The following is a 57,671-nucleotide window of genomic DNA, read 5'->3' on the forward strand; positions in this document are numbered from 1 at the left end:
CAGAAGGATGAATTTCAACCAGCGAAGGCACCATATCCTCTTCGCGGACGGCCACACGCAGGCGGATCCGCTGGTTCTGGTACATGCTCAGGAAATGATAAACCACGTCAAAACGCTTGGCCCGTCCCGTGTAATCCACCGCAGTGATATCCACTAGCGACGAGAAACGGCATGTCATGTCATTCTTCAAAAACTCGACCAAACCGGCAATGTTCGCCAGGGTCACGTCGAGGTTCAGCTCACCGTGAGCGATATCCCAGTTCAGCACGCAATCAGGGCGCTTTGCTTCGATGTAACCGCCCAATTCTGTCAGTGCATCGCTCATCGTACAATCGTCCCCGTCCGTCGCATTTTGCGCTGCAACTGCATGATACCATACAACAGCGCTTCGGCGGTTGGCGGGCAGCCCGGCACATAGATATCTACCGGAACGATCCGGTCGCAGCCACGCACGACGCTGTAGCTATAGTGATAGTATCCGCCGCCGTTGGCACACGACCCCATTGAGATGACATAGCGCGGCTCTGGCATCTGGTCGTAGACCTTGCGCAGCGCGGGCGCCATTTTGTTGGTCAGCGTTCCGGCAACAATCATCAGGTCAGACTGGCGCGGAGAAGCGCGCGGTGCCGTACCAAACCGCTCAAGGTCGTAGCGCGGCATGGAGGTATGCATCATCTCGACCGCACAACAGGCCAACCCGAAAGTCATCCAGTGCAGCGAACCCGTGCGCGCCCAGTTAATCAAATCCTCGGTCGAGGTCAGCAGGAAACCTTTGTCCGCCAGACTGGCATTGAGGTTCTGCGTGGCCACATCACGGTCCATTCCCGCAACAGCCGGACTGTTGGTCGATGTTACTGCCATTCGAGTGCCCCCTTCTTCCATTCATATGCAAAGCCTGCGGTCAGTACCGCGAGGAACACCATCATAGACCAGAAACCGGCCATGGAAATGTCACCAAACGCCACAGCCCAAGGGAACAGGAACGCGATTTCCAGATCGAAAATAATGAACAAGATAGAGACAAGGTAGAATCGCACGTCGAACTTCATCCTTGCATCATCAAATGCATTGAACCCGCACTCGTAGGCAGACACTTTTTCAGGATCCGGTCTGCGTACCGCAATCACCGCAGCCGCAAGCAACAGCGCAAGGCCCAAGCCAATAGCAACAAAAAGAAAAATGAGGATCGGCAGGTATTCCCTAAGCATATCGTCCAAGGGGGGCTCCTTTCTCGGATGGCGCGGTATATACACGCTGCGCAGTACTTTGTAGAGGGTGTAGCGCTGCGGACGGGTGGGGTCAACGGGATGCACCGAACAAACCTGCGGCATACCGGATCACCACGACGCGGCGCAAAGGGCATAGCGTCCCTCATTGGTCCCCCCCTTTGGCCGCCCCCACAATGACCATAAAATTTGACTAAATTTGCCTCAATTTGCCCGCATCCTGCTCTTCTAGGACAGTTGGTTGCTGCGTGGTCATAGCCCGAGCACGCCAGCGCCAGTTTAGTAATCTGTAGATGGGTTTTATCATGCCAACGACCTTCAATGTCATAAGTCTCGGGGTTCAGGCCCTTATTGATCCGACCGAAGGTAATACCATCGCGGAGAATGCCTCGGCGCTGGTTGGCCTCAGCTTCGGGACCGAGTTCGATCCCTTGTGGGAACAAACCCAAAGTTTTTCGCCCGGAACAACCGGCTTTGGCACCGGCAACAACACCGCCTATGATCAGGACAACAATACCGCGAGCGAGCAGTTTCGCATCAACGGCGGCCCGAACCAGCGGTTCGACGGCACCGCAATCTATAACGCGACAATTACCTATACCAATGGCACCACTGCCAACATTACTGCAGTCATTTTTCAGGACACCGCAGGGCGGACCTATCTGGCGCCCGAGTTCTCTGCAAACTCCGACCAGACCGCTCTGGAGGCAGGTGCCATCCGCTCGCTCACGTTGAATTCGCTGTCCGGCAATAACTATAGCGGCCTAACCGCTACGCGCCAAACCTCCAATTTCGCTGTGTGTTTTACCGAAGGCACGCGGATCCAGACACCCGCAGGTGCGTGCCCTGTGCAACATCTGAAGGTCGGTGATCTTGTCGACACCCTCGACAACGGACCGCAACCGGTTCGCTGGATCAACGGACGGACTGTTCCTGCGACAGGGGCAATGATGCCGGTTGTGTTCACCGCAGGAAGCCTTGGGTCAGGCCTGCCACTCAGGACAATGGCCCTGTCGCGTCAGCACCGCCTGATGCTTGATAATGTGATTGTCGAGCGGATGACCGGCAATCGCCAAGCGCTGGTTCCGGCCTGCAAGCTGCTGGCCCTGCCCGGTGTTTGCGCTGCGGAGAACATTGACCTGGTTACCTATTGGCACTTCTTGTGCGATGCCCATCAAATTGTCTTTGCTGAAGGCACACCGGTCGAGACGCTCTATCTCGGGCACGAGGCCCGCAAAAGCCTCTCACCTCTGGCACGGTCGGAGATTTCACAGCTGTTTCCAGAACTTATGGACGGTACACGTTCCGGCATTCCGGCGCGCCCCCTTATGAACGGTACAAATACGGATAAGGTAGTTGCCCGCCTCAATCGCAATGCAAAAGCTGCAATCACTGATCTTGTGAGAGCGTAGAAGACCGCCGGAAGATCCGGCAGACCTAAATGACCCAGACAGCCTTGCGCTTTTCGAAGAACGCTCCGATCCCTTCCGCTGCCTCTTGCGTCTCCCAGCGGGCCGCAAGAGCCGCAATTGACATGGCAACCGCTTCTTCCGTCGCCGCACCGCCCAGATCCTGCGCAAGCTTTTTGGCCGCTGCAACCGCACCGGGCGCACAAGATAGATAGGGCAGTACTTCACTCTCCACCGCCGCATCCAGCGCGGCCTCTGGCACTGCACGGGCGAGTAACCCCAAATCGACCGCTTCATGTGCATCAAACACACGGCCGGACATAAACACCCGCCGCGCACGCCCCTCGCCCATGCGGGCAATGACATAAGGGCCGATGGTAGCAGGGATAATGCCAAGCTTTGTCTCGGTTAGCGCCATCTTGAGGCTGTCAACACCCACGGCCACATCGCATACTGCTGCCATACCAACACCACCACCAAAGGCGTTACCGTGCAACCTCCCGATCAGCGGTTTGGGCAGACGGTTGAGCGCGCCCAGCATCGTTGCAAGCTTGCCTGCTTCTTGCGCACGCGTGCTGGCGTCCATGCCCATCTGCTCCTGCATCCAGCCCAGATCACCGCCCGCGCAAAATGTCTTGCCTGCGGCCGCCAGCACGACAACGCGCACTGCGTCATCTGCTCCCAATTCTGCCGCTGCCTGTGTCAGCTCTGCCAACATCTGTGCCGACATGGCGTTATGCTTGTCCGCCCGCGCAAGGGTCAGTGTCGCAACCCCGCGCGCGTCTAAATGCACTGTAATGGTTTCGAACATCTACAACACTCCTTGAAATCTTTGGAAACTGCCAGTCATCCCCGACGTGCGGGTCATCCCCGCATCGCACGCGCCATCTGCGACGCTTGCGCGATTTCGCCCTCGTCAAGGCCGGTGTCATACCCGAGCCGCGCCAGATGGGCCGCCACAGCCTCCGTTGCCACATTACCCGATGCGCCGGGCGCATAAGGGCATCCGCCCAAGCCGCCGACCGCCGCATCAAACACCCGCACCCCGAGGCTTAGCGAGGCATCAATGTTATCGAGCGCGCGCCCGCCGGTGTCATGGAAATGTCCCGCCAAACGGCCCACAGGCACGACATCACGCACAGCCAAGAGCATCCGCGCAATGGTGTCTGGCGTGCCCGCCCCGATGGTATCGCCCAACGATACCTCATAGCAGCCCATCGAGAACAACTTGTCCGCGATCCGCGCCACATCTGCAGGTGCCACCGCGCCGTCGTAGGGACACTCGACAACACACGAGACATAGCCCCGCACAGGCAAATCGATGTGCCGCGCCTCCTCCAGAATTGGGGCGAAACGCTCGATGCTCTCTTCGATGCTGGCGTTAATATTATGGCGGCTAAACCCTTCAGAGGCACTGGCAAATACCGCGATCTCATCCGCGCCCGCCGCCACAGCATCGGTATATCCGCGCATGTTCGGCGTAAGCGCCGCATAGCGTACACCACTGCGCCGTTCGATCCCCGCCAACACTTCTTTACTTCCCGCCATTTGGGGCACCCATTTGGGCGAGACGAAACTGGCGCATTCTATGCGGCTGAACCCTGCCGCACTCAGCCGGTTCACCAGCGCGATCTTTTCTGCCACCGGAATATCGCGCGCTTCGTTTTGCAAACCGTCACGCGGTCCAACCTCGAATATCTCGCAGCGTCCCAGATGTTTTCCGCTTTCTCTCATGTCGCCCCCTCCCAAGGTTCAAAGAATGTGCCCGCAAACAGCGTCTCGTCGCCCGGCAATGATGCCACGAACGCCGCCCTCGCTGTAATCCTTTCATACCATGATTTCACCGCCGCAAAGCCATCGATATGCGCAAAAAATTTCGCCAGATAGACCGCCTGCCCAACCGAGACATCCGCCGCCGAAAAACCTCCATCGAGGAGATAATCCCGCCCCGCCAACCGCGCATCGAGTGCGGCATAGCATTTTAAAATCCGCGCAGCCTCCAGCTTCATCACGATCGGGCTACGCATGTGATCCTCACGCAGCGCCACATGTTGCTGGGTCAGAGCCGCCGCATGCTGGCTGATCGTCTCGGCGAAATGAACCCAGATCAGCCACTGCGCCCGCTCCGCATGCCCCGCAGGCCGACCCAGAACTTCGGGGGAAAAGAGCTCGCAGAGCACTTCTGTAATCGCGCCTGTCTCGAAAATGGCCGCGCCGTCCAATTCCAGGGCAGGTACACGCCCTGCCGGACTTTTGAGCAGATAGTCCGGAGCACGCAGTGATTTGTCAAAGCCGTGTTTGACCACCTCGAACGCGATACCTAACTCATGCAGCAACCACAGGCTGCGCATCGAGCGGGTCTGCGGACAGTGGTGAAGGACAATCACGCCTCAGGCTCCAGCCGCACCAAAGCCGCGCCCGCCTCGACCTGATCCCCTGCCTGCGCGAGCACCTCTGCCACCACGCCATCGCGCGCGGCCAGCAGGCTGTGCTCCATCTTCATCGCCTCCAACACAGCAAGACGGTCGCCCATCGTTACCACTTGACCGACGCTTGCAAAAACCTCACGCACCAGTCCGGGCATCGGCGCCTCAATCAGATTTCCGTCCCCCTGCGCGCCAGCCGCCTGTTGCAGCGGATCAATACGGGTGAAAATCAACCCGTAGCCGTCGAACACCGTGATCCTGTCGCCCGCAACGGAAACCCGCGCCGCAGGCTGCCCGCCAATCTGCCATCGACCACCCCTGCGCAGCGCCTCGACTGTTTCATCGCCGATGTGCCAGCGCTGTTGGTCTGGATCAATCACCTCAACCTTAAGCAATCCAGTCTCATCGCCCCAGCCCAGCATCACCTGCTGCACCAAGGGCTCCCAGAGGGTGAACCCAGCCACAGGGCCAGTCTCAAGCAGGCCCATCGCAGCCATCCCCGCCAGCGCCACATGGCGCGTCGCGACCTGTGGTACTGCTGTCAGCGCATCGATGTCACGCGCGATCAGCCCTGTATCGACCTCACCGCGCCGAAAGCCGTCGTGACCGGCCAAAGCTCCCAGAAACGCGAGATTAGTCACTGTTCCCGCAACTTCAGTGCGCGCCAGCGCCTGCCTCAAACGCGCCAGAGCGACATCACGGGTGGGGCCATGCACAATGACCTTGGCGATCATCGGATCGTAAAACGGGCTGATTGTATCACCACTACGCACGCCACTGTCCGCACGGCACGCCGGATCAAACACCAGATGCGTCAGTGTACCCGTCGCGGGCAAGAAACCCGCAGGCACATCCTCCGCATAAAGGCGCGCTTCGAAGGCATGGCCTGTAATGCTCAGCTCCTCTTGCCGCATGGGCAAATCCTCGCCCGCCGCCACACGCAACTGCCATTCCACAAGATCGACGCCGGTGATCGCTTCGGTTACCGGATGCTCGACCTGAAGGCGTGTGTTCATCTCCATAAAGAAAAACCCGTCCGCCTTGAGCCCGCCGGAGCCGTCCACGATGAATTCTACCGTGCCAGCACCCTTATAGCCGATCGCTTCTGCGGCACGCACGGCTGCTTGCCCCATTGCATCGCGCACATCCTGCGGCATGTCGGGCGCCGGCGCCTCCTCAATTACCTTCTGGTGGCGCCGCTGGAGTGAGCAGTCACGCTCGAACAAATGGACTGCTTGTTTGCCATCACCAAAGACCTGAACCTCAATGTGGCGCGGCTGGCTCACGAATTTTTCCACCAGCACATCCGAATTCCCGAATGCCGCCTTCGCCTCCGAGCGCGCACTGGCGAGCGCCGCCAAAAAGTCGCCTGCATCCTCGACCAGTCGCATCCCTTTGCCGCCGCCGCCTGCCACGGCTTTGATCATGACCGGATAGCCGATTTTGTCCGCCTCGCCCGCCAGCAAATCATCCCTTTGATCGGTGCCGTGATAGCCGGGCACAACGGGCACGCCCGCCTCGATCATCAGGCCCTTGGCCGCATCTTTGAGACCCATTGCGCGGATCGCCGAGCCTGACGGTCCAATAAACACCAGCCCCGCCGCTTCGACGGCATCAACAAACGAAGGGTTCTCACTCAGAAAACCATAGCCGGGATGGATCGCCTGCGCGCCTGTATCGAGCGCTGCCTGAATGATCACATCACCGCGCAGATAGCTGTCGGCAGGCGCTGATCCACCGATATGCACCGCTGTATCCGCCATCGCCACATGTTTAGCCGCCGCGTCCGCATCAGAATAGACCGCGACACAACGTACGCCCATCGCCTGCGCTGTTTCCATCACGCGACACGCAATCTCGCCCCGATTGGCGATCAGAATTGTATCAAACATCAGGCGTAATCCTCTATCAGTTTAAAGCGTTCGCACATCAGCTTCATGTCCGGCGAAAATTCACCTGCCCGCTGGAAATAGGCCTCGTAACTTGCGCGCCAGTGCTCCAGATCGCGGAACTCGCCCTGTGCAGCGACAAATTCGTGGTCCATATCCAGAAACCGGCGGGTGGTAACTTCCACCGTTTCAATCATGAGCGCCGGTGTCCCGTCCCAGTTGAGTGCCACGTCGCGCCGCCCGACCTCGGGCCACGCATCGCCGCCCTTGCCATAGGCGGATGCCGCCTCGCAGGTCGCGGTCTTCGCGCCATTGCGTACCATCGCCAAAATCTCGGCGCACAGTTTTGGTCCGTCACCAAAACGGAATGTTTCCGCTTCGGGGTTGGCGTCGATAATCTCTTGCAGAGTCTTGGTCACAGCTCTCTCCTCACATCCGGAACACGCCGAATTTCGTCGGCTCGATAGGTGAATTGAGGCTGGCAGACAGGCTTAAAAACAGCGTGTCGCGGGTCTTGCGCGGGTCGATAATTCCGTCATCCCAAAGCCGCGCTGATGCATAAAGCGGGTGCGACTGCTCTTCGAACATATCTACCGTGGGCTTTTTGAAGGCCGCTTCATCCTCTGCGGACCACTCCCCGCCTGCGCGCTCGATGGCGTCACGTTTGACTGTGGCCAGAACCCCGGCAGCTTGGGCACCGCCCATGACGGAAATCCGGCTGTTGGGCCATGTCCACAAGAAGCGGGGCGAGTAGGCACGCCCCGCCATACCATAGTTACCGGCCCCGAAGGAGCCGCCCACCAGCATGGTAATTTTCGGCACGTTGGTACAGGCCACGGCAGTAACCATCTTGGCCCCGTGGCGTGCAATGCCCTCATTCTCGTATTTGCGGCCCACCATAAATCCGGTTATGTTCTGCAAGAAAACAAGCGGAATATTGCGCGCAGAACATAACTCTACGAAATGGGCACCCTTCTGGGCCGCTTCGGAAAATAGCACGCCATTATTGGCGACGATACCCACCGGACACCCCTTTACGTGGGCAAAGCCCGTCACAAGCGTTTCGCCAAAGCGCGGCTTGAACTCGTCAAAGCGGCTGCCATCCACCGTGCGTGCGATGACTTCGCGAATGTCATAGGGCGTGCGCAGATCACCGGGGACCACGCCGAGTATTTCCGCCGGATCATAGGCAGGCTCTTCGGGGCTTTCCCACTGCACGGTGCTCGGTTTTGCACGATTGAGATAGCTCACAGCCCGCCGCGCAAGCGCCAGCGCATGGGCATCATCCTCGGCCAGATAATCCGCCACACCCGACAGGCGCGTATGCACATCACCGCCGCCAAGGTCTTCAGCCGTGACCACTTCCCCCGTTGCGGCCTTCACCAATGGTGGCCCCGCCAGGAAGATCGTCCCTTGTTCTTTCACGATAATCGTCACATCGGACATCGCAGGCACATAGGCGCCACCCGCCGTGCACGACCCCATCACAACAGCGATCTGCGGGATACCCTTGGCACTCATCCGCGCCTGATTATAGAAAATCCGGCCAAAATGGTCGCGGTCGGGAAACACCTCATCCTGATTGGGCAGGTTCGCGCCGCCACTGTCGACCAGATAGATACACGGCAGGTTGTTCTCCTCCGCAATCTCTTGCGCGCGCAGATGCTTCTTCACCGTCATCGGGTAATAGGTGCCGCCCTTCACGGTGGCATCATTACAGATAACCATCACCTCATGACCCTGCACCGTCCCCACACCCGCAATTACCCCCGCACAAGGGGCCGCCCCACCATAAAGCCCATGCGCCGCAACCGCACCAATCTCCAGAAACGGACTGCCCGCATCCAGCAGGTTCGCCACTCGCTCGCGCGGCAGCATCTTGCCACGACTGATGTGGCGCTCGCGGGATTTGTCTCCGCCCCCGAGGGACGCCGCTTGCGCCGCCTCGCGGACTTGGGCCAGCGCTTCCAGATGGGCGGCGGTGTTCGCTTTGAACGCCTCTGATGACGGGAGTGCTTGGGAGGAAAGTTTCATTCAAGAACCTCAATTTTAAGTACGCGTTGGGCAGCAGTTGTAATCGAAAAGACGAATAAGAGTATTGTCAGGATAAATCCCAGACCGTTAGCCTCATGGGTTCCTCGATGTTCTCGGTAGATGTTCGTCAACTCATACCGCGCGAACACTTCGGCACCCAAAGCCGCGCTCAGGATGAAAACCGGTACGAGGACTAACCAGAATTTTGTGTAAAGACGCCTTTTCGAAAGGCGCAATTTCGCAGAACAGGTCCCACATTCGACCCAAGAAAGCTTAGCTCCTTTGCCAAGACCCGTTTTGGCCAACAGGTTCATCGACACAGGGCCATTACAAACCAGGCATGGTCTTTTGAATATGCGAGACGTTAGCGAGGCAAATTTTGTCACAAGCCTGTCACTACCGCTGTGACGATGCCGAGTATTCACACGCAACCCTCCGCCACTGCCCGCGCTTTCAATTCCCGGCGGATCACTTTGCCCGTTACCGTCATCGGCAGCGCGTCTAAAAACTCTATTTCTCTTGGATATGAATAGTTTGCCAGACGTTCCTTAACCCATGCCTGAAGCTCGAAGGCGCCCACTTGCGCCCCCTCTTTTACGACGACATATGCCTTCACAATTTCAGTGCGCAGTGCATCGGGCTTACCCACAACCCCTACAGTCGCCACCGCTGGATGGGTCAGCAAACAATCCTCGATCTCCGCAGGTCCGATGCGGTAGCCGCTGGAAGTAATAACATCATCCTCGCGTCCGACGAAGCGTAGGAAATCGCCTTCCCAGATCCCACGGTCTCCCGTCAGCATCCATTCACCGCGATACTTCGCTGCCGTCTCCTCCGGGCGCTGCCAATAGCCAAGCATCATGGAGGCCGCACCGCGCTTCACAGCCACATCGCCCTCGCCGTCTGCGGGCATATCTCCGTCCAAGATGGCAATCTCGAACCCGTCCACCGCTTTGCCGATGCACCCCGCACGCGCCTCAAACCGCGCCCCGCAACTGCTCGCCACCATGTTGCATTCCGTCTGGCCGTAGAACTCGTTAATTCCCGCGCCCAGCGCCTCGTGCCCCCATGCAAGCATCTGCGCGCCCAGCGGCTCGCCCCCGCTTGCCACCGAGCGCAACCCAGTGATACGTGAATCCGCTGCTTTGAGCATACGCAGCGCTGTTGGCGGGAAAAACACATTGCGCACACCACCTTGACCAATGATGCGGCGACATTCATCAACATCGAATTTTGCCATCCGCGCCGCCACCACAGGCACGCCAAGCGCCAGCGCGGGCATAGCCACATCGAACAATCCACCGATCCACGCCCAATCCGCCGGTGTCCAAATGCAATCGCCCGCCTGCCCCAGATCATCATGGCTCGTCACCACACCAGGCAAATGGCCGGTCAGGACGCGGTGACCGTGCAACGCCCCCTTCGGCGTGCCTGTGGTGCCGGAGGTATAGATCAGAACGGCCGGATCATCGGGGCCGGTATCGGCATAGCCTAAGGGAGCACCATCAATCCCGAATTGATCGGCCAGCACCGGCGTTGCGAGATCCGCGAGGAGGACAGCACCTTCTGCATCTGTCAGCACAAGCGCTGTACCACTGTCCACTATGCGAGACGCCAGCGCATCATTTTTGAACAGTTTGAACAAGGGTACTGAAATCGCACCGATTTTCCAAATCGCAAGGTGTGACGCAAGGCACCATGGCGACTGGCTTAACAGGACGCCGACACGGCCCCCTGCATCTACTTGCTGCATTAGAGCGCGCGCCAGCTTGTCGACCATCGTCTCCAACTGTGCAAACGTCACATCAACCCGCGCATCCCCGGTGAGGTCAATCACGGCAACAGCATCAGGTGCCCCGCCCAAACACTGCCGCGCCATATTAAGGCGTGCCGGAATATCCCAGCGCCCCTCTGCGTCAAGGCCCGGCAGGTGGTGTGTCACAACCTGTCCACCTGCGCCTGTGTCACGCCATGGCCGCCATCATCTCGCGCCCGACCAGCATACGGCGAATCTCGGAAGTGCCTGCGCCAATCTCCATCAGCTTGGCATCGCGGAAAATACGTGCAACGGGGCTGTCGGACATATAGCCTGCGCCGCCCATGGCCTGCACAGCCTGATGCGCCTGCACCATCGCCTGCTCGGAGGCATACAAACAGCACGCCGCCGCATCCGCACGGGTCACATCCCCACGGTCGCACGCCTTCGCAACCTCGTAGACATAGGCGCGGGCAGAGTTCATCGCGGTGTACATGTCTGCCATTTTACCCTGCATCAGCTGGAAGTTTCCAACCGGTTGGCCAAACTGCTTGCGCTCGGCCATATAGGGCATGATTTCATCCAGACAGGCGGCCATAAGGCCAAGGCCGATCCCCGCCAGAACCACGCGCTCGTAGTCAAGGCCGGACATAAGCACCGCAACCCCGCGCCCTTCCTCACCCAGCACATTCTCGAACGGCACTTCACAATCGTCAAAAATCAGCTCGGCGGTATTCGATCCGCGCATGCCCAGCTTGTCGAAATGTGGTGAGGTGGTGAAACCCTTCATGGATTTCTCGATCAGGAAGGCAGTGATCCCCTTGGATCCTGCATCCTTGTCCGTTTTGGCGTAAACCACCAGCGTTTCGGCGTCACAGCCGTTGGTGATCCAGTATTTGTTGCCGTTCAACCGGTAGTGATCATTGCGCTTCTCTGCGCCCAATTTCATGGAAACGACGTCAGACCCTGCCGAGGTCTCCGACATTGCCAGTGCGCCGACATGCTCGCCAGAGCACAGCGATGGCAGATATTTTGCCCGCTGCGCGTCTGTACCATTCAGGCTGATCTGGTTGACACACAAATTTGAATGCGCCCCGTAAGAAAGCGAAACCGACGCACTCGCCCGCGCGATTTCTTCTACCGCGACAGTATGCGCGAGGTAGCCCATACCGGTGCCACCCCATTGCTCGTCGACGGTAATGCCCAGCAGGCCAAGTTCACCCATCTCACGCCACAGCGGAGCAGGAAACAGATTTGCAGCGTCAATATCCTTGGCCATCGGGCGAACACGCTCTTGCGCCCAGCGGTGGGCCATCTCGCGCAGAGCGCCGACGTCGTCCCCCAGATCAAACTTCATTGTGGCGTTGAACATGGAATATCTCCTTGGCTGCGAATTTATTGAACGCTTGTTCATTACTGGCAGATTGCCCCCCATGCGTCAAGCGCTGGAACCAATCACTCGGCAAGCATGTTTATACTTCAACAGCGACAATTTTGGAGAAAATTATGTCCACCGATCTTAAAGAAGAATTCTGGGACCGCCTTGAAGATACACGCGCAGGGATGTTGTCGGCGGATGGTGCACCGTCCGTCCCGATGAGCCATTATTCCGACGATGATGGCGGGATGATCTGGTTCATCACCGCGAAGGGCACAGAACTCGCCAAATCCGCAGCGACGCCAGTAAAGTCACAGTATATCGTATGCAGCAAAGACGAAAGTTTGTATGCCCGCATTGATGGCACGCTTGAGGCGGTAACGGACCCTGCAACCCTTGATGAAATCTGGAACGGGATCGCGTCGTCATGGTTTGAAGGTGGCAAGGATGATCCAGATGTCCAACTTCTGCGCTTTGCCCCGAGTGAGGCGGAGGTTTGGGCGACGGGCGGCGGCCTGAACTTCATGTATGAGATCGCGAAGTCCAAGGTAACCGGAGAAAAACCTGATTTAGGGATGCACGGCACACTGAAGCTGTCAGCAGCCTAGCTCCCTAAGCTCTAGACGACATCACTTAGCCAGGCGCGGTGCAGAGCAAAAGTCGCTTTGCACCGCGCTTCACTTTTCTGCCTGAAACACCTTGCCAACTTCTTCGCGGATGATCCGCGCAATCACGGAACAATCGTTCAGGCTGAAGGTCAGCGGCACACGCATATCGATGATACCTGCCAATACCGCATCACTGTCGGGCATGGCTGGCGCATCGACATATCGCCAACTGTCATAGCGGCTGGTGAAGCCGACCGGCTCTGCATTTCCAAACCATTTCAGCTCTACTCCGCGTGTCTTGCACTGTTCCTGTAGCGACAACACCGCCGTATCCTTCCAGCCGTCTAATAGAAACTGTATGGAGGAGCCTACGATTTTCTCTTGTGGCGCGCGTTCTATCACAGTGAGGCCTGGGGTCCCTCTCAGGCCATGCTCCAAAGCGTAATACCGCTCATTCCAGCGCGCGCATTGCGTGGCAAGATCAGCCAACTGCGGCCGCAAGATCGCAGCGCGCAGATTATCCATTCGCCCCGAGATATTTGGCGTCTCGTATTTTATCTGCTCAAACGCTTCTTTTGGCGGACCGGCAAGGTGGGAGGTATAGAGCATGTAACTTCCCGAATACATAATCGCGCGAGCCGCTATCTGCGGGTCATCCGTGACAAATAATCCGCCCTCGCCAGAATTGACGTGCTTGTAGGTCTGGCAAGAATAGCAGCCAACGGTGCCCCATGTACCTGAAGCCTTATCGTTCCACGCGGCCCCCATTGTGTGAGCGCAATCCTCGATTACGGTAATGCCTGCAGCGTCACAGATCACCATCAGACGCTCCATATCGCAGATGTGCCCGCGCATATGGCTCAGCAACAGGACGTCCGCTTGATCTGCTTTGGCGGCCAGATCATCCAGATCAATTACCAGCGCGGGCGTAACCCCGACAAACACCGGAACAGCACCCACGGCGGCGATTGCCCCTGGTACGGGTGCGAGTGTGAAGGCATTGGTCAGTACGCGGTCCCCCGCCCTGACGCCAACCGCCCGCAGTGCGGTCGTCATAGCGTACCCGCCCGAAGCCACGGCAAGGCAGTATTTTGCGCCCACAGAGGCGGCAAATTCCTGCTCCAGCAGGACAGTCTGTGCAGTCTCGCCTGCCACCGTATTATAGCGATGCAACCGCCCGCTGCGCATGACCTCTACCGCAGCCTCTATCCCCGCCTCGGGGATTGGTTCTTGCTGCGTGAAGCTACCGGTAAACACATCACTCATTGCTCAGACCTTTCCCAATAGGCGCTCCACCAGATCGGGAAGATCACTGTAGCGCTCCAACAGTGCCTCGGGCACTAGCGCAGACATATCCCCCCCCGCAGGGCCGAACGTCACCAGAACCGACGGCACGCCTGCCGCTTTTGACGTATCGCGGTCCGTGACCGTATCACCAACCAGCAAGCATTGCACCGGATCTCCGCCAGCACGCCGCACCGTCTCGAACAGATGCTCCGGATCAGGCTTGCGCACAGCGAGCGTGTCGGCACCCAGCATCGCGGCGAATGTATCGAGGATGCCCAGCCGCGTCAGGAGTTGCCGTGCCAGCCCTTCGGGCTTGTTGGTGCAAACTGCTACGATATATCCGCGCGCCTTGAGCTCCGCGACAGCATCCATGGCGCCATCGTAAAGCCGTGTATGTGTGTCGATGTCGCGGGCGTAATGATAGAGTAGTGCATCATAGTATTCGTCGATCAGCGGATCATCGACGGTTTTGCCCATCCGCTCCATTCCCAGCCGCAGCATCGCGCGCCCCCCTCGCAGCGCTGTGGCCGCATCTCCGACAGGATCCAATAGATCACCCGCCCCCATATCACGGAAACAAGCATTGGCCGCCGCGATCAAATCACCGCTGGTATCGGCCAATGTGCCATCCAGATCAAATACTACTGTCTTCATCTTATTCCCCGAAACCATGTTGCAATCGGCGTAACGACGACCTTTGAGTGTTGCAAGCCGCAACCTTCCGTGATCCTGCCCCACCTTGCGCGGAGCCTGCCATAGGTTAAACAGGAAAAAACAAAAGAGCAGAACGGACAGCACATGAGTACAAGCCTGATCATCCTTGCCGCAGGCAAAGGCACGCGGATGAATTCCGAACTGCCAAAAGTGCTGCACCCGATTGCCGGTGATCCGATGCTGGTCCATGCAATGGCTGCGGGTGCGATGCTCGAGCCGGTGCACACGGTCGTTGTGGCCGGACATGGTGCAGCCGAAGTGACCGCCGCCGCCCATGCCTATGACGAAACAGCGCGCGTGGTCGTCCAGTCCGAGCAGCTGGGCACCGCCCATGCCGTTGCTCAGGCTCGCGATGCGCTTGCCGACTTTAACGGAACAGCGATTGTGCTCTATGGCGATACGCCATTTGTCTCGCCCGATACCCTTGAACAGATGATGGAGGCTGGCAAAACCGCGGATGTGGTCGTCCTCGGATTTGAAGCTGCCGATCCGGGACGCTATGGTCGTCTGGTGGTTGAGGGCGCCTCGTTGGAGCGGATCATCGAGTATAAGGACGCGACCGAAGACGAGCGGGCTATCACTTTGTGCAACAGCGGTGTGATCGCCTGCAACGCCGCGCTATTGTTCGATCTGATTGACGCGGTCGGTAACCAAAATGCTGCGGGCGAATACTACCTTACCGATATTATCGGCCTTGCCCGCGCCCGTGGACTGACCGCGGCCGCAGTAACCTGCGACGAGGCAGAGACCCTTGGCGTAAACTCGCGCGCGCAACTGGCGCAGGCCGAGGCCGCATTTCAATCCCGTGCCCGTGCAATACTGATGGAGGACGGGGTGACACTGCAAGCACCCGATACCGTCTATCTGGCGCGTGACACCGTGATAGGCCGCGATGCAGTAATTGAACCAAATGTCGTGTTTGGCCCCGGTGTCACAGTCGAGAGCGGCGCGCATATCCGCGCCTTCAGCCATCTGGAGGGCTGCCACGTCTCCCAAGGGGCAATCGTTGGTCCCTATGCCCGCTTGCGCCCCGGTACCGAGCTCGAGGAAAATGCCCGTGTGGGAAATTTTGTCGAGGTCAAGAATGCGGTGATCGCCGAAGGCGCCAAGGTTAACCATCTGAGCTACATCGGTGATGCCTTTGTGGGCGCGGGTGCAAACATCGGCGCAGGGACGATAACCTGCAATTATGACGGCGTCATGAAACACCACACTCACATCGGCGCACGCGCCTTTATTGGGTCCAACACCATGCTGGTGGCGCCTGTGCACATCGGTGACGGTGCCATGACCGGGTCGGGCTCCGTCATCACATCGGACGTTGAGCCGGACGCACTGGCCCTTGCGCGTGCACCACAGGTCGAGAAACCCGGGATGGCGCGCAAGTTGTTCGAAATGTTAAAGGCCAAAAAGGCCAAACAACAGCGAGGCAGCTAAAAATGTGTGGAATTGTCGGAGTTCTAGGGAATCACGAAGCGGCACCCATTCTGGTAGAGGCCCTCAAACGTCTCGAATATCGCGGCTATGATAGTGCCGGCATTGCAACCGTAAACGCCGGCACGCTTGACCGTCGGCGCGCCGTTGGCAAACTGGTCAACCTTGGCGATCTGCTGGTGCATGAACCGCTGGCGGGTAAATCGGGCATCGGGCATACCCGCTGGGCCACGCACGGCGAGCCAAATGTGGTAAATGCCCATCCCCATAAGGCAGGTCCTGTGGCGGTCGTACACAACGGCATTATCGAAAACTTCCGCGAGCTGCGTACAGAGCTGGCGGGCTATGGCCTTACCCCCGCCACCGATACAGACACCGAAACTGTCGCGATGCTGGCGCAGCATTTTATGGCGGAGGGCCTGTCGCCGCAGGAGGCGGCAATCAAGACATTGGGCAAGCTGCATGGGGCATTTGCCCTCGCCTTTCTGTTTGAAGGCGAAAACGATCTGATGATTGCAGCACGCAGAGGCTCCCCTTTGGCGATCGGATACGGTGACGGCGAGATGTTCGTAGGCTCGGACGCGATTGCGCTCTCACCGATAACTGACCGCATCAGCTACCTTGAAGAGGGCGATTACGCGATCCTATCCCGCGCAGGGGCCGCCGTATTCAATGCTGCTGGCACGCCTGTCAGCCGCGAAATCCGAAAAATCCAGATCAGCGCAACACGCGTCGACAAGGGCGGTCATAAACATTTTATGGCCAAGGAGATCGCGGAGCAGCCTACTGTGATTGCCGAAGCCATCGGCCACTACTTGAGCAAGTCCGGCGAGATCCGTCTACCGGACCCTCAAATCGACTTTGCAAATGTTGACCGCATCACCATGGTCGCCTGTGGTACAGCATTCCTTGCATGTCTGACTGCCAAATACTGGTTCGAACAGATTGCCCGTTTGCCGGTCGAAGTAGATGTCGCTTCCGAATTCCGTTACCGCGAGCCGCCGATCCCTGCACGCTCGGTGGCGCTCTTCGTGAGCCAGTCAGGCGAAACAGCAGATACTCTCGCCGCGCTGCGGTATTGCGAAGGTAAGGCCGACAAAATCATGTCGGTCATCAATGTGCCCGAATCCTCGATCGCACGCGAAAGCGATCTGGCCCTGCCAATCCACGCAGGCGTCGAGATCGGTGTGGCCTCGACCAAAGCATTCACCTGCCAGCTTACCGTACTCTTCCTGCTCGCGCTAAAAGCCGCCGCCGATCGCGGCGAAATCACGGAAGAGGCCCGGCAAGACCACCTCGCGCAATTGCGCCGTCTGCCCGCGCTGATGGCTGAAGCACTGGACCAAAGCGATGCGATCGCAATGACCGCCCGCAAGCTGTCGAACGCGCGCGACGTTCTCTTTCTCGGCCGTGGTCCGCTTTATCCGCTGGCCCATGAGGGAGCCCTAAAATTGAAGGAAATCAGCTATATACACGCCGAAGCTTATGCATCAGGCGAACTCAAACACGGGCCGATCGCCCTTATCGATGAGAATGTTCCTGTGGTCGTCATGGCACCGCGCGACGCCCTGTTCGACAAGACGGTGAGCAATATGCAGGAGGTTATGGCACGTAAGGGAAAGGTCATCCTGATCTCCGACCGCGAAGGACTGTCAGAGGCCGGTGAGGGTGTCTGGGATACGATCGAGATGCCGGATGTCTCCGATGCTGTCGCGCCTATTCTCTATGCCATTCCCGCCCAACTTTTAGCCTATCATACGGCAGTGGCAAAGGGCACGGATGTGGACCAACCCCGCAACCTCGCAAAATCAGTTACGGTCGAGTAAGCCACCAGCCCCTGCCGCAACGCATTGATTGCGGGCCGGATCGGACCTATGGGGGTGGTAACGCGCTGCCGCTGCGTATTTGTCGCAAGCGGCAGCTGCCCCTGATTTGAAAGAGCACAACGATGCATGACCCCTATCTCATGGCGCTCCACGCCCTTGCCGATCCCTTTCGCGCAAACAGTTTGCGCGAATATCACAAAGTCGACCGTGTTTATCTCGGTCTCACAAACCCCCAGCTCAACGATCTGACCAAACAATGGCGTGATGAGGTGGACCTCGCGAACCGCATCACCATCGCAGATGGCCTGTGGCGCACGAACATATTTGAAGCGCGGATCGCAGCGGCAAAAATGTTGACGCAGGCACGCATGCGCGACAGCGACGAGGAAGCATGGCAGCTGATTGCGACGTGGTATCGCGATTTCGACAGCTGGGCGATTGCCGACCATGCCTGTACGGCGGGCCAGAAACGTTTGCTGGCCGACCCGTCACGTATTGAGCGTGTTGAGAGCTGGACCCGCTCCGAGCACATGTGGACGCGGCGTGCCGCATTGGTCATCACCCTGCCGTGGACCAAAATGAACAACCCCAAGCCCGAAGATCTGGAAATCCGCGAGCGGGTTCTGGGTTGGGCTGGCGACTATACCAGCGACCCACAGTGGTTCATCCAGAAAGCCATTGCAGGGTGGTTGAGCGATCTGGGCAAACATGATCCAGAGCGTGTCCGCAGCTTTATTGACGCGCATGGTGACGCCATGAAACCTTTTGCACGCAAAGAAGCCGTCAGGCTGCTGAAGTAACCACCCCTCCCGCGCAGCCATGTGACCGGATGGATTTCAGGTTTGTCTCAGACGTGAATGGAAAGCCGCAGCGATGTCGACTGCGTGCTTTCCTAATCTCTTGTTATCGGCTTTGGGGGGTGTCAGCCGCCCAACGTAACCTCGACTTCCGTAAGTTCTGTGAGCGACGCCTCGATGAGGCGCATCGCCGGCAACGACATGCGGCTACCGCCACCTGCCGGGCCGTCAATGGGGATCAGCGTAACGGCAGAGGATTTTCCGTTTGCCTTATTCGTCACGCGGCCTTTCGTTTCCGTTTTTACAAGCGGAGTCTTGAGCCAAAACCCCGGCTCTGCAGGACTGCCTAGACTTACAACTGTGGTGCCAAGAGATTTTTCCACAGCGCTCGGAGATGCGGGTGCGGAGGCCTGCTGGCGCTGCGCCGTGGTGGTGGTGTCCAGCGCCTCCTGGGTTTTGGCGGCGGGCGGTGGTTTGGGTGCCGAGGTAAGCACCGGATCAGCGGCGATTGCCGCAACGTCTGCTGCCGTGGCAGCGGGCAATGCGGCAGCTGCCAGTCCTGCGGCAGATTGCCCACGCGGCGGTAGGGGCGCGCCACTATCTTCGGGCTGGCCGAGCCCCAGTTGTGCACAACCTGTCAACAGGAGCGAGGCAGTGATCGCCGCAAGGTGTTTTGAATCTATAATCATAGCACGCTTGTAATCCAGCTTTTGCGCCGCACCAACCCCCTCAAATCAGGCTTGCCCCCCTATCCCACCCCCTATACCACAGGGGTATGACAGCACCTTTGATTGACCCCTTCGCCCGCGCCATAACTTATTTGCGTGTCTCCGTGACTGACCGTTGCGATTTTCGCTGTGTCTACTGCATGTCGGAGAATATGACCTTCCTTCCAAAGCGCGAATTGCTAACGCTAGAGGAGCTGGACCGCATGTGCTCGACCTTCATCGGACTGGGCGTGGAAAAGCTGCGGATCACCGGCGGAGAGCCGCTGGTCCGGCGCGGAATTATGACATTCTTTGACGGCATGAAACGGCATTTGGACAGTGGCGCCCTCAAGGAGCTGACACTGACCACCAATGGTAGCCAATTGGAGAAATATGCGGCCGATCTTTTTGCGGCCGGTGTGCGCCGCGTTAACATCTCGCTTGATACGCTCGATGAAGCGAAATTTGCCGAAGTCACGCGCTGGGGCCGCCTTCCGCAGGTTTTGCGCGGAATTGATGCCGCACAGGCGGCTGGCCTACGGGTCAAAATCAATGCAGTAGCCCTCAAAGGGTTCAACGAACCAGAATTGGCGCAGATTACGGAATGGTGCGCCAGCCGCGACATGGATCTTACCTGGATCGAGGTCATGCCGATGGGCGACATTGGCAACGAGGACCGCATCGGACAATACTGGTCGCTCAAGGATGTGCGAAGCCAATATGCCGAGCATTACACAATCACCGATCTGGCGGAAAAAACCGGAGGTCCGGCGCGCTACATTCGCCTCGAAGAGACCGGCCAGAAGATCGGGTTTATCACACCGCTGAGCCATAATTTCTGCGAAAGCTGCAACCGCGTCCGCCTGACATGTACGGGCGAAATTTATCTGTGCCTGGGACAAGAAGACAGCGCCGATTTGCGGGCCCCGCTGCGCGCCCATCCAAGTGATAATGGCCCCCTCGAAGATGCGATCCGCGCAGCGATAAACCTCAAGCCCAAAGGCCATGATTTTGACTATTCTCGCCAAAAGCTGGATGGACAAATGCCCCGCCACATGAGCCACACAGGCGGTTGACGCACAAACTTACACCGCCGAAGTAATATAATTCTCGCCGTACGGGCATTACACGTGCCATGCTGCGACTTCGCTCTATTCTCGCCCGCTACAAGCAGCCCGAAAGTGCCTCGGGCGGGTTATCTTAGTAATAAACCAAAGCCAGCAGCGCCGGAAAGCATCGGGATCAGGCGCTTAGAACGCCATAATCCGCATCCTTTTTTTTAACTTAACCTGAGATCACACAGCCATGACAGGCGCGGGACAATGTTCTCATTCTGTTGGCATCCGCTGCTCTATGATCCCTGCCCACCAGCTGCACCCGGCAGGAATGACCTCGTCGTTGAAGTTATAAAGCGGATGATGCACCATCGCTGTATCGCCATTGCCGACCAGAATATAAGCCCCTGGCCGCTCTTCGAGCATAAAGGCGAAATCCTCGCCGCCCATGACCAGCGGCGCTTCCGCACAGGATCCTGCAACATCGCGCGCGACACCTGCGGCGAACTCTGTCTGCTCCTCGTGATTGACCATCACGGGATAATTCCGGTCGTATCCGACCCTCGCCACCGCGCCCATTGCGCCGGCAATACCTGTACAAATTTCATTCACCCGCTTGTCCGCCAGATCCCGCATTTCCGGCGTCATGGTGCGCACCGTTCCTTTGAGGCGCACCTTTTGCGGGATCACATTATAGGCGTTCGAAGAGGTCTCGAACGATGTAATCGAAACCACGATTGTCTTTACCGGATCGGCGTTACGGCTGACGATTGTTTGCAAGGCTCCGACGATCTGAGCTGCAATAACGGTGGTATCAACGGTCTCGTTCGGTTTAGCGGCGTGCCCCCCAACCCCTCGATTTCGATGTCCAGCAGATCGGTCGCCGCGAAAAATGCACCCGGCCGGATTGCGAAACTGCCCGGCTCCATCCCCGGCCAATTGTGCATGCCATAGACTTCCTGAATGCCCCAGCGCTCCATCATGCCATCATCGCACATCACTTTGGCTCCGCCTCCGCCCTCTTCTGCGGGTTGAAATATCACCACTGCGGTGCCGTCGAAATTACGCGTCTCGGCGAGGTACTTCGCCGCCCCCAGCAGCATGGCAGTGTGACCGTCGTGCCCACAAGCGTGCATGGCTCCGTCGGTTTTAGAGGCATATGCCAGTCCCGTTTCCTCGTGGATCGGCAGCGCGTCCATATCCGCCCGCAAACCCACAACCTTGCCTGACGCTGTATTCTTACCTTTGATGACGCCCACAACACCGGTTCGCCCGATGCCTTCGACTACTTCATCACAGCCAAAAGCCCGCAGCTTTTCAGCAACGGTCGCAGAAGTACGGTGCGTCTCGAACAGGATCTCGGGGTGCTCGTGCAGATCATGGCGCCAAGCGGTAATATCTGCGTGCATCTGAGCAAAACGGTTTTTGATCGGCATTCTCGGTCCTCTTTCAAACGTCTGGTCCGGGGACCATTTTTGTACCATCAGTAAAACGTGCAAAGCGGAAGCGCGACAGGTCATGACCCGCAGCCCGCCCCGCAGCCAGATCCGCCAGAATACGGCCCATTGCAGGCCCTATACCAAAACCGTGACCACTCATCCCTGTGCCCACGATCAGCCCATCGATGGGTGTGTAATCTACCACTGGCACGATGTCGGGCATAGTGTCGATCATGCCCGCCCAGCTGGTGCGCAGCTTAACCTCGCCCATCTGCGGGAACATCGCACCGAAATCGCGCGCCAGCTTTGCAATGATCCGCGGCACCGGTTTGGGATCCAGAACGCGCATCCGCTCGAACGGGCTCTCGTCTTCTGCGCTCCAACTGCGCGGCGTCCCCCAAGCATCGGGAAATCCCTTCGGTGCACCGGGTTTGAGCCTGCATCCGAACGGATCTATGCGCAGCTGCGGAATAAATTTTGGCAGGGCGCGAAACGCATCCGGCCCTACAAAAAGCTCAGACGTCATGTTGGGCGCAAGGGTATAGCCGCCATCAGCCCTACGCCGGAACGCCAGCCGCTTGGCCGATGCAGCACATTGCCCGATATCAGCCACCGGCATTGTCACAGCCACCTGAGAGCGCACACTGAGCTGCGGCAAAGCAACGCCATGATTGCGCAAAAAGAGCGCCGACCACGCGCCACCGGCGAGTACAACGCGCGGCGCGGTAATTCGCCCCCGCTCGGTCACAACGCCTGTCACTTTTCCGTTCGTGATATCCAGACACCGGACTGCACACTGCTCGACGATCTTTACCCCCTCGCGCACTGCAATCTCGGCCAGTGCCGGTACCGCGACCCACGGCTCGGCCCGCAAATCACCCGCTGTGTAAAGCGCTGCCAAGGGTCTGTCCGTGAGGCCGGTGAACATACCCGCAATCTGTGCAGGGGTAATAATCTTGCTGTCGACCCCGTTAGCTGCCGCGTTGGGCAGCCATGCCTCATACCGCACCAATGCACGCGTATCATTGGCAAAATAGGTCACACCCGCACGCGACAGGCCGATTTGTTCATTAGTTTCGCGTGACAGATCCTCCCAGATCCGCTGGGCCTCGGCCATGATCGGCATCTCCGCCGGATCGCGGCCTTGCTGCCTGATCCAGCCCCAATTACGGCTCGATTGCTCGGCCGCGACCCGCCCCTTTTCCAACAAGGCGACCCGCGCACCGCCGCGCGCGGCAAATAGCGCGGTACAAATACCGATGATGCCGCCCCCGATCACAACCAGATCGACCTCATCGGGAATCCGCCCCGAATAGCGCGGGGGCACGTCTGTGGTAAAAGGAAAACCGCTCATGGGAACGCAGCCGTTATAGGCACAGCCGTGCGATCAACTTGCGCATGAAATCATGCCCCGCATTGAACTGTGCCACCTCGATAAACTCGTTTGGCTGATGGGCCTGTGCGATGTCACCGGGACCGCAAATAACCGCACTGTAGCCGGCGTCCTGAAACTGCCCTGCCTCGGTGCCGTAGCTGACTTTGTGGCTGGCGTTATCGCCGGTAATCTGGCGCACAAGTGTCTCGGCCTCACCGTCTTCTTCCGGTTGCAGCGCTGGCACATCAAAGCGTGGGGTAATCTCGATCCGTGTATCAGCAACAACAGATTGCATGGCCTCTTCGACCTCGCGCACTTTTTCGAGATAGGCGATTTTCCATTGCTCCTTATCTTCGCCGGGGACCACGCGGAAATCCATCGCGAAATGGCAATCCTTGGCGGTGATATTATGGGCGGTGCCGCCGCTGATCATCCCCACATGTACTGTGGTAAAGGGCGGATCGAACATCGCGGCAAGCTCGCTCGGCTTGGCCTCCATGTTCTCGGTGTTCATCTCGTTGGCCCATTCGATCAGTTTAGCTCCTGCCATGATCGCATTCACCCCTGTGTGCAGCAGCGAGGAATGGACTTCGAAGCCGACAACATGTGTGTTGAAACCGGTCCCGCCCTTGTGACCAGTAACTGCTTGCATGGTTGATGGCTCGCCCACGATCACAGCACTGCCTTTCGGCACAATCCCCTGCATTGCCGCAATCATTGGCGGCGCGCCGGTACAGCCGATTTCCTCGTCAAAACTAAGTGCGATTTGCAAAGGGCGTTTGACGCCGGTGTAATGGGCCTGAACCAAGGCCCAGATGGCCAGCGCATCAAACCCCTTCATATCGCAGGTCCCGCGCCCATAATACTTGCCGTCTTTTTCGACAACGGTGAAAGGGTCGGTGTCCCATGGCTGGCCGTCTACCGGCACAACATCTGTATGGCCCGACAAAACAATTGCACCCTCAATCTCCGGTCCGACATGAGCAAAAAGCGCATGTTTGGGCTGGTCGGGATCAACATAGCGGTGTGCAGTGATGCCATGCCCGCCAAGATATTCCTCGACCCAGTCGATGAGTGGAATGTTGGTGTCGCGAGACACAGTCGGAAAGCTGATGAGCTTCGTCATCAGATCGAGCGGGGACAGACGTTCAGTCACGGGTGTATTCCTTTAATAGCCGCTGTCGGTGATCAGCACTTTATGTCCATTGCCTAAATCGCGATAAACGCTCGGCTCGGCATGATGGCTGACATTGTGAATAGGCGACGGGATCGGTTTGAAATTCAGATCATTCTCGGCCTTACGCTTGCGCGGGTCCGCAATGGGAACGGCTTTCATCAAAGCTTGGGTATATGGGTGCTGCGGGTTTTCGAAGACTTGGCGGCGCGGCCCCAACTCAACGATACGGCCCAGATACATGACACCCACATGATGGCTCACCCGCTCGACCACAGCCATATCGTGGGAGATAAAAAGGAACGACAACTCCATTTCGGCCTGCAATTCCATCATCAAATTGAGGACCTGTGCTTGCACCGATACATCAAGCGCGGATACCGCCTCATCTGCAATGATGAGTTTGGGGTTGAGGGCAAGTGCGCGTGCAATCGCAACCCGCTGGCGCTGGCCGCCCGACAACTCATGCGGAAAACGGCGCATGAAACTACGCGGCAACTCCACCCGGTCAAAAAGCATTTCCACGCGCTTGCGCACGGCATCTCCTTTGAGCGTGCCGTAGTTGTGTATCGGCTCGGCCACCTGATCGGCCAGTCCCATCTGGGGATTGAGCGAGGCAAACGGATCCTGAAAAATCATCTGCATATCTAGGCGTGCCATCCGCAGATCATGGTCATTGAGCGACATGATGTCCTTGCCATTCAAATTGACCTCACCCGATTGCGGATTCACCAACCGCAGGATCGAACGACCGGCAGTGGACTTCCCGCACCCGCTCTCGCCAACAAGGCTGAGGGTCTGGCCCTTGTTGATCGAAAAGCTGAGATCCTCGACCGCATGCACATTGGCCACTACACGCCGCAGCAGGCCGCCGGTGACCGGAAAGCGGGTGGTAAGGTTTTTTACCGTCAAAAGCACCTCGTTTGTGCCTTTGATCGGAACAATCGCTTTGCCCTCGCTGCCCAACAGTTTCATCGGTTCAGGATAATCCTTGCCGGTCATCTCGCCCAGCTTTGGCACGGCAGCCAGCAGCGCTTTGGTATAGGGGTGCTTAGGATTCTCGAAGATTTCCTCCACAGTCCCTTCCTCGACCTTGTTCCCGCGGAACATGACCACCACGCGGTCAGCCATCTGCGCGACAACGGCCATGTCGTGTGTAATAAACATCACGGCCGTACCCGTCTCGCGCTTGAGCCGGTCCATCAACGCCAAAATCTCCGCCTGAATGGTCACATCAAGAGCGGTTGTAGGCTCGTCCGCGATAAGCAATCGTGGCTCGCAGGCAAGCGCCATCGCGATCACCACACGCTGGCGCATCCCCCCCGACAGCTCGTGTGGGTATTGTGTAAGACGCTTTTTAGGCTCGGGGATGCGCACTTGGGTCATCAGCTCCAACGCGCGCGCCTCGGCCTGTGCTTTGGTCATGTGTTTATGCAGGCGCAACCCTTCAGTCAGCTGCTTGCCCACGGTAAACACGGGGTTCAGCGCCGTCATCGGTTCTTGGAATATCATGCCGATCTCGTTGCCCCTGATGGCGCGCATCTGGTCCATCGGCGTCTTCGCCAGATCGATCGTCTCGCCCTGCCCGCGATCAAACATCAGCTTGCCGCCTGCAATCTCGCCGCCGCCAAACTCGACCAGTCGCATGAGCGACAGCGAAGACACCGATTTGCCCGAACCTGATTCTCCGACCACACAGACTGTTTCACCGGGTTTAATGTCGAAAGATACATTCTCGACCCCAACCACAGGACCGTCTTTGGTCTGGAACTCCACGCGCAGCCCCTCAATACGGGCAATCGGGGCTCTATCGGAGAGATCTAGCATGTTAGTCCTTTCTAGTGGGCCGCACGGAGTTCTATGCGGTTTTGCGCAACGCTATGCGCAAGATTTGCCTTCGTCAAACGCTCTCGAACGACATCCGCCTCTGCCGCGTGCATAAAATGTGTGCTGCCAACAATTTCATCGGCCCACACGCAGCCAAAGGGTTGCAATTCGCGCAACTTATGTTTCAATCTGATCACGCGTTCGGGGGTTAACGATTAACTGCGTGTGGCTCTGTGTTTAAAAAATAGGCAGACACCAGCAGTCCGATACACACCCGATGCGACCAAAAAACGCCCGCGCAAGTCGGGCGACCTTACATGCCCCGGCATGTCCAACCTGGAGTATTTTATGACTTTGAAATCCACCCTACTCGGAGCCGTCGCACTGACCGCTCTGGTGCCAATGGCGTTTGCCGCCGGCCATGAAGGCGAGCGGGGCCGCGACGGCCAGCTCAACATCATCTATTGGCAGGCCCCGTCGATCCTGAACCCGTATCTTTCCGGCGGAACAAAGGACCTCGAATCATCATCGCTCGTGCTCGAACCACTGGGCCGCTATGACGAAACCGGTGCGCTGGTCCCCTTCCTCGCTTCAGAAATCCCCACCGTCGAAAACGGCGGTGTGAGCGAGGATTTGAAGTCCATCACATGGAAGCTCAAAGAGGGCCTGTTGTGGTCTGACGGCTCGCCGGTAACGACAGCGGACGTCAAATTTACGGCAGAGTACTGTATGCACCCCGAAGGCGGTTGCGCACAGGCATCGAAATTCGACGATCTTGAATCTATGGACGTCATCGACGATCTGACGATCAAAGTGAACTTCTCTGTTCCAAAGCCGAATCCATACGGCCCGTTTATGGGCGCGCAGGCACCGATTCTTCAGGCCGCACAGTTCGCTGAATGCCTTGGTGCAAAAGCACCCGAGTGTACCGAAGCAAACTTTAACCCAATCGGCACCGGCCCGTTTGTCGTGACTGATTTCCGTCCGAACGACGTTATCACTATGGAAGCAAACCAGAACTTCCGCGAAGCAGGTAAGCCCGCGTTCGCAAGCCTGACGTTCAAAGGGGGCGGCGATGCAGCTGCTGCCGGTCGTGCCGTTATGGAAACAGGCGAGTTCGATTATGCCTGGAACATGCAGTTGGCACCTGACGTGCTGGCCAAAATGGCCGAAGGCGGCAAGGGCGTGCCAATCTCCGCATTCGGCACATTGGTCGAGCGCATCGAGATCAACCTGACCAACCCATCACCGGACCTGCCACCAGAGACACGCGCAACCGTTGCAGAGCCACACCCGTTCCTGTCGGAATTCAACGTACGCAAAGCGCTCTCAATGGCAATCGACCGCGAGCTGCTGACCGAAGTGGGCTACGGTCAGGCAGGTCGCGCGACCTGTAACATCGTGCCAGCGCCGGCGCTTTACGCATCCGACAACACAGAATGCCTTACGCAGGACATCGAGGGTGCAAAAGCACTGCTTGAGGAAGCAGGCTGGACCGATACGGACGGTGACGGTGTGCGTGACAAGGATGGCGTGAAAATGTCCATGCTGTACCAAACTTCCACCAACGCCGTGCGTCAGGATTTCCAGGCGCTGATCAAAGACTGGTGGGAGCAGATCGGCTTTGAGGTCGAATTGCGCAATCTCGACGGCTCCGTCTTCTTCGGTGGCGATCCCGGCTCACCGGATACCTTCCAGAAGTTCTATGCAGACGTTGAAATGTATGCAAACAACTTCGACGGCACCGACCCCGAGGCCTACCTTGCACAGCGCCGTTGTGGCGGAGAGCCAAAGCCGTCTTCACAGTGGCAGGGCGAGAACATCAACCGCTTCTGTGATCCGGCCTATGATGCCCTTCTCGACGAAATGGCGCAAACCGGCGAGCTTGAAAAGCGTGGCGAGATTGCAAAAAAGCTCAACGATATGCTGACAAAAGAAAGCATGTCGATGCTCCCACTGGTTGACCGTGGTCGTGTATCCGCTGCTTCCACAACCCTCGGCGGCGTTGTCCTTAACGTATGGGACTCCGAGCTGTGGAATGTCGCGGACTGGTACCGCATCAAAGAATAAGCCTTGCGGCGGGGTACGCCCCCGCCCTACAGCTTGCTCTGGCCGGGCGGGGGGTAATACTCCCGCCCGATTTCTCACCCTTCCCCAAGACTGCTCATCAAAGGCACCGCTAGATGCTGAATTTCACTATAAGGCGACTGATACTTTCGGTCCCAACGCTTTTGTTCATCAGCCTTGTGATATTCATGCTGTTGCAACTGGCCCCCGGCGATCCTATGGCACAGGTCCCTCTTACGGTTCCGCCAGAGGTCAAACAGAAAATGCGCGAGGCGCTTGGCCTCGGTGCGCCTGTCCATGTTCAATATCTCAAATGGCTCCAACAATTCTTTGTTGTCGAGCCGATGGTCTTTATCGACTATCTGACCGCCAAATCGACGCTGCTCGGCTGGCTCCCCGATACGCAACTGTCGATGACGACCGATCCTGTCACCGGCATGTTGGTAGAAAAGCAGCGCGTTATCAGCTGGCAAACCCGCTCGCCCGTGATGGACATTGTGTTCCAGCGGATGCCACAGACCCTTTGGGTTGTCGGGCTCAGCTATGTTGTAGGGATCGCCATTGCCATTCCTATCGGAATCTATTCGGCGTACCGCCATTACTCTGTATTCGATCAGGCAGGCACATTCGTCACCATGGTCGGGTTTTCAATCCCGCCATTCTTCACCGGCCCGCTACTCATCGTCATTTTCTCGGTTAGCCTTGGATGGCTGCCTTCGATCTATGACACCACACTGGTGGTCAACAGCTGGGACACCTTCAAAATCCAGCTGATGCAAATGATCATGCCTGTCATGGTTCTGGCCCTGCAAACCACGGCCCAGATCAGCCGCTACATGCGCTCAGCGATGCTCGACAACCTCAATCAGGACTATGTGCGCACTGCCCGCGCCAAGGGCCTGAAAGAGGCAACCGTGATCATGGTGCATGTGCTACGCAACTCGATGATCCCCGTGGTCACTGTCATCGCTTTGGGCATGCCAGCCATCTTTGGAGGAGCGATCATCACCGAGAACGTGTTCAAGGTGAACGGCATCGGCCAGCTCCTGCTCACAGCGCTCTTCGCAAATGATTTGCCGATGGTAATGACACTTACCTTCATCTTCGCCATTCTCATTGTGCTCTTCAACCTCATCGCCGACATCCTCTACGGCGTGCTTGACCCAAGGATCCGCTATGACTGAGCAAGCAATACCCGCCAGCCCGATCGAAGCAGACATCGAAATCTACGGCGCACTGCAGGACAAGCAACCGGGCAAACCGCCCCGCAGCCAGTGGCGCGATGTATGGGACCAGCTGCGCAAGCACAAAGGTGCAATGCTGGGCGGTGGTTTCCTGGTCTTTATTACGCTTGGCGTGCTGATTGGGCCTTATATCTGGGACATCTCCCCAACCCAGCTCGACATCCGGAACAAGGATTGGCGCCCCGTCTATACCCTGTTGTGGGATGATGGCGCCAAAGCAGGCTGGGCGCACCCCTTCGGTACCGATCAGCTGGGCCGCGACATCCTCGCTCAAATGATTTCTGGTGGGCAGGTCTCCATGGCAGTGGGCTGGTCCGCGATGATCCTTGCCTTGCTCATCGGGACAGCCATCGGCGTAGCTTCGGGATATTTCAAACGCGCCGATTTCATTCTGATGCGGTTTACCGATCTGGTGCTTTCCCTGCCGATCCTACCCTTGGTGCTGCTGGCCGTGACGCTGTTTCGGCAACCTTTAACCAGCTTTTTCGGCTCGCCCGAAAAGGGCATGTTCGTGCTTATCGTCTCCGTGATTGCCCTGACATCATGGATGCAAACCGCCCGTATTGTACGCGGCGATATTTTGGCGCTCAAGGAACGCGAATTCATTCTGGCCGCTCGCTCCATCGGATCCAGATCTTCCAAGATCATCTTCCGCCATCTTCTCCCAAACGTGATTTCACCGATCATGGTGTCGGCCACACTGGGCCTCGCGACGGCAATCATCACGGAAAGTGCGCTTTCGTTTCTGGGTGTAGGCTTCCCCTCGGATTTCCCGACCTGGGGAAAGCTGCTATCGGATGCCGTGGTCAGAATGCAGGAATATCCCGAGCGCGTATTGCTGCCCGGCATCCTGATCTCTCTTACTGTGCTGAGTGTGAACTACCTTGGCGATGGTTTGCGTGATGCCCTAGATCCCCGCATTCGCGGCCGCTAACATCAGAATAACGCCGCGCGCGGATCTGCCCTGCGCGCGGCATTCCTTCATCTTTTTAATAAACTCGAATACCGTGCGCTTGCATATGCAATGGCTGTGTATTGTTTACTCGATGTGCTTGCGCAGACGCCGCACAGCACCCCAGACGATCAATACTACCGGAAGGGTCACCGCTGCCGTCAGACCGCCCTTGCTGATGCCCGTAACCTCGGCCAGTGGATACAGCAGATATCCTGCGAGCGAGACGGCATAATAGCTGATCGCGACAACCGACAATCCCTCAACTGTTCGCTGAAGACGCAACTGGAGATCGGCCCGCTTGTCCATGCTCTCCAGTATCGACTGGTTCTGCGCCGAGCGCTCTACGTCGACCCGCGTGCGCAGCAGATCAGATGCCCGAAGTGCTCGGGCCGACATTCGCTCCAGCCGGCGCTCCATCGAGATTACAGTGCGCATCGCAGGCTCGTAGCGGCGCATCATAAATTCACCAAAACCCTGCCGCCCCTCGAAACGGGCCTCGCGCAGCGCTCCGATCCTCTCGTCCACAATCGCCTTGTAGGCGGCTGTACCCGCGTAGCGGAACGAGGTCTGTGCAACGACATTTTCCAGTTCGACCGACACATCCAGCAGCGCGTTCAACGTCTCCTCCGGGCGCATTTTCTGCGCGCTCATCTTGGCCATCAAATCGCTGATCTGGCGATCCATCTTGCCCACCTGCCCGCCGATTTCTCGCGTCAGGGCAAAGCCAAGCATGGACATCGTCTTGTAAGTCTCGATCTCCAACAAACGCTGGATGATCCGCCCGATACGTCGCGATCCCGTTGCAGCAGGAACAAATGCCGCGAACCTCGAATGTCCCGCCGGATCAATGCGAAAATCACTTGCTACCACCGCAGCCCCTTCTAGGACATACGCAGCAGCAAGGCTTTCGGGCACAAACCATTCGCGCAGCTGCTCAAGCATATCGTCTGTGTTGTCCGGCATCGGCATCAGCCGCAGCAAGCTGGAAGTCAGGCGCTGGCCCGGTGTCGCATCAAGCCATGCACTCGGGAAGACATCGAACTCGGCCGGATCGAACGGACGGCTGCTTAGGTCCTCACCGAAAGTGGTGTAGGTCACAAATTCGGTATGCTGTTCCCATTTAAGATGGAAGCGCCCCATCGCACCGTAATAATGCGTAGCATCTTTGTCGGGGAGCGGTGCGCCGTAATGCTTTAATAAGGCCACCAGATGGTCCATGTCCGCGCCACGGTCACGGTCCCGCGCGGCTGCATCCCCTGCCTGTTTAATGGCCAAAAACGCTACAACCTGCGGGGCATTAACATTCGGGAAGGGCCGCGCATGCAGCTCTCCGGTCAGGGCATAGCGCAGCGGGTGATCGGAGATGGGGGCCATGGAGCAATTCCTTAGGGTAACTTCAATTCTGTTTGACCCTACGCAGGCCGCTACCACAACTTAGAAGATACAACGCCAAAGACAACTTGCGCGTACCACTGCATACTTTTCCACCTATCGGAAATTTCAGCAATCCCGAACGCAAACGCCCCGCTGTTTCCAGCGGGGCGTTTGGTAAAGTATCTCGCCAGAGAGGCGTTAATCAATCATCGGCAGGAGCTTATCCAGTGACGCCTTGGCGTCGCCGTAGAACATACGCGTATTCTCTTTAAAGAACAGCGGGTTCTCAATACCGGAGTATCCCGTACCCTGACCGCGCTTGGACACGAACACCTGCTTGGCCTTCCAGCATTCCAATACCGGCATACCGGCGATCGGGCTGTTTGGATCGTCCTGTGCGGCGGGGTTAACGATGTCATTCGAGCCAATAACAATCGCCACGTCGGTGGTGGGGAAATCATCGTTGATCTCGTCCATCTCCATGACGATGTCATAAGGCACCTTGGCCTCCGCCAGCAGCACGTTCATGTGGCCGGGCAGACGCCCCGCAACGGGGTGAATGGCAAAACGCACATTCTTACCCTTAGCGCGCAACTTGCGCACCAGTTCGGCAACACCTGTTTGCGCCTGTGCCACCGCCATGCCGTAGCCGGGGATGATGATGACGCTGTCCGCTTCGTTGAGCGCCGCTGCAACACCTTCCGCCTCGATGGCAATCTGCTCGCCCTCGACCGCCATCTGCTCACCCTGCGGGCCACCAAAGCCACCGAGAATAACGCTGACGAAGGAGCGGTTCATCGCCTTGCACATAATGTAGGACAAGATTGCACCAGATGAGCCAACCAGCGCACCGACAACAATCAACAGATCGTTGCCGAGGCTGAAACCGATCGCCGCCGCAGCCCAACCCGAATACGAGTTCAGCATGGAGACAACCACAGGCATATCAGCGCCGCCAATGCCCATGATCAGGTGATAGCCGATGAAAAGCGCCGCCAACATCATCAGGAACAGCGGGAAGAAGCCGCCTGTGTTAAAGTACCACACCAGTGTGATGACAGAGATAGCCGCCGCCCCGATGTTCAGCATATGACCGCCCGGCAGCTTTTCTGCCGCAGACGAGACACGCCCTGCCAGCTTTCCGTAGGCGATCACGGATCCGGTAAACGTCACCGCACCGATGAATACGCCCAAAAACAGCTCGACCCGCAGAATGTTGATCTCGACCGCTGATTTCTTGGCAATCAATGCCGCGAATGTCCCCAGCGCGTAAGGATCGCCACCCGCAGCCATATAACCGGCCACACGTCCGATTTCGAAATGCGCGATCAGACCGACGAACACCGCCGCCAGACCGACGAGGCTGTGCATTGCGGCGACCAGTTCGGGCATTTGCGTCATCTGCACCTTCGTCGCCAACTGGTAGCCGATGGCACCGCCACCCGCGATCAGCAGGATCGACAAGGGCCAGTATCCCGCACCAGGTCCGATCAGCGTTGCCGCCACCGCCAGTGCCATACCAACAATACCGTACCAAACGGCACGCTTTGCACTTTCTTGTCCGCTAAGCCCGCCCAATGACAAGATAAAGAGGATAGCAGAAACGACATAAGCCGCTGTTGTGAAACCAAAATCCATTTGCTTAAGCTCCCCTTAAGATTTCTGGAACATGGCGAGCATGCGCCGTGTCACGAGGAAGCCGCCGAAGATGTTGATGCCACACATAAACACCGACAAAGCAGCAAGAATAACCACCAAAGCGGAGCCCGAGCCGATCTGCATCAGCGCCCCCAGAATGATGATCGAGGAAATCGCATTCGTTATCGCCATCAGCGGTGTGTGCAGGCTGTGCGCCACGCCCCAAATGACCTGAAAACCGATAAACACCGACAGAACGAACACGATAAAGTGCTGCATAAAGCTGGCGGGAGCGACCAGACCGACCGCCAGCAGCAATGCGCCGCCGACCCCAAGCAAGATCACCTGATTTTTTGTCTGTGCCTTGAACGCGGCCATCTCTTCGGCGCGCTTTTCTTCCGCCGTCAGCACCTTTGGGGCAGCAGGTTTGTTTTTCTGCTGCGCAATGGCGTTGATCTTGGGCGGCGGTGGCGGGAACGTGACCTCGGAGGCATGGGCAATCGTCGCGCCCCGTATAACATCGTCCTCCATATTGTGATTGATCACACCGTCTTTTTCGGGGGTCAGATCGGTCATCAGATGACGGATATTGGTGGCATAAAGGGTAGAGGCCTGCGCACCCATCCGGCTCGGGAAATCGGTGTATCCGATGATGGTCACGCCATTTTCGGTTACGATCTTCTCGTCCATGACGGTCTGCTTGCAGTTACCGCCCTTCTCTGCGGCCAGATCTACAATCACCGATCCCGGCTTCATCGCTGCAACCATATCGGCAGTCCAGATCTCCGGCGCCTCGCGGTTGGGGATAAGCGCGGTAGTGATCACGATATCAACCTCAGGCGCAAGCTCGCGGAACTTGGCCAGCTGCGCCTCGCGGAATTCGGGCGACGAAACAGAGGCGTATCCCCCTGTTACCGCCCCGTCCTGCTGTTCTTCCTCGAAATCGAGGTAGACAAACTGCGCGCCCATACTCTCGACCTGTTCGGCCACTTCGGGGCGCACGTCAAAGGCAAGCGTAATCGCGCCCAGCGCTGTCGATGTTCCGATCGCGGCAAGGCCGGCAACGCCCGCCCCCACAACCAGTACCTTGGCTGGCGGGACCTTGCCCGCCGCTGTGATCTGACCGGTAAAGAAACGGCCAAAGTTGTTGCCTGCCTCGATCACCGCACGGTAGCCCGCGATGTTCGCCATGGAGCTGAGTGCATCCATCTTCTGGGCGCGTGAAATCCGCGGGATCATCTCCATCGCGACGACAGTGGCGCCTTTCTTGGCAGCCGCCTGCATCTTGTCCTCGTCGCCCACAGGGCTGAAGAATGAAATCAGTGTCTGACTCTCGCGCAGCCGCTTCATCTCGGACGCGTCAGGCACCCGGACTTTGGCGACGATATCGGCCTCTTTCCAAAGTGCCGCTGCGGTTTTGACAACCTTCACGCCCGCACTCTCATAGGATGCGTCGTCAAAGCCTGACGCCATTCCCGCGCCTGCCTCGATTAGGCACTCATGCCCTAGTTTTTGCAATTGAAGCGCACTGTCAGGCGTCATCGCCACACGGCGCTCGCCCTCGAATACCTCTTTAGGTGTCCCGATCTTCACTCAAAATCTCCCAAATTCTTGTTTGGTGCCGAAACTGGCGTGTCGTAGATGATGCTCTGACCTACCGTGCAGACACTCGACAGACAAGCGCACGCCCCCCGTAAGATGCTATCTTGTGCACCTAATATTACGCTTTTGGAACAATTTACGGCAAATAGTTCCGCATCGCACCGTTGAAACATTATTTCACTTGCTCTTAAGCCTGCGCAACAATGCATCCAACGTCGAAATAGAATCACACGCAGAGTACCTAAATATGCTTTTCGCGACATCCGTGTGCTCGGTCGGTTTAAAGATCACCCTTCGGGAAGAAGCCGAAATTGCCATCACCGAGCCAACACGGCCGGCCTGCTTGCAAGCGACAATATAGACTGTGGATACTTGTCGGCCTGACGCAGCGTCCGCGCAGGCAAAAGCCGCTTGTTTCACGGCACACGCCCCTTCACGATGGCACTCTCAGGGAGGAGACAATTATGACATTGACCGGAAAACACGCACTTATCACTGGTGGGGGTACAGGCATTGGCCTTGCCATCGCTCATATGCTGGTGGAACGGGGCGCGCACGTCACGATCACGGGGCGCCGCATCGAGGTACTCGAAGAAGTTGCCACCGAAGGCATGACCGCCATCGCGATGGACGTGCGCAACGAGGACGATGTGGTGACCAAAATCGCCGCTGCCGTTGCTGCGCGCGGTCCGATCCAGATATGCGTACCGAACGCCGGACTGGCCACGGGAAAGGCAGCGCATAAGACCGATATGGAGTTCTGGCGGGATATGATGTCGACAAACCTCGACGGTGCATTCCTCACCATTCGCGAAAGCCTAAAGGGAATGCGCGAGACAGACTGGGGCCGCGTAATCGCCGTCTCGTCAATGGCGGGCCTCAGAGGTCTGCCCGGTGCGGCGTGCTATTCCGCATCCAAACATGGCATGATCGGTCTCATCCGCTCGCTCTCGGAGGAGTATATGGGCAAGCCATACACCTTCAATTCGCTATGCCCCGGCTATGTGGACACCCCTATCGTCACCCGCAACACGCAATCGATATCCGAGCGCGCAGGCATCTCGACAGAATCCGCCCGCGACATGATGGTGAACGCAAACCGCCACAAACGCCTGATCACAGTGGAAGAAGTGGCAGCCGCCGCTGCATGGCTTGTTGGTCCAGACAGTGGCAGCATTAATGGTCAAAGCTTGGAAATTGCCGGCGGACAGATGTAGCATCGACCACGACAAACGGCGGGGTGGCGAAAGGCCTCCCCGCCAGTGGTGACTTTATACTGCCCGCGCAATCGCTGCAGGACGTATTCCAGCCGCCCAATCGCGCGCCGCAGCGCCGAACGCTTGAAACAAGGGGCGCGATACCGGATCCTTCGCAGCGGCATATTCGGGATGCCACTGCACAGCGAGTGTAAATCCCGGCGCCCCGTCAACATATATAGCCTCCGGCGTGCCGTCTTCGGCAACGCCGTCGATCACAATACGCGGCCCTGCATTTTTGATCCCCTGCCCATGCAGCGTGTTCGTGCGTACGACTTCCGTACCCATCATACGGTGGAACACACCACCCGCAGTGAACCGGACGTCATGGCGAAGCTCGAACTTTTCTTCCGTCGTGCCATCGGGCGGCATGCGGTGGTTCATCCGCCCCGGCAAATCGCGAATTTCGGGATAGAGCGTACCGCCCATCGCCACATTCACTTCCTGAAAGCCCCTGCAAATTCCGAATACAGGTTGCCCTGTCGCCACGCAGGCCCGCGTCAGTTCCAGCGCTACGGCGTCGCGTGCACGGTCAAACGCGCCATGCGCCGGTGTTTCCTCTTCGCCGTATTCCTCGGGATGCACATTAGGCCGACCACCCGTGAGCAGGAAACCGTCGCAGCACGCCATCAACTCAGGTACCGATACCAGCGCAGGATCAGACGGCACAAGAATCGGCATACAGCCTGCAACCTCCGCAATCGCCTGTGAATTCATGATACCACCGGCATGGACAGCATACTGGTCATTCAAAAGATAGCTGTTGCCAATGATCCCGATAACAGGCCGACCCATACGCATAAACTCCCTATTGAGGTGGATTTCGCAAAGCCTACCTTGGACGAAGACATCCCTCAACACCGCAATGACAAAATATGCACCGTAAAGGGCGGCCCCGCCTTTTAATCAGGCAAATGTTACCCCTCGCCGTTCAACTTTGCCGCCTCGATACCGGCCATGGCTGCAATCAAATCATTATCGGATGTATCGCCTGTTACGCCAACGGCACCAATTACTGCACCCTTGGCAGAGCGCAGCAGGACACCGCCAGGTACCGGCACGACCTGACCGCCGAACAACCCGTTCACCGCGCCCATGAAATATGCCTGCGCCTCGGCCCGCGCCATCTGCGCTGTGCCTCCCATGCCCAACATCACCGCGCCATACGCTTTTCCGTGCGCAATCGCGAACCGCCCTGGCGAGGCACCGTCCTGACGCTCGAACGCGATCACATGCCCGCCTGCATCCAGCACAACGACCGACAAAGGCTTGAGGCCGAGTTCATTCCCTTTTTCAAGTGTCTTGCGGATCACAACCCGCGCCTTGCTCAATCCTACAGTCATATCTTGCTCACTCTTCATTTTTTAAAAATCTTCGGGAGTTCGTGGCGGAGGCTAGCCACTTGGACCGGCCTCCGCCCAGCAAACCTCAGCTTGCTGCTTTCAGCTCCAAGCGGCGCGCATGCAAGACCGGTTCGGTATAGCCGGAAGGTTGGGACGCACCCAACAGCACCAGATCACAGGCCGCCTGAAACGCGATCCCGTCAAAGCCGGGTGCCATCGGCTTGTACGCGGTGTCCCCCTCATTCTGGCGGTCCACTACGGCCGCCATCTTGCGCAGCCCTGCCATCACCTGCTCTTTGCTAATCACACCATGGTGCAACCAGTTGGCCAATGCCTGCGCGGAGATGCGGCACGTCGCGCGGTCTTCCATCAGGCCCACATCATTGATGTCCGGCACTTTCGAGCAGCCAACCCCCTGATCGACCCAGCGCACCACATAGCCCAGAATGCCCTGTGCGTTGTTCTCGATCTCGCGGGTGATCTCGGCGTCGCTCAAATTGCGTCCGCCAAGTACTGGCACGGTCAACAGATCTTCAAGCGTGCCGCGCGCACCACCAGCTGCGATTTCGTCTTGCCGCGCCATTACATCAACCTCGTGGTAGTGCATGGCATGCAAAGTGGCAGCAGTGGGCGAAGGCACCCAGGCGCAGGTTGCCCCCGATTTGGGATGGCCGATCTTGGTCTCGATCATCTCTGCCATCCGGTCAGGCATCGCCCACATGCCTTTTCCGATTTGTGCGCGCCCTTTGAGGCCACAGGCCAGACCGATATCCACGTTGCGGTCTTCATAAGCACCGATCCATGCAGAGGCCTTCATATCACCCTTGGGTACCATTGGCCCTGCATGCATCGACGTGTGGATTTCGTCGCCTGTGCGGTCCAGAAATCCGGTGTTAATAAATGCCACGCGCGACTTAGCCGCGCGAATGCACTCACCCAGATTCACTGACGTACGGCGCTCTTCGTCCATGATGCCCAATTTGACCGTATTGGCGGGCAGGCCCAGAGCGGCCTCGACATGCGTGAAAATCTCGTCGGCAAAAGCCACTTCGTCTGGTCCGTGCATCTTCGGTTTTACCACGTAGACGGAACCGGTGAGCGAGTTGCCCCCTTCGCGGGCGAAATCATGCATCGCGATGAGCGTGGTGATCATGGCGTCCATCAAACCTTCGCCAACTTCCAGACCATCACTGTCCAGCACAGCGGGGTTGGTCATCAGGTGCCCCACGTTGCGGATCAGCATAAGCGAGCGGCCTTTGAGCGTTAGTGTGCTGCCATCCGGTGCGGTATAGTCGCGGTCGGGGTTCATCACACGGGTGACAGTCTTGCCACCCTTCTCGAAGCTCTCCTTCAAATCACCACGCATCAATCCCAGCCAGTTGGCATAGGCAACCACTTTATCTTCGGCATCCACCGCCGCAACGCTGTCTTCACAATCCATGATCGTGCTCAGCGCCGATTCCATCACGACATCCGCCACATGTGCAGGATCGCTTTTGCCAATCGGGTGATCGGCATCAATCACGATCTCGATGTGCAATGCGTTATTCTTGAGCAATACGGCCGTAGGCGCCTCAGCCGAGCCTTTGTAACCCGCAAACTGCGCTGGATCGGCCAGCCCAATCGCATGATGCACAGGCGGCGCAATCCCCGCACTGTCGGTCGTTCCGACCGAACGATGATCCGAACTGTTAAGCATCAACCCTTCAAGGACGCCATCTACAACACGGTAGCCTACCAGCTGCGTATGGCTGCCCGACACCAGCGGCGCCGCCTCGTCGAGAAACGCCTTTGCCCGTGCCACAACCCGCGCGCCGCGTGCAGCATCATATCCCTTGGCTGTCGGCAAATCGCCCAGCGCATCGGTCCCGTAAAATGCATCATAGAGCGAGCCCCAGCGCGCATTTGCGGCGTTCAGTGCAAAGCGGGCATTTGTGATCGGTACAACCAACTGCGGGCCAGGCGTCGACGCAATTTCGATGTCTACATTTGTTGTCTCGATCTGAAAGGGCGCACCCTCTGGCACCAGATACCCAATCTCGCGCAAAAAGGCGGTGTATTCCGCAGCATCATGGGGCTGGCCCTGACGCGCATCATGCCACGCATCAATTTTGCCTTGGATCTCGCTACGCTTGTCCAGCAATGCGCGATTCTTCGGCCCCATGCCGTGGACCAACTCCGAAAAACCGCTCCAGAAAGAATCTGCACTTACATCAAGTCCGTCCAGCGCGTGATTTTCAATAAATTCAACCAGTTGTTGGTCTACCTGCAGTCCGTTGCGGTCCAGTCTTTGCATGATCTCTCTCCCTGTGCGCGGCACATTAGTTTCCGATAGGAAAATACGTTCGGGCAAGGGTTAGTGACAAGAGCAATGCGTCGCAAGAGGTTTTGGTAAAATTACCTTACCAATTAGCGTGAATTTCAGCGTGCCTTGGGCCTCTCCCGCTTGCAGCGCTCGGAGCAATAGCGCACCTCGTCCCAAACCGCTTCCCATTTCTTGCGCCACGCAAAGGGCTTGTTACAGGTCGCGCAGACCTTTTGCGGAAGATCGGATTTTTTTACGTGCTTAGCCATAGCCGGGAAGTAGAACTGCCTCACGCATAAAAAAGGGCGCCGCAAGGGCGCCCGACAACAAATTTTTAATATGCCCACTCTAAAGTGTTCATCACTCGGTCGCGGCAGGCGTCTCGCTGTTGTTTGTGCCCGGTGAGTAGGTATCGGTTTCGGCTGCAGTTGCCGTAGACTTGGATTCGTCAGCGTTTGTTACAGCCTCGCCATCACCGGCGTTTATCATGTTAAAGCCCAGCAACAAAATCATCATCAGTGCACCGAACGCCATTGCTCCCTTAATCCCCCACAAGGAGGGGCGGTGCTTCTTCTCTTGACGGTCGAGGTTTGTGTCGGGTGCAGACATCGGGTGTACTCCTTGATTGCTTTATCCCCGGCCTTGCGGACGGGGTGTTGGGTAATTAACGTACAAGAACCCCGATGGTTCCCCCAAACCATTGCTGGGTCCGCCCAATTCGTTTCAGGAGCCCCTATGCGCGATGCAGCCCCCCAAACCATCTACCTCAAAGATTACACCGCATTCGGCTGGCAGATTAATCACGTAGCACTCCATTTCGTCCTCGATCCGCATAAGACGCGCGTGCGCAGCAAAATTGAGTTCGTTCCCAATGCCGACGCACCCGCACAGCGGTTTTTCCTCCACGGTGAGGCGCTTAATCTTGTATGGGCCCGTATCGACGGGCAAGACATCAACGTCACGCTCACACACGAAGGACTTACCTGCGATGTGCCAACTGGCCCATTTGTGTGGGAGTCAGAGGTCGAGATCGACCCGAAAGGCAATACGGCACTAGAAGGTCTTTATATGTCGAATGACATGTACTGTACCCAGTGCGAGGCTGAGGGGTTTCGCAAAATCACCTACTATCCCGACCGTCCGGACGTGATGGCGGTATTTACGGTGACTATCGATGGTCCTCATCCGGTATTGCTGTCCAACGGCAATCCTGTGAGCGCATCCAAAGACTACGCTGAATGGCATGACCCCTGGCCGAAACCGGCTTACCTCTTTGCGCTCGTCGCAGGTGATCTGGTCGCACACCCAGGCAGCTTCACCACCAAAAGCGGACGCAATGTTGACCTCAACCTATATGTTCGACCCGGAGACGAGGGCAAATGCGCCTTCGGGATGCAGGCGCTCAAGGATTCAATGAAATGGGACGAGGACGTCTATGGCCGTGAATACGATCTGGACCTGTTCAATATCGTTGCCGTCGATGATTTCAATATGGGCGCGATGGAGAACAAGGGCTTGAACATTTTCAACTCCTCCGCAGTGCTGGCCTCTCAGGCGACCTCGACAGATACAAATTTCGAGCGGATCGAGGCAATTATCGCGCATGAGTATTTCCACAACTGGACCGGAAACCGCATCACCTGCCGTGACTGGTTTCAACTGTGCCTAAAAGAAGGGCTGACCGTCTTCCGCGACAGCCAGTTCACCAGCGATATGCGAAGCGCAGAGGTCAAACGCATCGAGGATGTGATTGACCTGCGTGGACGCCAGTTTGCAGAGGACCAAGGCCCACTAGCCCATCCAGTTCGACCAGAGAGCTTTCAGGAAATCAACAACTTCTACACCGCCACAATCTACGAAAAAGGCGCAGAGGTCATCCGCATGCTCAAAACACTGGTCGGTGATGCGGCCTATGCGCAGGCTGTTACGCTCTATTTTGACCGCCATGATGGCGATGCCGCCACAATCGAGGACTGGTTGAAAGTTTTCGAGGACACCACCGGTCGTGACCTTGCACAGTTCAAACGCTGGTATTCGCAAGCGGGTACACCACGCCTAAAGGTAACAGAAGAGTGGCAGGGCGACACCCTGATATTGACGGTCACCCAGTCTACACCGCCCAGCGCCTCCACGCCCGATCCTCAGCCCTTCGTGATCCCCATCGCTGTGGGCCTCATCGGTGCGGATGGCACAGAAATTCAGGCCACAACCGTTCTGGAAATGACGCAAGCGACACAGAGCTTCAGCTTTACGGGGCTGGCGGGACGGCCCGCGGCCTCTATCTTACGGGGCTTTTCGGCACCTGTGGTGCTCGATCATGCCGCCGATCATGCACATCTGCTGGCCTATGATACCGACCCGTTCAATCGCTGGGAAGCGGGCCGCACGCTTGCGCGCAACACGCTTTTGGGCATGATACTCAAAGGAACGCGCCCGGACCCTGCGTTCCTGCGCGGCCTGCGCGCCGTTGTGACCGATGATTTGCTCGACCCGGCCTATCGCCGCTTGATGATGGCCCTGCCCGCCCAATCGGATCTGGCCACAGCACTGCATGATGCCGGCCATGTGCCCGAGCCTGACATCATCCATGCAGCGTTGGAGGCACTGCGCGATGCGGTGGCGCGGGAACTGGCCGATGTGCTGCCGGCACTTTACGCTGACAATCAGGTCACCGCGCCCTACGCGCCCGACGCAACACAAGCGGGTCAACGCGCGCTCGGAAACTCCGCCCTTTCCCTGCTCACCCGCAGTGATGGCGGCAAGCTGGCGCAAGCGCAGTATGACAATGCCGACAACATGACCCAACAACTCGCCGCGCTGGCAAATCTGATCCGCGCCGGACGAGGCGAGGCCGCCCTCAACGCGTTCGAGCTGCAATGGAAAGACGACCGTCTGGTGATGGATAAATGGTTTGGCCTCCAAGTGATTGAGGCGGATCCAGAAGACGCCCATGAGGTAGCCGAAGGTCTGACAGGCCATCCTGATTTCAAATGGAAGAACCCCAACCGGTTTCGCGCTGTCTTCGGATCGCTAATTATGAACCATGCAGGTTTTCACCATGCCTCTGGCGCGGGCTACAAGCTGCTGGCCGACTGGCTTATAAAACTTGATCCCGTGAACCCGCAAACAACTGCGCGCATGTGCTCTGCCTTTCAGACATGGAAGCGTTATGACAATGACAGGCAAGCTCTTATTAAAAAACAATTAAATCGCATACTTTCCACTCCTGATCTCAGCCGCGACACCACCGAAATGATCAGCAGAATCGTGCAGGCCTGAACGAAGAGTTGACCGCGATGTTCGAATTTATCCTCCTGCTGGGCGTACTAGGGCTCGCCGCTTACGCCTACCGCCGCTTTGGCCGCAGCTCACTTGGTGGTGGTGGGGGTATGACTGCCCCCGCCCCTGTGCGTGCCGCTGCGCGCCGTCTCGGCTACCGCGTGCAGCCTAACGGCCATATCACACAATCAATCCATACGCCCGAGCTGTGCATTGCGGCGCTAGCAACCGCCTTTTCCCAGATGGATAAGCGTGAACATCTTCCCGAAGGCGTAATCGCGGCCTCGCTGGAAAAGCGCCTGAATGTCGAGGCACGGGAGGCCGGCGATCTGGCGATGCTCGGAACTTGGTTGGTCACCCAAAGCGGCGGCGCGTCACCCGCATTCCAACTCCTAGCCAAACGGCTCAAGCAGCTTGACCATGGTCCCGACTTTGACAAGCTCATGCGCGTGCTGGGCCATATTACCGCAGCGGGCAGCAAGGGAATGGCCAGTGCCCCGCAGGCAGATGCCCTTGGCGCATTGGCAAGCATTTTCCGCACCGCATGAGCAGCCTTCCCTATACCTTTCGCAGTTCGGGCCGAAGGCCGTCAACAGCCCTCGCGGTAGTGACAATCTGGGCACTGATATTCGCGGCTTACGCACTGCTGGATGCGTCACCTGCAATCCTTGCGGTCGTTGGGGCATTCACGCTCCCCGCCCTTTATGATCTGGTGCGCGATCCGCAGAGTAGCCTCACCCTCGACACGCAGACCCTGCGGTGGGTAAGCGGCAGACAGGAGGCCGAAATCGCGCTGGCAGAAATTGACCATTTGCGTTTTGATACGCGCCTTGACCTGTCAGTACGCCTGACGGTCGTGCGCCCGTCAGGCATTAAAATCCGCATACCCTACCCTGCGACACCACCCCACACACTGTTCGAGGCTGTCGCGCAGGACGCAGGCGTGACGACCCGAAGATACCATTTCACTCTGATCGGTTAGGGACGCGCTTTTGGGCGGATTGCATCCGCACCGACGCAGTAATTCTGCCGCTTGAGCCATGTCGCCATTTCGTTTCGTTTGGCTGGATTGCGCATCGGCCCCCAATCCGCCGACACACCACGCCATCGGCTGTCATAGCCGTGGATCACGCCGTCCCGTGGAACTGTGCGTGCCATAATCCGGACTGCACAACTCAGGTTTGCGGCGCCGTTCTTGAGTGCCTCGCCGGTGCCCACATTGCATTTATAACTGCGCGCCGTGGCAGGCAGGATTTGCAGCAGGCCAAACCATTGCCCGCTCCCGCCCACGGCCCAGGGCTTGTAGGTACTCTCGTACTTGGCCAGCGCCGACATGTATCCCACCCAAAATGCGCTGCGCCGCATAGCGTCATTCGCGCTGTATGCAGGGCACCAGTCCGCAATGTCACGTGGCACCATCTCGACCAGCGGTCTACCGTGATCCTTGAGCGCGGACATCGCCGCACGTGTCCACAGGGCGTTGCCCTTCATATGCTGCCAGCGTGTGCGCGGCACATAGCCGCTGCGCGCAGGGGGGCGTGCGGCGATGGCACTGCCGTTGAGAATGGGCGCATTCGCCGTTGATACAGCAACCGGTGCCGCCACACTGCGCGGCAGATACGGGCCAGTTTGCGAAGTGTCCGGCAGCACAGCGGCTATTTCCGGCATCCCTTTGACAGGCGGTCGCAGTACGTCATCCGTTTGGGCGAATCCTCCACCGGCCCAGAGACCCAGCATCAATGCCAACACCCCGGTTCCCGATGCGACGCCCCTATAATTCACTCTGTTCATAGGACGCAGTATGATCCGCCGTTTTCTATGCTGACAAGCATAATAACCCAGCATTGTTTGCCGAAGTGAAACACTCTGCCGTGCTTGACGGTAATTCCCCCAAGACCTGCAACAATCTGCCGCATTTGAGGTCATCCTGCACGTTAACGCCCAGCGAATATCGCGACATCAACGTTCCACTGCCACGATCGCGCCCCAATGCTGGGCGAAAAACAATCACAACAATACGCCCTTCCATCGTCGCCGCGCTTTTCAGCTTTTGGAATCCTTTATGACGCATCTGGCATCTCTCGTTCGCAAACTTTCCGGCCTGCGCCTCCGGTCGCAGACAGTGGCCGCGCCTGCACTCAGCGAAAAAACCACTGTTGGGAATGCCGACGCCGCGCCGGCAATCGCCAATACCGCTTTGGCGAAAAATGCATCACAGGCGCAGACTGCCGCCGACAAGGCACACGCGCCCTCTCCCTTCCGCAAGAAACGCGATACAAGCACATTAAAGGAGGCAAAGGGTCTCCGCAGGAGTGCCAAAGTTACAAAAATCCATCGTGTTGCTGATACCGGAACGACAACCCAAAACGAGCCGCAACATCACATCGTGGTGAACGGTCATAATGCGCAGAGAACCGCACACATTGGCGGCGCTTGCAAAAACCTTCACAACCTTAGCATTCCGTGCCCCGATCCAACACGGGAAGAGCGTATTCGCGACGCCCACCAGAACCGCGCGTTGAAACTGGTCCGGCAGGAAGACTGGGACAAGCTGATCGCGATGATCACCACCGCAGACCGCGACCGTTCCCTGACCGATGGCGGTATGTCCGTTGCCGAACTGATGGCATTTGGCGCACGCGCTGATGTGGTTCTGGCGGTAGAGCATGCGCTGGTCGACCGAACCCCGGAGCATGACGCCCCCATGTTGCGCGGGATTGAAGCGCTCGAATATGTGTTGGCGGAATATCCTGACAATTATGTGATCGGATGTATCGTTGCACAGGCGCATATCGACATCGCATGGGCCTGGCGCGGCGTCGGCTGGGACGTGGAGATCGCCCCGCGCAACCGCGAAGCATTCGATGCGCATTTCGCCCGTGCCCGTGACATCGTGGTCTCTTTCAAAAATATGCCAGAAAACTCGGCCTTGCTGGCAAGTACGGCATGCGCGTTACTTCGTGGCGATAATTACAGCACTGAATCTGTTGCAGACCGGTATCAGGCACTAATTGATCTTAATCCGAAAAACATCAGCTCACTGAGGGCCCTCGGCACGCATATGTTGCCACGCTGGTACGGATCCTATGCCGCGCTCGAACTTGAGGCACGGAGGACGGCGGCGCGCACGACGAGTGAATGGGGCGCGGGAGGATATGCGTGGGTCATGTTCGACGCGATCACGGTCGATGACAAGGCCTGTGCGCAGCTCGATCTCCCCTTCTTTATCGAAGGGTTGCGCGACATTGTTCGCCATCGTCCTGAACCCCACACAATCAACCTTTTGGCCGCGTACTGCGCAAATACAATGGGTCAGGCCTATTCCGGCAATGATGCAGCTGACCATACCCGCGCCCAGATCGCCGCTTGTGCCGACTGGATCGTCCGCGAGCATTTGACCGAATTGCACCCGATGATCTGGGCCCATGCGGCACAGGGTTTCGCCAACAACCTGCGGGTGTCCTCGCCTTCGCGCTTTGCTGCTGCCGGTCAGGATGACGCCCTGCGGATCATTGCGGGTCTTTTCAAACGCGAGATTGCCGAAGGAAAACGGATCGTGTTTACCGATCAAGGGCCTGTTGCAACCGCTGCCTGATACCGCAAGGCCATTCAGCTCCCGGTGCGCGCCACAAACAGGCGCACATTCTTGGTCTTGCGATGCTCCAAATCGGCCCGCCACCTCTGGACACCCAGACGCCTCTCTGCCTAATATTATAACTCAGGGAGAGAACCATATGACATATAAAACCGCCGCGGCAGATATCGCTCTGCGCGACCAATCCATTACAGAACGCGTCTTTGAAAGCCTGGAGGCACGGCCCGACGAGGTAGTACTCACAGACGGCACAAACGGCAGTGCGATGACGGCTGCCGAGTTCATGGCGCAGGTCAAACAGCTAGCTGGCGGGCTTACCGCACGCGGCATGGGCGCGGGCAAGGTCGTTGCCCTGATGTCTCCCAACATACCACATTACTGTGTTGTCTTTCATGCGGTCGCATGGGCCGGTGGCACAATCACTACGATCAACCCGACCTATACTGCATCGGAGGTCGCCCACCAGTTGCGCGACAGCGCCGCCGACATCCTCATCACCATCCCGATGTTCCTAGAGACCGCGCAAGCGGGCGCCAAGGATGCCGCCGGTCAAACGGTTGTGGTCGTGGGCGATGCTCCCGAGGGGATCGAGCCACTGTCGGCCTATTATGGCGCCCCGATCGAGGCACAGGTACCTGTCGATCTGGATGCGCATTCTGTTGTGCTACCCTATTCGTCGGGCACGACCGGCCTGCCAAAAGGTGTGCGACTGAGCCACCGGAATCTGGTAGTCAACGTCGACCAGATCATCGAGAATGCCGATTTCCAGAAAGGCGAAGTAGCCGCAGCGTTTCTACCATTCTTCCACATCTACGGCATGAACGTACTGATGAACGTGCATCTTGCGGGCGGTGGCGCGCTGGTCACCATGCCGCGTTTTGACCTTGAGTTGTTTCTGCAGATTTCACAGGATTACAAAGCGCGCCGCATGTGGATCGTCCCCCCCGTTGCACTGGCGCTGGCCAAACATCCCATCGTCGATAATTACGACCTTTCGAACCTTGAACAGATCTTCTCCGGCGCCGCCCCCTTGGGCGGCGAGGTGTCCGATGCTGTCGGCAAACGCTTGAATTGTATGGCGGTGCAAGGGTACGGCATGACCGAACTCAGCCCAGTTTCCCACACGACCCCCCTTGAGAAACCCAAATCCGGTTCTTCCGGCGTGGCTCTGCCCAACACCCTATGCCGCATCGTGGATCCCACCAGCGGCGAGGACCTGCCAGCAGGCAAAGAGGGCGAGTTGTGGATCAAAGGCCCACAGGTGATGAAAGGCTACCTCAATAACGAGAAAGCCACCAAAGAGACGCTGACCGAGGATGGGTGGCTCAAAACCGGTGACATCGCCTATATCGACGAAGAGGGCTACATGTTCATCATGGACCGCCTGAAAGAATTGATCAAATTCAAAGGTTTTCAGGTCGCACCTGCGGAACTGGAGGCCAATCTGGTCACGCACCCCTCTATCACAGATGCCGCAGTGATCGGCATTCCCGACGACGAAGCAGGCGAACTGCCGATTGCATTTGTTGTGACAAACGATGCAGATCTGACCCTAGAGGCGATCCAGACCCATATGGCCAAGACACTGTCGAAGTACAAACTGGTACAAAAAGTCATGTTTGTTGAAGAAATTCCGAAATCCGCTTCCGGCAAAATCCTGCGCCGGGTGCTCAAGGCGCAAATCAGCTAACTCTTTCTATCGGCTGACGCTAAATTGCTCCACCTTTCGCAGAGGTGGAGCAATAACCCTTAAACCAGTAAGATATCATGCAGATGCGCAGAGCATTTAATGGCCCGGCTATCAGCCCCCATTAATACTGATAAGTATTCGCATGAATTAAAAACACATTGCCCTAGAACATGCTGAACTGCCGGTCATCCCCTTTGCTCTCGGGCTCGGCTTGCTTCTTTTTAGCCGCGCGCTGGGCTGTAAGGCTCGAACCGAGCTCTTCAACCTCAAGGGCCATATCCTCGGCCAGTTCTTTAAAATCGGCACTATCCAGCCCTTGATCCAATGCCAGCCGAAGCGCTGTCACATTGGCCTGATACCGGCGCGCCAGCCGCGCTGGATCAGCCGCCGAGCCCAACTCACCCGCCGATTGTGCGGCTTTGAAAACCGCCTCGAATTCGGCCTGCATCTCGCCCATATACTCTTGCGTGATCCCCGCGATGGCGGGGTCCGTCGTGCGGGTATCCACCAGCGTTTTTGTCAGCATGCAAGCGCGCCGTGCGGCATCTCCCGCACCGAGCAGCGCGAATTTACGCAAATGTGCAGCCAACCCCGCCAAGGGCGATGGAGCTTGCGCCATCTGCGCCCGAAACCCCTTTCGCGAGCCCTCGAAATACTTCGCCAAGGCCAGCAAAAACAGATTTTCCTTACTGATGAAGGCCGCATAAATGCTACCCGGCTTCATGCCCAGCACCCCCTCCAGATCCTTGAGCGAGGTCGCATGAAACCCTTTCTCCCAAAACACGGCCATCGCAGCATCAAGCGCCTTGTCGCGGTCATAGGGAGCAGCGCGTGCCATAGTCAGCCCGCCCCTTGTGCCAGCTGTTCCAGAATATTGGTGAAGTTCTCGGTGCCTTGGGCACCTGTCACCAGATGCTGACGGTCAAACACCACTGCCGGCACACCGCGGATGCCCTGCGAGGTCCAGAACTGCTCAAGCTCGCGCACCTGCGGGGCAAAGCGTTGATCGGCCAGAACAGCAGCAGCCTCGGCGCGGTCCAGCCCCGTCTCGCTCGCGATATCGGCCAGCACTTCTACGTCCGACAAATCCCGCCTATGGGTGAAATGTGCCGTAAACAGCGCCATCTTCAACTCATGCTTGCACCCCTGTTCGCCCGCCCAGTGCAACAACTGATGGGTGTTAAACGTGTTATGCATACGCATATCCGGCGTGAACTGGAAATCAAATCCCAGCGATGTGCCCAAATCGGTCATCTGGGTACGACTCTGCTCAGACTGCTCGGGCGTGGAGCCATATTTCTCTATGATATGCTCACGCATATTCTGCCCTTCGGCTGGCATCTGCGGGTTTAGCTCGAAGGGATGCCAATGCACCTCATGGGCCACATCAGTAGCCTCCAAAGCCACCGACAGCTGCCGATAGCCGATAATGCACCACGGACACATCACATCCGAAATAATATCAATGCGCAGGGGGGTCGTCATGGGATCGTCCTCTTCATTATCACGGCCGGTGGTCGGCAATATATCACGCAAGGTGCCGCACGACCACTGCGCGGGGGTAATTTGAACCTAAAAACAATGGATCGGGGCAGTGAAACCTTGCCCCGATCCGTCGATCATACCGAAGCGCTTATTTCGCAGCCTGACCTTTACGCTCCCATGCGAACTTCTCAAAAACCTGATCCACGGGCGTTTTCGCAAAATGGTTTGTGTAGTTCGACATCAGCTTTTGGGCTGCACCAAGGATCACCTCGAGGATATTCGTGCTGGTGAAGCCTGCGTCTAGAAACGCCTGCGTATCCGCCTCGTCAACAAATCCCCGGTTCTGGATGACCAGAAGGGTGAAGGTACGCAGTGCCTCCAACTTGGGCGTGGGCAGCGCGGTCTCGTTGCGCAGCGCCTCGGTGATCGCGTCATCAACCTTCATCATCTTGGCGATACCGGTATGGGCGGGCACGCAGTAATGGCAGTTCTGCTCGACGTTGATAGTCTGCCAGACGACCGTTTTTTCCTCATCACTCAGGCTGGTGGCCATGAACTGCTGGTGGGCAAAGTTGTAGGCCGCCAAAAGCGGTGGCGCATCTGCCATTATCGCGTGCAGACCCGGAATGCGGCCATTGTTCTTGAATGACGTCTCCAGCAAAGGCTTGGAGGCTTCGGGCGCACTTTCGATGGAGTGTTTGGTGAAATTAGTCATGATTTATCCTTCTCATTTCTTAATCTGTACCGGACAGATAATCAGACTTGAGTGATTGCTCAATGGGAAAATTTGAGCAATCACTCAATCGTGAGGAAGCACAGACAGCACCGCCTCCGCCGCCTCCAGCGCACCCTCGGCATAGCCGCCAAATTGGGGCGCAACTTCGGTGCCCGCAAAATGAAGGTTTCCCTCCCACAGGCCCCGCATCGTGGCAGGCAAAGTATAGACTGGATGGGCAAAGAGTGGTGCAAGATCACTATCGGTCGCTGTAAACGGATCGGCCGCCCAATCCTTTACAATTAACTGTGCAGGCTGTGCGGCACTTGGCCCGAACAACCGCCCTAGCTGTGCGCATATGTGACTGCGTAGCACATCCAAATTGCGACGCCCCTCCGGCGGCACACCCACAAACCCGAACAAGGCATAGGGTCCACCGCTCTCCGGCGAGGCATCGTGGATTTCGACCATCGGACCACGCCTGCTGGTCGCATCCCCCGACTGCCCCGCTTCGCGCCAGAAGGCACGCTCATATATTGCAACCGCCTTGGCCTGCCCTGCCATCCACGTGGGGACGGCCTCCATCGCCTGAGTTGTCGCGTCAGGCAGCGCTGGAGAGAAACGGATGCGCGTCGCAATACGCGGCGGCAGTGCCAGAACCACCCGCTGCGCCTCTATTGTGCTGCCGTCTGACAATCGGGCAGTGATGCCCTCTGCGCCCCGCTCCAGTGCGACAACAGCCGCCCCCGCCCGCTTGCGTGCCGCAGGGAGTGCTTCCGCAAGCTGCTCTGTTAGCGCGCCAAGCCCGCCATTGATCCGAAGCGATCCTTCCATCGAAGAGAACCCACGCCCGCGCTGCACCTGCCCTTGCGCGTCCTCGAAGGTCAGCGCTCCACTGGCATATTGCCCGAACACCTCAAGGCCGAGCCGCGCAACCAGCGCAGCGATACGCGGCTGCCCCTCCCAGAACCACGCAGGCCCCAGATCAAAATAGCCGTCTCCGACAAGCGCAGTTTTGATCCGCCCGCCAAACCGCGCACGGGCCTCGACGAGCAGATATTCCTGCCCCGCAGCCTCCATCGCCTCCGCCAGCGCCAGCCCGGACAGACCGCCACCGACGATAAGCGTGTTCATGCAGGTGCTCGGGCGTGGACAAGATGGCCCGCCTTCATCCACAGTTTTGCACCCTCTGGCCCCGCCACAACATCCAGCGCATGCCCAGAAGGAAGCCGCAGCCATGCGCCTTTTTGCAGTGTCTCACCTTCGCGGTTGAGTACGCCCTCAAGCACCAGCATCTCAACTCCGCCCTTAGCGGCATCGTGGAAAGCCGCTCCCGCATCAAGCTGCGCATAGGTCACAACTTCGCGCCTATCACGGTGCAGCACGGCTTGGGCCACGCCCGCCTCAACCGGCCCCACTGCATCGGCCATCACGGTGCTGAACTGCGTGCGGTCGGCCAAATCAAACTGCCAAAGCTTCACAAAAATCGTGCACCCCTGATCGGACCGTGGCGTATGTGCCGTCGTCGGCGGATTGCGCACGTAGGTACCTGCCGGATAATCGCCGTGCTCGTCCTGAAAAACGCCTTCCAGAACGATAAATTCCTCACCACCCGAATGCGTATGCTCAGAAAACCGGCTGCCAGGCGCATAGCGCACGATGGTCGTGGCCCGCGCTATTTCCTTACCAATCCGGTCCAGCATCCGCCGATCGACCCCCGCCATCGGCGAAGCAACCCACTCGGTCCGCTCCGAATCCACCAGCACAGTCTCGTCAAAATTGGCATTGAGTTCCATAATCTCACCTTATCGCACTATAAATTTCCTCCGTCCTACCATCAGCGATGCCGCTGCAAAATCCCCTTTTCCTTGACGCAAGGCACAATCGGGTGAACGGTGCAGCTACGGCGGAACTCCTCCAAGCGAAAGGACCGGCATTGTCCAAAGATCCCCTGCTCCAGCCCTTCCAGCTCAAACATCTCACGCTTAAAAACCGGATAATGACCACCAGCCATGAGCCTGCATATCCGGTGGAGGGTATGCCAACGGACCGCTACCGCGCCTACCACGCGGAGCGGGCAAAGGCGGGCGTGGCGCTGGCGATGACCGCAGGCTCGGCCTCCGTGTCACGCGACAGCCCGCCGGTGTTCAACAACATCCTTGCCTACCGCGACGAGGTGGTCCCCCATATACGGAGCCTCACCGAGGCCTGCCACGAACATGGTTGTGCCACCATGATCCAGCTCACGCATCTGGGCCGCCGCACAACATGGAACAAAGGGGACTGGCTGCCCTCCCTCTCGTCGTCGAAACACCGCGAGCCTGCGCACCGCGCGTTTCCCAAACTCATCGAGGATTGGGATATCGAAAGGATCATCAGCGACTTCGCAGATGCCGCCGAGCGCATGCAGGCGGGCGGAATGGACGGGATCGAGCTTCAGGTCTACGGCCACCTGCTCGATCAATTCTGGTCACCGCTGACCAACGATCTGACCGGACCTTACGGCGCTGACACGCTGGAAAACCGGATGCGCTTCCCGCTTGATGTACTGGCGGCTGTGCGCAAACGTGTCGGGCCAGATTTCATTATCGGTTTCCGCTATACCGCCGACGAGGCGCAGCGCGGTGGCATCAACGCGGCCGAAGGGCTGGAAATTTCAACAAAGCTCGCCGCAACCGGACAGCTTGATTTTTTGAACGTGATCCGTGGCCGCATCCACACCGATCCGGCTATGACAGATCTGATCCCCGTGCAGGGCATGAAAAGCGCGCCCCATCTGGACTTCGCGGGCGAGGTCAAAAAGCTCACCGGTATGCCAACCTTTCATGCCTCCCGCATCCCCGATGTGGCCACCGCCCGCCACGCGATCGAGGCTGGACTTCTTGATATGGTGGGTATGACCCGTGCCCATATGGCCGATCCCCATATCGTGCGAAAAATCATCGAGGGGCGCGAGCATGACATTCGTCCCTGCGTCGGTGCGACCTACTGCCTTGACCGTATTTATCAGGCGGGTGATGCCCTGTGCATTCATAATGCCGCTACGGGTCGCGAGCTGACCATGCCGCACACCATCGCCCGCGCCACACAACCGCGCAAGGTGGTAATCATAGGGGCCGGTCCCGCAGGGCTGGAAGCCGCGCGCGTCGCGGCGGAACGCGGTCATGATGTCACTGTATTCGAGGCACAGCCCGATCCCGGCGGCCAGATCCGCCTCACCGCCCGGACCCCACGCCGCCGCGAGATGATCTCGATCATCGACTGGCGAATGTCGCAATGCGCGGCACGTGATGTGGTATTTCACTTTAACACTTGGGCGGAAGCCAAAGATATTACGGCCCTTGACCCCGATGTTGTCATCGTAGCCACCGGCGGTATTCCCAACACAGAGCTGTTCGAAACAAACACCGAGGCTGCGCATGTCATTACCACATGGGACATCATTGCAGGTGATATACAACCCGCCCAGAACATCCTGATCTACGACGAAAGCGGCGATCATCCCGCCCTGCAAGCTGCTGAAATCGCCGCTGGTGCCGGTGCAAAGGTCGAGGTGATGACCCCCGACCGCACATTTGCTCCTGACATTATGGCGATGAACCTCGTACCCTACATGCGCGCGCTTCAGGACAAAGATGTGACCTTTACCGTCACCCGCCGCCTATTGGGCGTCGAGAAGGCCGGTAATAAGCTACGTGCCACCATCGGCACCGACTATAGCGATCACACGTCCCAAAAGGATTATGATCAGGTTGTCGTAAACTACGGCACGCTCCCGCTCGACCAACTCTATTTCGATCTCAAACCCCACAGCAGTAATGCGGGCGCAGTAGATCATGAGGCCCTGATTACAGGCACGCCTCAAACCATCAACCGAAACTCCGCAGGCACGTTCCAGCTGTTTCGCATCGGGGATGCCGTCTCGGCACGAAACACCCACGCGGCCATCTATGACGCGCTGCGCCTGATGAAGGACATCTGATATGCGTACATTCTACAGCGAAGACCACCGTCTGCATTTCCCGCAAGCAGAACTGTCGGGAGGCGAGTTCGTCACCCCCTTCGAGCGCCCCTCCCGCGTCGAATACGTCCTTAACCGCCTGCGCGAGCGTGGCCTGAGCGATATCATGGCGCCCAGGCCGGTAGATATGGCGCCCATCCGCACCTTGCTCGATCCGGGCTACCTGTGTTTTCTCGAGACTGCGTGGGAAGAGTGGAAGCGTGAGGGCATGGCGGGCGAGATTATTGCCGCCAATGTGCCTGCGCGCGGCATGCACCTTGACCGTATCCCAACAAATATTGACGGCAAGGTCGGTTACTATTGCCACGCCTCCGAGACAGCGATTACGTCAGGCACCTGGGCTGCCGCCTTGTCATCAGCCGCTTGCGCACAGTCCGCCCTTGGCCATGTCGCTGCAGGCGCAGACGCTGCATTTGCGCTGTGCCGTCCCCCAGGTCACCACGCCACGGCGGATCAATACGGCGGATACTGCTTTATCAACAACGCCGCTGTGGTAGCACAGATGTTCCGTGACAAGGGGGCGGCTCGGGTTGCTATCCTCGACATTGATTTCCATCACGGTAACGGCACCCAGAACCTGTTTTATGACCGCGATGATGTGCTGTTCGCCTCGCTGCACGGTGCCCCCCAAGAGGCATATCCCTACTTCCTCGGTTATGCCGACGAAACAGGCATCGGCAAAGGCGATGGCTTGAACCTCAACTACCCCATGACAGCGGGCACAGGGTACGGTGCATGGGCCGCAGCGCTTGACGATGCCATCGGCAAAATCACCGCTTGGGGTGCCGACGCACTGGTGATCTCGCTTGGTGTGGACGCCTATAAGGACGATCCCATCAGCTTTTTCAAACTCGACAGCGATGACTTCACCAACGCAGGCCGCCGAATTGGCCGCATGAAGCTGCCCACAGTGTTCTGCATGGAGGGCGGCTATGCCATTGAGGCCGTTGGCATCAACACCGTCAACGTCCTCGAAGGCTTCAAAGACATTTGAGGCCTCAGCCATTAAAAAAGGGCGGAGCCGCTTGCGCAACTCCGCCCTGAATAGACTTCAGCCCGTTCCGCTTACTTAAGCAGCTCGGTCCACATCGCTGTATATAGATCAATTGCCGATTGCGGGCAGGTTGGCAGGAACTGACCCGCTGCTGCAAACTCCGCAGGTGTAACAATCTCGGGTGCAGTTTTCATATCTTCGGGCATAAACTCCTCCGATCCGGCAACACCGTTGGCATAGCGCGCGAAGGCCGAGATCATCGCAGCATTCTCTGGCTCGAGGATGAAGTTGATGAATTGATAGGCCTCATCCACGTTCTGCGCATCCGCCAGCAAGGCGACCGAATCCATGAACAAGGGATACCCCTCGACCGGATAGCCGTAGACGATATCGGGGTTGTTCACGCGCGCCCGCATGGTCGAGCCGTTCCAGTTGACGCTTGCTGCATAATCACCCGACGACAGCTTATCGGTGGTGCCGTAATCCATCGACAGCCACTTGGGTTTAGCCGCCATCATCTTGTCGCGGACCTTTTTCAGCAGCTCCAGATCTTCGGTGCAGGCCTCGCCACCCAGATTGAAGATCGCCATGTTGAGGACATCTGTCATCTCGGGTACGACATTGATTTTGCCTACCAACTCCTCCGGCGGGTTCAGGAACAACTCGGAAGTATTAACATCACCGCTGTAGACCGTTTTGTTGACTGCAATCCCGACCGATCCCCACTGCCACGGCACGGAGTGGGTCCGACCCGCGTCCCATGGCACATCTTTCCATTCGGCAGCGATGTTGCCGATGTTTGGAATACGGCTGTGGTCCAGCTCTGCAATGAGCCCTTTGCGCACATAGACGGGGATGTAATTGGCCGATGGCACGACAAGGTCAAAACCGGAACCGCCCGCCTCCACCTTTGTCAGCGCGGTCGTGTTGCTATCGTAATCGGTGATCGTGACTTCGATGCCGGTTTCGGCGGTGAATTTCTCAATCATTTCGGGGCTGGTGTAATTGCCCCAGTTGAACAGGTTAAGCTGCCCTTCGGCATAGGCGCCAAAGGTGCTGGCCAGCAAGGCTGTTGTAGCAAGAAGTGTGGTTTTCATCAGATATCTCCCAGTTGATGAGGCGCGGGTTAATCCCGCTTTTTGGTTACAAAGAAAAAGACCGTGAGTATGACCACAGTCAGCGCCAGAAGGGCGGTCGAGATCGCATTGACCTCCGGTGTCAGGGCGCGGCGCAATTGCCCCAGCATATAAGTGGGCAGTGTATCCTGCCCCGCTGATTTTACAAATTCCGTAATGATAACGTTATCAAGCGAGATGATGAACGCCAGCATCGCTCCCGCAATCACCCCGGGCAACAGCAGCGGCAACGTGACAAAGCGGAACGTCTGCCAGGGCGTTGCATAAAGATCGGCAGCCGCTGTCTCCATCGTGGTGTCCATCCCCTCCAGCCGCGCCTTGATCGGCAGATAGGCAAAGGGGATGCAGAACGCGGAATGGGCAAGGATCAGATAGCCAAGGCCGGTATAGCCGGTCGCGATCTTCACACTGGAAAAGAAGATCAAAAGTGCCACCGCAGTCACAATTTCGGGCACCATCAACGGTTGGTTGATGATGATATAGATCACGGTCTGCCCCTGGAACCTACCCCGCCGCGTAGTACCCAATGCAGCCATTGTCGCGACAGTGGTAGAAATGACCGCAGCCCAAAGCGCGATAATAAGCGAGCGCGCCGTGGCATCCTGCACCGC

General features: G+C 57.9%; 50 protein-coding genes and 1 pseudogene (2 of these 51 cut by a window edge). 17 read left to right on the plus strand and 34 right to left on the minus strand.

Annotated elements, in window-relative coordinates; all coding sequences use genetic code 11:
• The 3 genes in view from C8N30_RS01100 to C8N30_RS01110 are tightly spaced (each overlapping or abutting the next) and all read right to left on the minus strand, a layout consistent with a single transcriptional unit that may run on beyond the window.
• On the minus strand, positions 1-325 hold the 5' portion of the coding sequence (locus C8N30_RS01100; protein ID WP_025062647.1) for an NADH-quinone oxidoreductase subunit C. The gene continues 287 nt to the left of window position 1, outside the view; only the first 325 of its 612 coding nucleotides appear in the window; its start codon is at positions 323-325; the stop codon falls past the left edge of the window.
• Positions 322-861, minus strand: coding sequence for a NuoB/complex I 20 kDa subunit family protein (locus C8N30_RS01105; RefSeq protein ID WP_025062648.1), 540 nt, complete (start codon positions 859-861; stop codon positions 322-324). The genes C8N30_RS01100 and C8N30_RS01105 overlap by 4 nt, the downstream gene beginning before the upstream one ends.
• On the minus strand, positions 852-1,217 hold the full coding sequence (locus C8N30_RS01110) for an NADH-quinone oxidoreductase subunit A (protein ID WP_025062649.1): 366 nt from the start codon (positions 1,215-1,217) through the stop codon (positions 852-854). The genes C8N30_RS01105 and C8N30_RS01110 overlap by 10 nt, the downstream gene beginning before the upstream one ends.
• A gap of 314 nt (positions 1,218-1,531) precedes the next feature.
• Here C8N30_RS01110 and C8N30_RS01115 point away from each other — a divergent pair, with 314 nt between their 5' ends.
• Positions 1,532-2,638 carry a Hint domain-containing protein gene (locus C8N30_RS01115; protein WP_025062650.1) on the plus strand — a complete coding sequence of 369 codons (1,107 nt, stop codon included), beginning with the start codon at positions 1,532-1,534 and terminating at the stop codon, positions 2,636-2,638.
• 25 nt (positions 2,639-2,663) lie between these two features.
• Here C8N30_RS01115 and C8N30_RS01120 read toward each other — a convergent pair whose 3' ends face one another.
• The 8 genes from C8N30_RS01120 to C8N30_RS01160 form a co-directional block, all read right to left on the minus strand.
• Positions 2,664-3,446: a crotonase/enoyl-CoA hydratase family protein gene (locus C8N30_RS01120; protein ID WP_025062651.1), complete on the minus strand. Its 783-nt coding sequence runs from the start codon at positions 3,444-3,446 to the stop codon at positions 2,664-2,666.
• A gap of 53 nt (positions 3,447-3,499) precedes the next feature.
• Positions 3,500-4,369, minus strand: a complete 870-nt coding sequence (locus C8N30_RS01125) for a hydroxymethylglutaryl-CoA lyase (RefSeq protein ID WP_037967940.1) — start codon at positions 4,367-4,369, stop codon at positions 3,500-3,502.
• A complete protein-coding gene (locus C8N30_RS01130; RefSeq protein ID WP_025062653.1) occupies positions 4,366-5,022 on the minus strand; it encodes a glutathione S-transferase family protein in 657 nt (218 codons plus the stop codon). The genes C8N30_RS01125 and C8N30_RS01130 overlap by 4 nt, the downstream gene beginning before the upstream one ends.
• Positions 5,019-6,953, minus strand: a complete 1,935-nt coding sequence (locus tag C8N30_RS01135; RefSeq protein ID WP_025062654.1) for an acetyl-CoA carboxylase biotin carboxylase subunit — start codon at positions 6,951-6,953, stop codon at positions 5,019-5,021. Before C8N30_RS01135 ends, C8N30_RS01130 begins: the two co-directional genes overlap by 4 nt.
• Positions 6,953-7,369 carry an ASCH domain-containing protein gene (locus tag C8N30_RS01140; RefSeq protein WP_025062655.1) on the minus strand — a complete coding sequence of 139 codons (417 nt, stop codon included), beginning with the start codon at positions 7,367-7,369 and terminating at the stop codon, positions 6,953-6,955. The genes C8N30_RS01135 and C8N30_RS01140 overlap by 1 nt, the downstream gene beginning before the upstream one ends.
• Positions 7,370-7,379: 10 nt before the next feature.
• Complete coding sequence (locus C8N30_RS01145) at positions 7,380-8,984, minus strand: carboxyl transferase domain-containing protein (RefSeq protein WP_025062656.1); 1,605 nt, start codon at positions 8,982-8,984, stop codon at positions 7,380-7,382.
• A 421-nt stretch (positions 8,985-9,405) separates the two neighbouring features.
• The gene (locus tag C8N30_RS01155; protein WP_025062658.1) at positions 9,406-10,926 is read right to left on the minus strand and encodes an AMP-binding protein; all 1,521 of its coding nucleotides are present in this window, start codon (positions 10,924-10,926) and stop codon (positions 9,406-9,408) included.
• A 22-nt stretch (positions 10,927-10,948) separates the two neighbouring features.
• Positions 10,949-12,112 (minus strand): acyl-CoA dehydrogenase family protein, encoded by a 1,164-nt coding sequence (locus tag C8N30_RS01160; protein WP_025062659.1) that lies wholly within the window; start codon positions 12,110-12,112, stop codon positions 10,949-10,951.
• Positions 12,113-12,246: 134 nt separating this feature from the next.
• On the opposite strand from C8N30_RS01160, the gene C8N30_RS01165 reads away from it, so the two are divergent.
• Positions 12,247-12,726, plus strand: a complete 480-nt coding sequence (locus C8N30_RS01165) for a pyridoxamine 5'-phosphate oxidase family protein (RefSeq protein WP_025062660.1) — start codon at positions 12,247-12,249, stop codon at positions 12,724-12,726.
• Positions 12,727-12,795: 69 nt separating this feature from the next.
• Here C8N30_RS01165 and C8N30_RS01170 read toward each other — a convergent pair whose 3' ends face one another.
• Both C8N30_RS01170 and C8N30_RS01175 read right to left on the minus strand, forming a co-directional pair.
• Positions 12,796-13,992, minus strand: a complete 1,197-nt coding sequence (locus C8N30_RS01170) for a DegT/DnrJ/EryC1/StrS family aminotransferase (RefSeq protein WP_025062661.1) — start codon at positions 13,990-13,992, stop codon at positions 12,796-12,798.
• A gap of 3 nt (positions 13,993-13,995) precedes the next feature.
• Positions 13,996-14,667, minus strand: a complete 672-nt coding sequence (locus tag C8N30_RS01175; RefSeq protein ID WP_025062662.1) for an HAD-IA family hydrolase — start codon at positions 14,665-14,667, stop codon at positions 13,996-13,998.
• 144 nt (positions 14,668-14,811) lie between these two features.
• On the opposite strand from C8N30_RS01175, the gene glmU reads away from it, so the two are divergent.
• The 3 genes from glmU to C8N30_RS01190 all read left to right on the plus strand — a co-directional run bounded on the left by glmU (position 14,812) and on the right by C8N30_RS01190 (position 18,787).
• Entirely contained in the window at positions 14,812-16,164 is a 1,353-nt protein-coding gene (gene glmU, locus C8N30_RS01180) for a bifunctional UDP-N-acetylglucosamine diphosphorylase/glucosamine-1-phosphate N-acetyltransferase GlmU (RefSeq protein WP_025062663.1), read from the plus strand.
• Between the two features lie 2 nt (positions 16,165-16,166).
• On the plus strand, positions 16,167-17,987 hold the full coding sequence (glmS, locus tag C8N30_RS01185) for a glutamine--fructose-6-phosphate transaminase (isomerizing) (RefSeq protein ID WP_025062664.1): 1,821 nt from the start codon (positions 16,167-16,169) through the stop codon (positions 17,985-17,987).
• A 122-nt stretch (positions 17,988-18,109) separates the two neighbouring features.
• On the plus strand, positions 18,110-18,787 hold the full coding sequence (locus tag C8N30_RS01190) for a DNA alkylation repair protein (protein ID WP_025062665.1): 678 nt from the start codon (positions 18,110-18,112) through the stop codon (positions 18,785-18,787).
• Between the two features lie 122 nt (positions 18,788-18,909).
• Here the strand turns inward: C8N30_RS01190 and C8N30_RS01195 are convergent, their stop codons facing one another.
• Positions 18,910-19,473: a hypothetical protein gene (locus C8N30_RS01195; RefSeq protein ID WP_025062666.1), complete on the minus strand. Its 564-nt coding sequence runs from the start codon at positions 19,471-19,473 to the stop codon at positions 18,910-18,912.
• A gap of 86 nt (positions 19,474-19,559) precedes the next feature.
• On the opposite strand from C8N30_RS01195, the gene moaA reads away from it, so the two are divergent.
• Positions 19,560-20,567 (plus strand): GTP 3',8-cyclase MoaA, encoded by a 1,008-nt coding sequence (gene moaA, locus C8N30_RS01200; protein ID WP_025062667.1) that lies wholly within the window; start codon positions 19,560-19,562, stop codon positions 20,565-20,567.
• 252 nt (positions 20,568-20,819) lie between these two features.
• Here the strand turns inward: moaA and C8N30_RS01205 are convergent.
• The 4 genes and pseudogenes from C8N30_RS01205 to C8N30_RS01220 all read right to left on the minus strand — a co-directional run bounded on the left by C8N30_RS01205 (position 20,820) and on the right by C8N30_RS01220 (position 26,361).
• A pseudogene (locus C8N30_RS01205) lies at positions 20,820-21,982 on the minus strand (M20 aminoacylase family protein).
• Between the two features lie 13 nt (positions 21,983-21,995).
• Positions 21,996-23,339, minus strand: coding sequence for an NAD(P)/FAD-dependent oxidoreductase (locus tag C8N30_RS01210; protein WP_025062668.1), 1,344 nt, complete (start codon positions 23,337-23,339; stop codon positions 21,996-21,998).
• A gap of 13 nt (positions 23,340-23,352) precedes the next feature.
• Positions 23,353-24,516, minus strand: a complete 1,164-nt coding sequence (argE, locus tag C8N30_RS01215) for an acetylornithine deacetylase (RefSeq protein WP_025062669.1) — start codon at positions 24,514-24,516, stop codon at positions 23,353-23,355.
• 12 nt (positions 24,517-24,528) lie between these two features.
• On the minus strand, positions 24,529-26,361 hold the full coding sequence (locus tag C8N30_RS01220) for an ABC transporter ATP-binding protein (RefSeq protein ID WP_025062670.1): 1,833 nt from the start codon (positions 26,359-26,361) through the stop codon (positions 24,529-24,531).
• 348 nt (positions 26,362-26,709) lie between these two features.
• Here C8N30_RS01220 and C8N30_RS01230 point away from each other — a divergent pair, with 348 nt between their 5' ends.
• The 3 genes from C8N30_RS01230 to C8N30_RS01240 all read left to right on the plus strand — a co-directional run bounded on the left by C8N30_RS01230 (position 26,710) and on the right by C8N30_RS01240 (position 30,606).
• A complete protein-coding gene (locus C8N30_RS01230; RefSeq protein ID WP_025062672.1) occupies positions 26,710-28,431 on the plus strand; it encodes a peptide ABC transporter substrate-binding protein in 1,722 nt (573 codons plus the stop codon).
• Positions 28,432-28,544: 113 nt separating this feature from the next.
• Positions 28,545-29,612, plus strand: coding sequence for an ABC transporter permease (locus C8N30_RS01235; protein ID WP_025062673.1), 1,068 nt, complete (start codon positions 28,545-28,547; stop codon positions 29,610-29,612).
• Positions 29,605-30,606 carry an ABC transporter permease gene (locus tag C8N30_RS01240; RefSeq protein ID WP_025062674.1) on the plus strand — a complete coding sequence of 334 codons (1,002 nt, stop codon included), beginning with the start codon at positions 29,605-29,607 and terminating at the stop codon, positions 30,604-30,606. The genes C8N30_RS01235 and C8N30_RS01240 overlap by 8 nt, the downstream gene beginning before the upstream one ends.
• Positions 30,607-30,711: 105 nt before the next feature.
• Here C8N30_RS01240 and C8N30_RS01245 read toward each other — a convergent pair whose 3' ends face one another.
• From C8N30_RS01245 to C8N30_RS01255, 3 genes are all read right to left on the minus strand, one after another.
• Positions 30,712-32,001, minus strand: coding sequence for a DUF3422 family protein (locus tag C8N30_RS01245; RefSeq protein WP_025062675.1), 1,290 nt, complete (start codon positions 31,999-32,001; stop codon positions 30,712-30,714).
• Positions 32,002-32,199: 198 nt separating this feature from the next.
• On the minus strand, positions 32,200-33,639 hold the full coding sequence (locus C8N30_RS01250) for an NAD(P)(+) transhydrogenase (Re/Si-specific) subunit beta (protein ID WP_025062676.1): 1,440 nt from the start codon (positions 33,637-33,639) through the stop codon (positions 32,200-32,202).
• A 15-nt stretch (positions 33,640-33,654) separates the two neighbouring features.
• Positions 33,655-35,232, minus strand: a complete 1,578-nt coding sequence (locus C8N30_RS01255; protein ID WP_025062677.1) for a Re/Si-specific NAD(P)(+) transhydrogenase subunit alpha — start codon at positions 35,230-35,232, stop codon at positions 33,655-33,657.
• A 473-nt stretch (positions 35,233-35,705) separates the two neighbouring features.
• Between C8N30_RS01255 and C8N30_RS01260 the strand changes: the two genes are divergently transcribed.
• Positions 35,706-36,458, plus strand: a complete 753-nt coding sequence (locus C8N30_RS01260; RefSeq protein ID WP_025062678.1) for an SDR family NAD(P)-dependent oxidoreductase — start codon at positions 35,706-35,708, stop codon at positions 36,456-36,458.
• 54 nt (positions 36,459-36,512) lie between these two features.
• Here C8N30_RS01260 and C8N30_RS01265 read toward each other — a convergent pair whose 3' ends face one another.
• From C8N30_RS01265 to C8N30_RS01285, 5 genes are all read right to left on the minus strand, one after another.
• The gene (locus C8N30_RS01265; protein ID WP_025062679.1) at positions 36,513-37,292 is read right to left on the minus strand and encodes a gamma-glutamyl-gamma-aminobutyrate hydrolase family protein; all 780 of its coding nucleotides are present in this window, start codon (positions 37,290-37,292) and stop codon (positions 36,513-36,515) included.
• Positions 37,293-37,414: 122 nt separating this feature from the next.
• Complete coding sequence (locus C8N30_RS01270) at positions 37,415-37,840, minus strand: GlcG/HbpS family heme-binding protein (protein WP_025062680.1); 426 nt, start codon at positions 37,838-37,840, stop codon at positions 37,415-37,417.
• A gap of 85 nt (positions 37,841-37,925) precedes the next feature.
• Complete coding sequence (locus C8N30_RS01275; RefSeq protein ID WP_037967942.1) at positions 37,926-40,136, minus strand: malate synthase G; 2,211 nt, start codon at positions 40,134-40,136, stop codon at positions 37,926-37,928.
• 125 nt (positions 40,137-40,261) lie between these two features.
• Positions 40,262-40,414, minus strand: coding sequence for a DUF2256 domain-containing protein (locus C8N30_RS01280; RefSeq protein WP_084273597.1), 153 nt, complete (start codon positions 40,412-40,414; stop codon positions 40,262-40,264).
• Between the two features lie 91 nt (positions 40,415-40,505).
• Positions 40,506-40,754 (minus strand): hypothetical protein, encoded by a 249-nt coding sequence (locus C8N30_RS01285; protein ID WP_025062682.1) that lies wholly within the window; start codon positions 40,752-40,754, stop codon positions 40,506-40,508.
• 126 nt (positions 40,755-40,880) lie between these two features.
• On the opposite strand from C8N30_RS01285, the gene pepN reads away from it, so the two are divergent.
• From pepN to C8N30_RS01300, 3 genes are read left to right on the plus strand one after another with little or no spacing between them, the layout of a single operon-like run.
• Positions 40,881-43,424 carry an aminopeptidase N gene (gene pepN / locus C8N30_RS01290; RefSeq protein WP_025062683.1) on the plus strand — a complete coding sequence of 848 codons (2,544 nt, stop codon included), beginning with the start codon at positions 40,881-40,883 and terminating at the stop codon, positions 43,422-43,424.
• Between the two features lie 17 nt (positions 43,425-43,441).
• Entirely contained in the window at positions 43,442-43,972 is a 531-nt protein-coding gene (locus C8N30_RS01295) for a hypothetical protein (RefSeq protein WP_025062684.1), read from the plus strand.
• The gene (locus C8N30_RS01300) at positions 43,969-44,406 is read left to right on the plus strand and encodes a hypothetical protein (RefSeq protein ID WP_025062685.1); all 438 of its coding nucleotides are present in this window, start codon (positions 43,969-43,971) and stop codon (positions 44,404-44,406) included. Before C8N30_RS01295 ends, C8N30_RS01300 begins: the two co-directional genes overlap by 4 nt.
• Here C8N30_RS01300 and C8N30_RS01305 read toward each other — a convergent pair.
• The gene (locus tag C8N30_RS01305; protein WP_025062686.1) at positions 44,403-45,173 is read right to left on the minus strand and encodes a transglycosylase SLT domain-containing protein; all 771 of its coding nucleotides are present in this window, start codon (positions 45,171-45,173) and stop codon (positions 44,403-44,405) included. The two genes, C8N30_RS01300 and C8N30_RS01305, sit on opposite strands and share 4 nt — an antisense overlap.
• Before the next feature lie 313 nt (positions 45,174-45,486).
• Here C8N30_RS01305 and C8N30_RS19545 point away from each other — a divergent pair, with 313 nt between their 5' ends.
• Positions 45,487-47,019 carry a hypothetical protein gene (locus C8N30_RS19545; protein WP_025062687.1) on the plus strand — a complete coding sequence of 511 codons (1,533 nt, stop codon included), beginning with the start codon at positions 45,487-45,489 and terminating at the stop codon, positions 47,017-47,019.
• A 139-nt stretch (positions 47,020-47,158) separates the two neighbouring features.
• The gene (locus C8N30_RS01315; protein WP_025062688.1) at positions 47,159-48,709 is read left to right on the plus strand and encodes an AMP-binding protein; all 1,551 of its coding nucleotides are present in this window, start codon (positions 47,159-47,161) and stop codon (positions 48,707-48,709) included.
• A gap of 163 nt (positions 48,710-48,872) precedes the next feature.
• Here the strand turns inward: C8N30_RS01315 and C8N30_RS01320 are convergent, their stop codons facing one another.
• The 5 genes from C8N30_RS01320 to C8N30_RS01340 all read right to left on the minus strand — a co-directional run bounded on the left by C8N30_RS01320 (position 48,873) and on the right by C8N30_RS01340 (position 52,705).
• The gene (locus C8N30_RS01320) at positions 48,873-49,547 is read right to left on the minus strand and encodes a TetR/AcrR family transcriptional regulator (RefSeq protein ID WP_025062689.1); all 675 of its coding nucleotides are present in this window, start codon (positions 49,545-49,547) and stop codon (positions 48,873-48,875) included.
• A 2-nt stretch (positions 49,548-49,549) separates the two neighbouring features.
• On the minus strand, positions 49,550-50,194 hold the full coding sequence (locus C8N30_RS01325) for a DsbA family oxidoreductase (RefSeq protein WP_025062690.1): 645 nt from the start codon (positions 50,192-50,194) through the stop codon (positions 49,550-49,552).
• A gap of 148 nt (positions 50,195-50,342) precedes the next feature.
• Entirely contained in the window at positions 50,343-50,909 is a 567-nt protein-coding gene (locus C8N30_RS01330; protein WP_025062691.1) for a carboxymuconolactone decarboxylase family protein, read from the minus strand.
• An 84-nt stretch (positions 50,910-50,993) separates the two neighbouring features.
• Positions 50,994-52,043: a flavin monoamine oxidase family protein gene (locus C8N30_RS01335; protein ID WP_025062692.1), complete on the minus strand. Its 1,050-nt coding sequence runs from the start codon at positions 52,041-52,043 to the stop codon at positions 50,994-50,996.
• Positions 52,040-52,705 carry a cupin domain-containing protein gene (locus C8N30_RS01340; RefSeq protein ID WP_025062693.1) on the minus strand — a complete coding sequence of 222 codons (666 nt, stop codon included), beginning with the start codon at positions 52,703-52,705 and terminating at the stop codon, positions 52,040-52,042. Before C8N30_RS01340 ends, C8N30_RS01335 begins: the two co-directional genes overlap by 4 nt.
• A gap of 140 nt (positions 52,706-52,845) precedes the next feature.
• On the opposite strand from C8N30_RS01340, the gene C8N30_RS01345 reads away from it, so the two are divergent.
• Both C8N30_RS01345 and C8N30_RS01350 read left to right on the plus strand, forming a co-directional pair.
• Positions 52,846-54,891 (plus strand): NADH:flavin oxidoreductase, encoded by a 2,046-nt coding sequence (locus C8N30_RS01345; RefSeq protein ID WP_025062694.1) that lies wholly within the window; start codon positions 52,846-52,848, stop codon positions 54,889-54,891.
• A 1-nt stretch (position 54,892) separates the two neighbouring features.
• Positions 54,893-55,924: a histone deacetylase family protein gene (locus C8N30_RS01350; RefSeq protein ID WP_025062695.1), complete on the plus strand. Its 1,032-nt coding sequence runs from the start codon at positions 54,893-54,895 to the stop codon at positions 55,922-55,924.
• 71 nt (positions 55,925-55,995) lie between these two features.
• Here C8N30_RS01350 and C8N30_RS01355 read toward each other — a convergent pair whose 3' ends face one another.
• On the minus strand, positions 55,996-57,021 hold the full coding sequence (locus C8N30_RS01355; protein WP_025062696.1) for an extracellular solute-binding protein: 1,026 nt from the start codon (positions 57,019-57,021) through the stop codon (positions 55,996-55,998).
• Positions 57,022-57,050: 29 nt separating this feature from the next.
• Positions 57,051-57,671: the 3' portion of an ABC transporter permease gene (locus tag C8N30_RS01360; protein ID WP_025062697.1), read on the minus strand. It continues 186 nt past the right edge of the window; 621 of the gene's 807 nt are visible here — the last part of the coding sequence; its start codon lies off the right edge, out of view — the gene reads right to left on this strand; the stop codon is at positions 57,051-57,053.

Source organism: Sulfitobacter guttiformis, from assembly GCF_003610455.1.
GTDB lineage: Bacteria > Pseudomonadota > Alphaproteobacteria > Rhodobacterales > Rhodobacteraceae > Sulfitobacter > Sulfitobacter guttiformis.

What these genes read in the sequence shown, in the direction of transcription:
- C8N30_RS01250 (WP_025062676.1), bottom strand. Translation starts at nt 33,639, where the DNA reads ATGGATTTTGGTTTCACAACAGCGGCTTATGTCGTTTCTGCTATCCTC.
- C8N30_RS01340 (WP_025062693.1), bottom strand. Translation starts at nt 52,705, where the DNA reads ATGGAACTCAATGCCAATTTTGACGAGACTGTGCTGGTGGATTCGGAG.
- C8N30_RS01165 (WP_025062660.1), top strand. Translation starts at nt 12,247, where the DNA reads ATGTCCACCGATCTTAAAGAAGAATTCTGGGACCGCCTTGAAGATACA.
- C8N30_RS01350 (WP_025062695.1), top strand. Translation starts at nt 54,893, where the DNA reads ATGCGTACATTCTACAGCGAAGACCACCGTCTGCATTTCCCGCAAGCA.
- C8N30_RS01285 (WP_025062682.1), bottom strand. Translation starts at nt 40,754, where the DNA reads ATGTCTGCACCCGACACAAACCTCGACCGTCAAGAGAAGAAGCACCGC.
- C8N30_RS01335 (WP_025062692.1), bottom strand. Translation starts at nt 52,043, where the DNA reads ATGAACACGCTTATCGTCGGTGGCGGTCTGTCCGGGCTGGCGCTGGCG.
- moaA (WP_025062667.1), top strand. Translation starts at nt 19,560, where the DNA reads ATGACAGCACCTTTGATTGACCCCTTCGCCCGCGCCATAACTTATTTG.
- C8N30_RS01125 (WP_037967940.1), bottom strand. Translation starts at nt 4,369, where the DNA reads ATGAGAGAAAGCGGAAAACATCTGGGACGCTGCGAGATATTCGAGGTT.
- glmU (WP_025062663.1), top strand. Translation starts at nt 14,812, where the DNA reads ATGAGTACAAGCCTGATCATCCTTGCCGCAGGCAAAGGCACGCGGATG.
- C8N30_RS01145 (WP_025062656.1), bottom strand. Translation starts at nt 8,984, where the DNA reads ATGAAACTTTCCTCCCAAGCACTCCCGTCATCAGAGGCGTTCAAAGCG.
- C8N30_RS01280 (WP_084273597.1), bottom strand. Translation starts at nt 40,414, where the DNA reads ATGGCTAAGCACGTAAAAAAATCCGATCTTCCGCAAAAGGTCTGCGCG.
- C8N30_RS01320 (WP_025062689.1), bottom strand. Translation starts at nt 49,547, where the DNA reads ATGGCACGCGCTGCTCCCTATGACCGCGACAAGGCGCTTGATGCTGCG.
- C8N30_RS01245 (WP_025062675.1), bottom strand. Translation starts at nt 32,001, where the DNA reads ATGGCCCCCATCTCCGATCACCCGCTGCGCTATGCCCTGACCGGAGAG.
- C8N30_RS01175 (WP_025062662.1), bottom strand. Translation starts at nt 14,667, where the DNA reads ATGAAGACAGTAGTATTTGATCTGGATGGCACATTGGCCGATACCAGC.
- C8N30_RS01240 (WP_025062674.1), top strand. Translation starts at nt 29,605, where the DNA reads ATGACTGAGCAAGCAATACCCGCCAGCCCGATCGAAGCAGACATCGAA.
- pepN (WP_025062683.1), top strand. Translation starts at nt 40,881, where the DNA reads ATGCGCGATGCAGCCCCCCAAACCATCTACCTCAAAGATTACACCGCA.
- C8N30_RS19545 (WP_025062687.1), top strand. Translation starts at nt 45,487, where the DNA reads ATGACGCATCTGGCATCTCTCGTTCGCAAACTTTCCGGCCTGCGCCTC.
- C8N30_RS01325 (WP_025062690.1), bottom strand. Translation starts at nt 50,194, where the DNA reads ATGACGACCCCCCTGCGCATTGATATTATTTCGGATGTGATGTGTCCG.
- C8N30_RS01195 (WP_025062666.1), bottom strand. Translation starts at nt 19,473, where the DNA reads ATGATTATAGATTCAAAACACCTTGCGGCGATCACTGCCTCGCTCCTG.
- C8N30_RS01115 (WP_025062650.1), top strand. Translation starts at nt 1,532, where the DNA reads ATGCCAACGACCTTCAATGTCATAAGTCTCGGGGTTCAGGCCCTTATT.
- C8N30_RS01190 (WP_025062665.1), top strand. Translation starts at nt 18,110, where the DNA reads ATGCATGACCCCTATCTCATGGCGCTCCACGCCCTTGCCGATCCCTTT.
- C8N30_RS01260 (WP_025062678.1), top strand. Translation starts at nt 35,706, where the DNA reads ATGACATTGACCGGAAAACACGCACTTATCACTGGTGGGGGTACAGGC.
- C8N30_RS01135 (WP_025062654.1), bottom strand. Translation starts at nt 6,953, where the DNA reads ATGTTTGATACAATTCTGATCGCCAATCGGGGCGAGATTGCGTGTCGC.
- C8N30_RS01315 (WP_025062688.1), top strand. Translation starts at nt 47,159, where the DNA reads ATGACATATAAAACCGCCGCGGCAGATATCGCTCTGCGCGACCAATCC.
- C8N30_RS01210 (WP_025062668.1), bottom strand. Translation starts at nt 23,339, where the DNA reads ATGAGCGGTTTTCCTTTTACCACAGACGTGCCCCCGCGCTATTCGGGG.
- C8N30_RS01105 (WP_025062648.1), bottom strand. Translation starts at nt 861, where the DNA reads ATGGCAGTAACATCGACCAACAGTCCGGCTGTTGCGGGAATGGACCGT.
- C8N30_RS01275 (WP_037967942.1), bottom strand. Translation starts at nt 40,136, where the DNA reads ATGCAAAGACTGGACCGCAACGGACTGCAGGTAGACCAACAACTGGTT.
- C8N30_RS01230 (WP_025062672.1), top strand. Translation starts at nt 26,710, where the DNA reads ATGACTTTGAAATCCACCCTACTCGGAGCCGTCGCACTGACCGCTCTG.
- C8N30_RS01330 (WP_025062691.1), bottom strand. Translation starts at nt 50,909, where the DNA reads ATGACTAATTTCACCAAACACTCCATCGAAAGTGCGCCCGAAGCCTCC.
- C8N30_RS01265 (WP_025062679.1), bottom strand. Translation starts at nt 37,292, where the DNA reads ATGGGTCGGCCTGTTATCGGGATCATTGGCAACAGCTATCTTTTGAAT.
- C8N30_RS01120 (WP_025062651.1), bottom strand. Translation starts at nt 3,446, where the DNA reads ATGTTCGAAACCATTACAGTGCATTTAGACGCGCGCGGGGTTGCGACA.
- C8N30_RS01355 (WP_025062696.1), bottom strand. Translation starts at nt 57,021, where the DNA reads ATGAAAACCACACTTCTTGCTACAACAGCCTTGCTGGCCAGCACCTTT.
- C8N30_RS01235 (WP_025062673.1), top strand. Translation starts at nt 28,545, where the DNA reads ATGCTGAATTTCACTATAAGGCGACTGATACTTTCGGTCCCAACGCTT.
- glmS (WP_025062664.1), top strand. Translation starts at nt 16,167, where the DNA reads ATGTGTGGAATTGTCGGAGTTCTAGGGAATCACGAAGCGGCACCCATT.
- C8N30_RS01295 (WP_025062684.1), top strand. Translation starts at nt 43,442, where the DNA reads ATGTTCGAATTTATCCTCCTGCTGGGCGTACTAGGGCTCGCCGCTTAC.
- C8N30_RS01160 (WP_025062659.1), bottom strand. Translation starts at nt 12,112, where the DNA reads ATGTTCAACGCCACAATGAAGTTTGATCTGGGGGACGACGTCGGCGCT.
- C8N30_RS01270 (WP_025062680.1), bottom strand. Translation starts at nt 37,840, where the DNA reads ATGACTGTAGGATTGAGCAAGGCGCGGGTTGTGATCCGCAAGACACTT.
- C8N30_RS01220 (WP_025062670.1), bottom strand. Translation starts at nt 26,361, where the DNA reads ATGCTAGATCTCTCCGATAGAGCCCCGATTGCCCGTATTGAGGGGCTG.
- C8N30_RS01300 (WP_025062685.1), top strand. Translation starts at nt 43,969, where the DNA reads ATGAGCAGCCTTCCCTATACCTTTCGCAGTTCGGGCCGAAGGCCGTCA.
- C8N30_RS01170 (WP_025062661.1), bottom strand. Translation starts at nt 13,992, where the DNA reads ATGAGTGATGTGTTTACCGGTAGCTTCACGCAGCAAGAACCAATCCCC.